Annotated in this window: 46 protein-coding genes and 2 pseudogenes; 26 read left to right on the top strand and 22 right to left on the bottom strand. The window is 72.5% G+C overall.

Going from position 1 to position 46,907, the window contains the following annotated elements; translation table 11 throughout:
* On the bottom strand, positions 1–300 hold a 300-nt coding region (locus ABZS51_RS30705; protein WP_355448185.1), incomplete at its 3' end, for a hypothetical protein.
* Positions 301–354: 54 nt separating this feature from the next.
* Here ABZS51_RS30705 and ABZS51_RS30700 point away from each other — a divergent pair.
* Positions 355–906: pseudogene (locus ABZS51_RS30700) on the top strand (hypothetical protein); the annotation flags it as partial.
* Positions 907–1,028: 122 nt separating this feature from the next.
* Positions 1,029–2,531, top strand: a pseudogene (gene ligA / locus ABZS51_RS30695) (NAD-dependent DNA ligase LigA); the annotation flags it as partial.
* A 219-nt stretch (positions 2,532–2,750) separates the two neighbouring features.
* On the opposite strand, the gene ABZS51_RS30690 reads toward ligA, so the two are convergent.
* The gene (locus tag ABZS51_RS30690; RefSeq protein ID WP_355448182.1) at positions 2,751–3,551 is read right to left on the bottom strand and encodes a maleylpyruvate isomerase family mycothiol-dependent enzyme; all 801 of its coding nucleotides are present in this window, start codon (positions 3,549–3,551) and stop codon (positions 2,751–2,753) included.
* Positions 3,552–3,609: 58 nt separating this feature from the next.
* On the opposite strand from ABZS51_RS30690, the gene ABZS51_RS30685 reads away from it, so the two are divergent.
* The gene (locus ABZS51_RS30685) at positions 3,610–3,783 is read left to right on the top strand and encodes a hypothetical protein (RefSeq protein ID WP_355448179.1); all 174 of its coding nucleotides are present in this window, start codon (positions 3,610–3,612) and stop codon (positions 3,781–3,783) included.
* Between the two features lie 17 nt (positions 3,784–3,800).
* Positions 3,801–4,067 carry a hypothetical protein gene (locus ABZS51_RS30680; RefSeq protein ID WP_355448176.1) on the top strand — a complete coding sequence of 89 codons (267 nt, stop codon included), beginning with the start codon at positions 3,801–3,803 and terminating at the stop codon, positions 4,065–4,067.
* A gap of 157 nt (positions 4,068–4,224) precedes the next feature.
* Here the strand turns inward: ABZS51_RS30680 and ABZS51_RS30675 are convergent, their stop codons facing one another.
* Entirely contained in the window at positions 4,225–4,539 is a 315-nt protein-coding gene (locus ABZS51_RS30675) for a hypothetical protein (protein WP_310713141.1), read from the bottom strand.
* A 183-nt stretch (positions 4,540–4,722) separates the two neighbouring features.
* Between ABZS51_RS30675 and ABZS51_RS30670 the strand changes: the two genes are divergently transcribed.
* Positions 4,723–5,052, top strand: a complete 330-nt coding sequence (locus ABZS51_RS30670) for an STAS domain-containing protein (protein WP_355448173.1) — start codon at positions 4,723–4,725, stop codon at positions 5,050–5,052.
* Between the two features lie 31 nt (positions 5,053–5,083).
* Here ABZS51_RS30670 and ABZS51_RS30665 read toward each other — a convergent pair whose 3' ends face one another.
* Positions 5,084–5,992 carry a LysR family transcriptional regulator gene (locus ABZS51_RS30665; RefSeq protein ID WP_355448188.1) on the bottom strand — a complete coding sequence of 303 codons (909 nt, stop codon included), beginning with the start codon at positions 5,990–5,992 and terminating at the stop codon, positions 5,084–5,086.
* A 224-nt stretch (positions 5,993–6,216) separates the two neighbouring features.
* Between ABZS51_RS30665 and ABZS51_RS30660 the strand changes: the two genes are divergently transcribed.
* Positions 6,217–7,923, top strand: coding sequence for a SpoIIE family protein phosphatase (locus ABZS51_RS30660; protein ID WP_355448170.1), 1,707 nt, complete (start codon positions 6,217–6,219; stop codon positions 7,921–7,923).
* Positions 7,924–7,971: 48 nt separating this feature from the next.
* Here ABZS51_RS30660 and ABZS51_RS30655 read toward each other — a convergent pair whose 3' ends face one another.
* On the bottom strand, positions 7,972–8,592 hold the full coding sequence (locus ABZS51_RS30655) for a TetR/AcrR family transcriptional regulator (RefSeq protein WP_355448168.1): 621 nt from the start codon (positions 8,590–8,592) through the stop codon (positions 7,972–7,974).
* Positions 8,593–8,682: 90 nt separating this feature from the next.
* Here ABZS51_RS30655 and ABZS51_RS30650 point away from each other — a divergent pair, with 90 nt between their 5' ends.
* Entirely contained in the window at positions 8,683–9,390 is a 708-nt protein-coding gene (locus ABZS51_RS30650) for an SDR family oxidoreductase (RefSeq protein ID WP_355448165.1), read from the top strand.
* 21 nt (positions 9,391–9,411) lie between these two features.
* Here ABZS51_RS30650 and ABZS51_RS30645 read toward each other — a convergent pair whose 3' ends face one another.
* Positions 9,412–10,068 (bottom strand): helix-turn-helix domain-containing protein, encoded by a 657-nt coding sequence (locus tag ABZS51_RS30645; protein WP_355448162.1) that lies wholly within the window; start codon positions 10,066–10,068, stop codon positions 9,412–9,414.
* A 139-nt stretch (positions 10,069–10,207) separates the two neighbouring features.
* On the opposite strand from ABZS51_RS30645, the gene folE reads away from it, so the two are divergent.
* The 4 genes from folE to ABZS51_RS30625 all read left to right on the top strand — a co-directional run bounded on the left by folE (position 10,208) and on the right by ABZS51_RS30625 (position 12,940).
* Positions 10,208–10,849: a GTP cyclohydrolase I gene (gene folE, locus ABZS51_RS30640; protein ID WP_355448159.1), complete on the top strand. Its 642-nt coding sequence runs from the start codon at positions 10,208–10,210 to the stop codon at positions 10,847–10,849.
* 20 nt (positions 10,850–10,869) lie between these two features.
* Entirely contained in the window at positions 10,870–11,217 is a 348-nt protein-coding gene (locus ABZS51_RS30635) for a hypothetical protein (RefSeq protein WP_355448156.1), read from the top strand.
* A 112-nt stretch (positions 11,218–11,329) separates the two neighbouring features.
* Positions 11,330–12,151 carry a MerR family transcriptional regulator gene (locus tag ABZS51_RS30630; RefSeq protein ID WP_355448153.1) on the top strand — a complete coding sequence of 274 codons (822 nt, stop codon included), beginning with the start codon at positions 11,330–11,332 and terminating at the stop codon, positions 12,149–12,151.
* A 33-nt stretch (positions 12,152–12,184) separates the two neighbouring features.
* Entirely contained in the window at positions 12,185–12,940 is a 756-nt protein-coding gene (locus ABZS51_RS30625) for a nucleotidyltransferase domain-containing protein (RefSeq protein ID WP_355448150.1), read from the top strand.
* Between the two features lie 47 nt (positions 12,941–12,987).
* On the opposite strand, the gene ABZS51_RS30620 is transcribed toward ABZS51_RS30625, so the two are convergent.
* Entirely contained in the window at positions 12,988–14,367 is a 1,380-nt protein-coding gene (locus tag ABZS51_RS30620) for a pyridoxal-dependent decarboxylase (protein WP_355448147.1), read from the bottom strand.
* A gap of 236 nt (positions 14,368–14,603) precedes the next feature.
* The gene (locus ABZS51_RS30615) at positions 14,604–15,086 is read right to left on the bottom strand and encodes a DUF5946 family protein (RefSeq protein ID WP_355448144.1); all 483 of its coding nucleotides are present in this window, start codon (positions 15,084–15,086) and stop codon (positions 14,604–14,606) included.
* Between the two features lie 326 nt (positions 15,087–15,412).
* Here ABZS51_RS30615 and ABZS51_RS30610 point away from each other — a divergent pair, with 326 nt between their 5' ends.
* From ABZS51_RS30610 to ABZS51_RS30600, 3 genes are read left to right on the top strand one after another with little or no spacing between them, the layout of a single operon-like run.
* Positions 15,413–15,667 (top strand): alpha/beta fold hydrolase, encoded by a 255-nt coding sequence (locus tag ABZS51_RS30610; RefSeq protein WP_355448141.1) that lies wholly within the window; start codon positions 15,413–15,415, stop codon positions 15,665–15,667.
* A gap of 11 nt (positions 15,668–15,678) precedes the next feature.
* On the top strand, positions 15,679–16,518 hold the full coding sequence (locus tag ABZS51_RS30605; protein WP_355448139.1) for a hypothetical protein: 840 nt from the start codon (positions 15,679–15,681) through the stop codon (positions 16,516–16,518).
* On the top strand, positions 16,445–17,020 hold the full coding sequence (locus tag ABZS51_RS30600) for a DUF6461 domain-containing protein (protein WP_355448136.1): 576 nt from the start codon (positions 16,445–16,447) through the stop codon (positions 17,018–17,020). Before ABZS51_RS30605 ends, ABZS51_RS30600 begins: the two co-directional genes overlap by 74 nt.
* A gap of 49 nt (positions 17,021–17,069) precedes the next feature.
* On the opposite strand, the gene ABZS51_RS30595 is transcribed toward ABZS51_RS30600, so the two are convergent.
* Positions 17,070–18,104 (bottom strand): hypothetical protein, encoded by a 1,035-nt coding sequence (locus tag ABZS51_RS30595; protein WP_355448134.1) that lies wholly within the window; start codon positions 18,102–18,104, stop codon positions 17,070–17,072.
* Positions 18,105–18,517: 413 nt separating this feature from the next.
* Here ABZS51_RS30595 and ABZS51_RS30590 point away from each other — a divergent pair, with 413 nt between their 5' ends.
* The 4 genes from ABZS51_RS30590 to ABZS51_RS30575 all read left to right on the top strand — a co-directional run bounded on the left by ABZS51_RS30590 (position 18,518) and on the right by ABZS51_RS30575 (position 23,535).
* Entirely contained in the window at positions 18,518–19,225 is a 708-nt protein-coding gene (locus ABZS51_RS30590; protein ID WP_355448131.1) for a hypothetical protein, read from the top strand.
* Positions 19,226–19,630: 405 nt separating this feature from the next.
* Positions 19,631–20,086 carry a matrixin family metalloprotease gene (locus ABZS51_RS30585; RefSeq protein WP_355448128.1) on the top strand — a complete coding sequence of 152 codons (456 nt, stop codon included), beginning with the start codon at positions 19,631–19,633 and terminating at the stop codon, positions 20,084–20,086.
* A gap of 46 nt (positions 20,087–20,132) precedes the next feature.
* Positions 20,133–20,735, top strand: a complete 603-nt coding sequence (locus tag ABZS51_RS30580) for a hypothetical protein (protein WP_355448125.1) — start codon at positions 20,133–20,135, stop codon at positions 20,733–20,735.
* Positions 20,736–21,057: 322 nt separating this feature from the next.
* The gene (locus ABZS51_RS30575; protein WP_355448122.1) at positions 21,058–23,535 is read left to right on the top strand and encodes a hypothetical protein; all 2,478 of its coding nucleotides are present in this window, start codon (positions 21,058–21,060) and stop codon (positions 23,533–23,535) included.
* A gap of 88 nt (positions 23,536–23,623) precedes the next feature.
* Here the strand turns inward: ABZS51_RS30575 and ABZS51_RS30570 are convergent, their stop codons facing one another.
* From ABZS51_RS30570 to ABZS51_RS30555, 4 genes are read right to left on the bottom strand one after another with little or no spacing between them, the layout of a single operon-like run.
* The gene (locus ABZS51_RS30570; RefSeq protein ID WP_355448119.1) at positions 23,624–24,814 is read right to left on the bottom strand and encodes a DegT/DnrJ/EryC1/StrS family aminotransferase; all 1,191 of its coding nucleotides are present in this window, start codon (positions 24,812–24,814) and stop codon (positions 23,624–23,626) included.
* A 24-nt stretch (positions 24,815–24,838) separates the two neighbouring features.
* Positions 24,839–25,570 (bottom strand): amidohydrolase family protein, encoded by a 732-nt coding sequence (locus ABZS51_RS30565; RefSeq protein ID WP_355448116.1) that lies wholly within the window; start codon positions 25,568–25,570, stop codon positions 24,839–24,841.
* Entirely contained in the window at positions 25,567–26,265 is a 699-nt protein-coding gene (locus tag ABZS51_RS30560) for an amidohydrolase family protein (protein ID WP_355448113.1), read from the bottom strand. The genes ABZS51_RS30565 and ABZS51_RS30560 overlap by 4 nt, the downstream gene beginning before the upstream one ends.
* A gap of 10 nt (positions 26,266–26,275) precedes the next feature.
* On the bottom strand, positions 26,276–28,291 hold the full coding sequence (locus tag ABZS51_RS30555) for a PQQ-binding-like beta-propeller repeat protein (RefSeq protein WP_355448110.1): 2,016 nt from the start codon (positions 28,289–28,291) through the stop codon (positions 26,276–26,278).
* Positions 28,292–28,377: 86 nt separating this feature from the next.
* On the opposite strand from ABZS51_RS30555, the gene ABZS51_RS30550 reads away from it, so the two are divergent.
* The 3 genes from ABZS51_RS30550 (at position 28,378) to ABZS51_RS30540 (ending at position 31,937) form a co-directional block, all read left to right on the top strand.
* Positions 28,378–29,154 carry a hypothetical protein gene (locus ABZS51_RS30550; RefSeq protein WP_355448107.1) on the top strand — a complete coding sequence of 259 codons (777 nt, stop codon included), beginning with the start codon at positions 28,378–28,380 and terminating at the stop codon, positions 29,152–29,154.
* The gene (locus ABZS51_RS30545) at positions 29,151–29,867 is read left to right on the top strand and encodes an amidohydrolase family protein (RefSeq protein WP_355448104.1); all 717 of its coding nucleotides are present in this window, start codon (positions 29,151–29,153) and stop codon (positions 29,865–29,867) included. The genes ABZS51_RS30550 and ABZS51_RS30545 overlap by 4 nt, the downstream gene beginning before the upstream one ends.
* Positions 29,868–29,981: 114 nt before the next feature.
* Positions 29,982–31,937: a hypothetical protein gene (locus ABZS51_RS30540; protein WP_355448101.1), complete on the top strand. Its 1,956-nt coding sequence runs from the start codon at positions 29,982–29,984 to the stop codon at positions 31,935–31,937.
* A gap of 130 nt (positions 31,938–32,067) precedes the next feature.
* Here ABZS51_RS30540 and ABZS51_RS30535 read toward each other — a convergent pair whose 3' ends face one another.
* Positions 32,068–32,694 (bottom strand): TetR family transcriptional regulator, encoded by a 627-nt coding sequence (locus ABZS51_RS30535; protein WP_355448097.1) that lies wholly within the window; start codon positions 32,692–32,694, stop codon positions 32,068–32,070.
* Positions 32,695–32,829: 135 nt separating this feature from the next.
* On the opposite strand from ABZS51_RS30535, the gene mca reads away from it, so the two are divergent.
* Both mca and ABZS51_RS30525 read left to right on the top strand, forming a co-directional pair.
* A complete protein-coding gene (mca, locus tag ABZS51_RS30530; RefSeq protein ID WP_355448094.1) occupies positions 32,830–33,660 on the top strand; it encodes a mycothiol conjugate amidase Mca in 831 nt (276 codons plus the stop codon).
* Positions 33,657–35,039, top strand: coding sequence for a DHA2 family efflux MFS transporter permease subunit (locus ABZS51_RS30525; protein WP_355448091.1), 1,383 nt, complete (start codon positions 33,657–33,659; stop codon positions 35,037–35,039). The genes mca and ABZS51_RS30525 overlap by 4 nt, the downstream gene beginning before the upstream one ends.
* Before the next feature lie 79 nt (positions 35,040–35,118).
* On the opposite strand, the gene ABZS51_RS30520 is transcribed toward ABZS51_RS30525, so the two are convergent.
* The 5 genes from ABZS51_RS30520 to ABZS51_RS30500 form a co-directional block, all read right to left on the bottom strand.
* A complete protein-coding gene (locus ABZS51_RS30520) occupies positions 35,119–36,072 on the bottom strand; it encodes a dihydrodipicolinate synthase family protein (protein ID WP_355448088.1) in 954 nt (317 codons plus the stop codon).
* A 42-nt stretch (positions 36,073–36,114) separates the two neighbouring features.
* Positions 36,115–36,975: a carbohydrate ABC transporter permease gene (locus ABZS51_RS30515; protein WP_355448085.1), complete on the bottom strand. Its 861-nt coding sequence runs from the start codon at positions 36,973–36,975 to the stop codon at positions 36,115–36,117.
* The gene (locus tag ABZS51_RS30510) at positions 36,972–37,826 is read right to left on the bottom strand and encodes a sugar ABC transporter permease (RefSeq protein WP_310713170.1); all 855 of its coding nucleotides are present in this window, start codon (positions 37,824–37,826) and stop codon (positions 36,972–36,974) included. The genes ABZS51_RS30515 and ABZS51_RS30510 overlap by 4 nt, the downstream gene beginning before the upstream one ends.
* A 27-nt stretch (positions 37,827–37,853) precedes the next feature.
* Complete coding sequence (locus ABZS51_RS30505) at positions 37,854–39,092, bottom strand: extracellular solute-binding protein (RefSeq protein WP_355448081.1); 1,239 nt, start codon at positions 39,090–39,092, stop codon at positions 37,854–37,856.
* Between the two features lie 83 nt (positions 39,093–39,175).
* Positions 39,176–40,348 (bottom strand): DegT/DnrJ/EryC1/StrS family aminotransferase, encoded by a 1,173-nt coding sequence (locus ABZS51_RS30500; RefSeq protein ID WP_355448078.1) that lies wholly within the window; start codon positions 40,346–40,348, stop codon positions 39,176–39,178.
* Positions 40,349–40,410: 62 nt separating this feature from the next.
* Between ABZS51_RS30500 and ABZS51_RS30495 the strand changes: the two genes are divergently transcribed.
* Positions 40,411–41,616, top strand: coding sequence for a hypothetical protein (locus ABZS51_RS30495; RefSeq protein WP_310713174.1), 1,206 nt, complete (start codon positions 40,411–40,413; stop codon positions 41,614–41,616).
* Between the two features lie 73 nt (positions 41,617–41,689).
* Here the strand turns inward: ABZS51_RS30495 and ABZS51_RS30490 are convergent, their stop codons facing one another.
* The 3 genes from ABZS51_RS30490 to ABZS51_RS30480 all read right to left on the bottom strand — a co-directional run bounded on the left by ABZS51_RS30490 (position 41,690) and on the right by ABZS51_RS30480 (position 44,796).
* Positions 41,690–42,766: a dihydrodipicolinate synthase family protein gene (locus ABZS51_RS30490; RefSeq protein WP_355448075.1), complete on the bottom strand. Its 1,077-nt coding sequence runs from the start codon at positions 42,764–42,766 to the stop codon at positions 41,690–41,692.
* 31 nt (positions 42,767–42,797) lie between these two features.
* Positions 42,798–43,814 (bottom strand): NAD(P)-dependent oxidoreductase, encoded by a 1,017-nt coding sequence (locus tag ABZS51_RS30485; RefSeq protein ID WP_355448072.1) that lies wholly within the window; start codon positions 43,812–43,814, stop codon positions 42,798–42,800.
* A gap of 82 nt (positions 43,815–43,896) precedes the next feature.
* A complete protein-coding gene (locus ABZS51_RS30480; protein WP_355448069.1) occupies positions 43,897–44,796 on the bottom strand; it encodes a Gfo/Idh/MocA family oxidoreductase in 900 nt (299 codons plus the stop codon).
* A 120-nt stretch (positions 44,797–44,916) separates the two neighbouring features.
* Here ABZS51_RS30480 and ABZS51_RS30475 point away from each other — a divergent pair, with 120 nt between their 5' ends.
* Entirely contained in the window at positions 44,917–45,657 is a 741-nt protein-coding gene (locus tag ABZS51_RS30475) for a hypothetical protein (protein WP_355448067.1), read from the top strand.
* A 50-nt stretch (positions 45,658–45,707) separates the two neighbouring features.
* Complete coding sequence (locus ABZS51_RS30470) at positions 45,708–46,784, top strand: hypothetical protein (RefSeq protein ID WP_355448064.1); 1,077 nt, start codon at positions 45,708–45,710, stop codon at positions 46,782–46,784.
* Positions 46,785–46,907 lie beyond the last annotated feature (123 nt).

The following is a 46,907-nucleotide window of genomic DNA, read 5'->3' as shown; positions in this document are numbered from 1 at the left end:
GGCGTCGGCGGCCGCGGTGCCGGTCACGCCGGAGGCGTCGTCGGGGACGGCCGGCAGTGCGGGCCGGCCGTCGCGGGCCAGGAGCGTCAGCGGCCGCGCCGGCGTGGTCTCCGGGAAGCGGCCCTCGGGTACGTGTGTCTCCCCTGTGACGAGCCGCACCTGGTCGCGGGGACAGCCCCATGGCCGGCCCCCGGCCTCGTCGCCCAGGCCGGCGCGGGCGAACAGGCCGCCCTCGGCGTCCAGGACCAGATCACCCGGTTGCCACTGCTCGCCCTCGATCGGGTGGTGCGCGTCGCTCATACGGGCACGTTAACCACCACCACCGACAATTAACGTCAGGAGCAGCGCCGGCCGATGAACGAAGATCCGGTGGTTTCGCCCGCCCCGCCCGCCGCGCGGCGGAGAAATGTCGGAGCCGCCCGGCACGATGAGCGCATGATCGACGCTCCCCCCCACACCGAGCTCTCCGACCAGGCCGCCTACGCCGCGGCCGTGCAGCTCGCCACCGACGCCGCGGCGGCCTACTACGGCCAGGGTGACTCCTCGCTCGACGACGACGCCTACGACCAGCTGGTGCGCGGCATCGCCGCGTACGAGAGCGAGCATCCCGAGCACGTGCTGCCGTCCTCGCCCACGGGCAAGGTGGCCGGCGGCGCGGTCACCGGCGATGTGCCCCACACGGTGCCGATGTTGAGCCTGGACAACGTGTTCGGCCCCGAGGAGCTGGCCGACTGGGCGGCCTCACTGGAGCGCAGGCTCGGCCGGCGGGTGACCTCCTGGAGCGTGGAGCCCAAGCTCGACGGCCTGGCCATCTCCGCCCGCTACCGCGGCGGCCGCCTGGTCCAGCTCGTCACCCGCGGCGACGGCACCGCCGGTGAGGACGTGTCCCACGCCATCGGCACCATCGTCGGCCTGCCCGGCCGGCTGGCCGACGCCGTCACGGTGGAGCTGCGCGGCGAGGTCATGCCGAGCAGTTCGAGCAGGCGTGCGCCAAGCGTCAGGCGCACGACGGCAGCACGTTCGCCAACCCGCGCAGCGCCGCCGCCGGCACCCTGCGCGCCCAGGACCGGCCGTACACGTGCGAGCTCACGTTCTTCGGCTACGGCGCGCTGCCCGATCCCGGCGACGACTCGGAGCAGGCGGCGCGGCTGCGTGAGCTGCCGCACAGCGAGATCATGGCGTGGGTCGCGGAGCAGGGTGTGCGGACCACCGCCGACACGCCCGTGGCCGGGATCGTCGCCGTCACCCTGGACGAGGTTCAGGCGCGCGTGGAGCACATCGCCGCCGAGCGGGCCGAGCTGCCGTTCGGCATCGACGGCATCGTGATCAAGTGCGATCTGGCGGGCGACCAGCGGCAGGCGGGGTTCAGCTCGCGGGCGCCCCGCTGGGCGATCGCCTACAAGCTCCCCGCCGTCGAGAAGATCACCAAGCTGGTGGGCGTGGAGTGGAACACCGGCCGCACCGGCGTCATCGCCCCGCGCGCGGTGCTGGAGCCGGTCGAGCTGGACGGCAGCGTCGTCACCTACGCCACCCTGCACAACGTCGCCGACATCACCCGGCGCGGCCTCATGCTCGGTGACAGCGTCGTCGTCTACAAGGCCGGCGACGTGATCCCCCGCGTCGAGTCCCCGGTCGTGCACCTGCGCACCGGCGCCGAGCAGCCGATCGTCTTCCCCGAGGTGTGCCCGTCCTGCGGTGACGCCATCGACAGGTCCCAGGAGCGGTGGCGGTGCGTGCGCGGCCGCGCCTGCCGCGCGATCGCCTCGATCGGCTACGCCGCGGGACGCGACCAGCTCGACGTCGAGGGTCTGGCCGACAACCGCATCCAGCAGCTCCTCGACGCGGGGTTGATCGCCGACTTCGCCGACCTGTTCTTCCTGACCCGCGAGCAGCTCCTGACGCTGGAGCGGATGGGCCGGACCAGCACCGACAACCTCCTGGCCGCCATCGAGCGGGCCAAGAGCCGGCCGCTGAGCAGGGTGTTCTGCGCGCTCGGCGTTCGCGGCACCGGCCGGTCCATGAGCCGCCGCATCGCCCGCCACTTCGGCAGTATGGACGCCATTCGCGCGGCCGACGCCGAGGCGATCCAAGCGGTCGAAGGCATGGGCCCGGAGAAGGCGCCAGTGGTGGTGGCCGAGCTGGTCGAGCTGGCGCCGCTGATCGACAAGCTGGTGGCAGCCGGAGTCACCATGACCGAGCCCGGCTGGAGGCCACCCGTCGTCTCTGGCACCGACGTCGCCCTCGATGCGCAGACGACTTCGGAGGTGGGTGGCACGTCCGAGTTGCCGCTGGTGGGGATGTCCGTGGTGGTCACCGGATCAATGAGCGGTGCGCTTGAGGCGCTGACCCGCAACCAAATGAACGAGCTGATAGAACGCGCTGGAGGCAAATCCTCCTCCAGCGTCTCGAAGAAGACCAGCCTGCTGGTGGCCGGGGAGAATGCGGGCTCCAAGCGCGCCAAGGCTGAGAGCCTGGACGTGCGGATCGTCGGCCCCGAGGAGTTCGCCGACCTCGTCGGCGCGTTCCTCTGATCGGCGCCGGAGCTGTAGAAGCGGGGACTGGAGAGCAGATCGGCGGCGATAACCGTCAGCCGCAGGTCGTCCAGCTCGCCGCGCCGAGGGTGCCGTTCCCAGGCAGCCACGCTCGGCCGAGGCCACCTCGCGGATGTGAGCCCGATGCCGCGACTGACGAACCTGGCGAAGAGTCGGGTCCTACCCGGCTCGAGGCGCGGCCAACCGCCCCGCTACGTCCTACTTCTCCTCAGGCTCCCAGGCGCGGAGCAGGTCGAGCAGCCCTGCGTCTCCGTCAACGTGCAAGGATTCGGCCGGGATACGGTCGTACAAGTAGAGGACCAACTCACTGGCCGTGCCATGGATGGAGGCGCCGACTGCGTCCGAGTCCTCGCCGGTCGCGGCAGTGGGCGCGGGGATGCGGGTGGAGCGTGCGCCGTCGCCGTCGACCGTGAGGCGCCAGGAGCGGCCCTCGGCGGCGTGGAAGTCGAAGGCGGTGGGCTTGTGCGGCCAGGCACTCGGCGTTGCGCAGACGGTGAACAGGAACTCCTCCACACCGTCGAGTGCCACCTCGACCGGCAGCGGCCGCGGGGTGCCCCCGGCGAGCTGGGCGTCGTACGTGTGCACCGCGGTCTCCTGGGCCCGGTGCCGGGCGACACCGCCGGAGGTTTGCGGTGACTGCGACGCAGGCCACCACGTCCAGCAACCGCTCTCCGGTCCTGCCTCGCGCAGGGCGCTCAGCAGAAGCTGCGTCGACGTGGCCAGCCAGGCCAGCAGCGCCTCACGCTCCCGCGGCACTTCCAGAGCGGCGCGCGCAGCGGTGGCCTCGGCCGGGGGAGCGTCGGCAGGCCCCGCGCCGACGATGGCGGCCCAGAAACGGTCGCCCCCACCCAGATGCTTCACCAGATCGAACAGCGTCCACTCCGGGCAGGTCGGCACCTGTGCGTCGAGACTGGGCGCGGCGGCGACCGCGGCGCGGAAGGCGGTCGACCGTTCATCGATCAGTCGCAGCAGGTCAGGGAACTCAAGATGCTTTTCCACGCCGAATGTCTATCACCGTGCTCCGGTGATCGGACAGCGATTTTCACAGTCGCCGCCGTTGGCCATTGCGGACGTCGTCCTCGCCTCCCGCCGCTCGGGTGACGAGCTGCGCACTACAGCGAGGACGCTGGTGGCGGCGGTACGCCCGGCGTCATGCCTGTGGGTGCTGTGGCCTCGCCGCGCGGCCGGGCACCTCGGCGACGTGGAGGCGCCTCGGGCCGCGCCGAACTGACTGCCGCTCAACGAGACATGATCACTGCGGGACACGGCGTGTGCCGCGATGCCCGGCGACGTGATCCCCGCGTCGAGTCCCCGGTCGTGCACCTGCGCACCGGCGCCGAGCAGCCGATCGTCTTCCCCGAGGTGTGCCCGTCCTGCGGTGACGCCATCGACAGGTCCCAGGAGCGGTGGCGGTGCGTGCGCGGCCGCGCCTGCCGCGCGATCGCCTCGATCGGCTACGCCGTGGGACGCGACCAGCTCGACGTCGAGGGTCGGTCGTGGTCACCGGGACGATGACCTGTCGCTGCTGGTGGCGGGCGAGAAGGCCGGCTCCAAGCGGGCCAAGGCCGAGAGCCTGGGCGTGCCGATCGCCACCCCCGAGGAGTTCGCCCGGACGGTCGAGCGGTTCCTGTAGGGGGCGTGGACCGGGAGGTGCGGTCCACGCCCGTGCGGCTCAGCAGCCGTTGGTCACGTAGCAACCCTTCACGTACCACTTGCCGCTGTAGTAGGCACCGCTGGTGGCCTTGCTCGTACTGCCCACGTAGACCAGGTTGCCCGGCACGTACGAGCAGGACGAGGTGGAGCAGAAGTAGCCGTAGACCCGGAAGTAGGTCTCAAGCCCGCTGGTGCACCTGACGCTCACCGAGTGGTCGGAGCTCGCGGTCTTGGAACAGCTGCTCACCGCGGCCGCGGGGGAGGCGGTGCCGCCGATGAGGGCGGCAGCCCCGAGAGCGATGCCGGCGACGCTGGAGAAGATCTTTTTCGTCATGAGTGTTCATGATCACCGGCAGGGCCGTCCTTGGCAACCGGAAAAGCGGAATGCCAGGACCGAGTGCTTGTCCGCCGGCCGGGCTACGATGAGGTCGATCCCTGCTGATGTCGTCGTATGCGGCAACGGCATTCGACACAGGCGCAGGAGCGTGCGGGCATCGTCACCCCCTTGGTCATCAGCGTGCGACGACATTCCGGCGTGGACGTGGTCCGGCTGGTGGGAGAGCTCGACGGACACACCCTCGGCCGGTTCGCCGCGGCTCTGGAGCCGCTGCTGGCGGCTCCACGGCCCAGGGTGGTGGTGGACGTGGCCGGGCTCGGCTTCTGCGACTCCAGCGGGCTGCGCGAACTGCTCGGCCTCCAGCGCCGGGCCGAGAGCGCCGGCGGCGCGCTGCGCCTGATCGGTGTGCACGGCAGCCTCGCCCGGCTGCTCACCGTCGCTCAGCTGGTCGACCGGTTCCCGCCGTACGACAGCCTGGAACACGCCTGCAGCTGGCCGGCCACCGCCTGAGAGCCTCGTCCCGGCGCCGGCCGTGCCGGCCCTACTCCGTCACCTCACCCGCTCCAGCGCCTCCCCCGACCGAGTCCGCGGCGGCTTGGGCCAGGGCACGGACCAGAGGACTCTCGCCGGCGGTGCGCCACACGAGGGCCCATCGGCAGGGGGCGGCGTCGCGGATGGGCACGAAGGCGAGGCTGGGCCAGGGGTAGTAGTGAGCCGCCTCGGCCGCGACCCCGGCGACGGCCTCGCCGGAGGAGACGACGGAGAGCACCTCCTGCCAGGTGGACACCTTGGGAGCGTGGCGAATGGGGCGGCCCGCCGGCGTGTGGAAGGGGGCGAGGGTCTCCTCCATGTACGGGGGGATCGACGTGCCCGCCGCCACGACGCAATCGGCGAGGTCTTCCAGGCAGATGGAGTCGTACCCGGCGTACGGGTGGCCGGCGGGGACCATCAGCATCACCTGAGAGGTGTGGATGATCGGGCCGACGGTCAGGTCGGGCTCGCGGATCGGCAGCCACAGCAACGCGACATCGACCCCGCCGGAGCGGAGCAGTTCGAGCGGGGAGGGCGGCTGGACTTCGCGGTGTTGCAGCCGAACACCCGGGTGGCGGGTCTTGAACAGGTCGAGGATGGCGCCGATCTCCAGGGACAGCGGGCCCATCGTGCCCAGGGTCAGCGTTCCCACGGTGCCGCGGACGGCGCTCCTGGCGGCCTCGATCCCGTCCATGATCTGCCGGTACCCGGACCCCACGTCATGCAGCAGTTGCTCGCCGAGCGGGGTGAGGCGGACCGTGCGGGAGGTGCGGTCGAACAGCGTCGCACCGATGCGCCTCTCCTGCTTGCTGATCACCTGGCTGACCCGGGACGGGGTGATGTGCAGCCGCTCGGCCGTCCGGCCGAAGTGCAGCTCCTCGGCCAGCGTCAGAAAGATCTCGATGTCCCGGAGCTCCATCACCCGTCCCGATCGTCAACCTGAGACTCAACGCATCGTTGAGCCCGCGCTCAACGATGGTGAATCTACCGCTCGACGACGCGTCGCCGGGACCTCCCTGGTCGACGCCCGCACGGCCAGGCGCGCCTCTGGACGTCATCGCGGTCACTCTGAGGCACGAACAACCCAAAGGGTGATAGAAGAGACCATCAGCCAGCAGGTGCGATGACGGAGGGAGCCCGGTCATGGAGGTGTCAGGTCAGGATGCCGGGCGCTCCTGGACCATGTCGGACGGAGGTTTGGGGCGGCTGCAGGATCTCTGCGACGCGGGGGCGTACGTGGCGGACGACCGGGGCCGCATCATCGAGGTCACGCCTCAGGCCGAACGCCTGCTGCGCCGCACCGCCGGGGAGATGCTCGGCCGCGACGCCCACGACCTGCTGCACCGGGGAAGGTACGGTGAGCCCCTGCCGCGGAGCCGGTGCAGGATGAGGCGGCCGCTCATCACCGGCAGCACCGCGCAGGGAGAGCAGCAGTGGTTCGTGCGCGGGGACGGCGTGCTGATGCCGGTCGCCTGGATGGTCGCCGCCTGCCGGCTCGGCGAGGGCACGCGGGGAGCACTGGTGATCTTCCATGAGACCGCCTCCTCCGCGTCCGGCACGCAGGAGCCGGCCGGCGCCGCGGCCTCGATGTCCGAGCTCGACCGGCTGGCCCTGCTGGCGGAGACCACCTCGACGCTCACCGCGAGCCTCGACGTGGAAGAGACCCTGCGTCAGCTGATGCGCCTGGTCGTGCCGCTGCTGGCCGACTGGACGGTGGTGGACCTGCTCACCGAGGAGGGCGGGGTGTCGCGGGCCGCCGTGGTGCACTACGAGGACGGCGCCCTGGTGCACCATGAGGACCTGGAGGGGCCGATGCCCCCCGTCCCGCAGGAATCCCCCATGCCCCTGTCGCGGGCATTGCGCGGAGTCACCGCGACGCTGGCGGGCCCGGAGACCTACCAGGGGCCTCCCGACTCCGGCATCGCGGTCGCCCAGCAGGAGCTGTTCCAGGCGACCGGCATGCACTCCGCGTGCATCGCGCCGATCCGCGGCGTGCGGGAGGTCGTCGGGGCCCTGACGCTGGGGCGCTCCGATCGGCCCGGGGCGTTCACCACCGCCGACCTCCTGCTGGTCGAGGACATCGCCCGCCGGGCGGGGCTCGCGCTGGACAACGCGCGCCTGTACGAGCGGCAACGGCGGGTGGCCGAGACCATGCAGCGCCACCTGCTGCCGCAGCTGCCGATGGTGCCCGGGCTGGAGATGAGCGCGTCCTACCGGCCCGCGCCCCACGCCTCGCAGGTCGGCGGCGACTGGTACGACGCCTTCGTCCTGCCCGACGGCGCGACCGCCCTCGTGATCGGCGACGTGGTCGGCCACGACCTGGACGCCGCGGCAGGCATGGCGCAGGTCTGCAACATGCTGCGCGCGTACGCGGGCGGCCAGCAGGACCGGCCGAGCGTGATCGTGGACCGGCTCGACCAGGCGGTGGCGCGCATGGCCGAGACCACGATGGCCACCGTCGTGTTCGCCGGGCTGGAGCCGCGGGAGGACGGCGGATGGCGGCTGCGCTGGACCAACGCCGGCCATCCGCCGCCGCTCCTGGTGGAGCAGGACGGGCGCACCCGCTTCCTGGAGTCCGGGCACGGCCTCCTGCTGGGCACCGGCATACGCATTCCCCGGGTCGACGCCACCATCGAGCTGCCGCCCCGGTCCACCCTGGTGTTCTACACCGACGGCCTGATCGAGTCGCCCACCCACTCCATCGACGACGGGATGGCCCGGCTGAGGCGGCACGCCGCCTCGATGGCCCAGCGCCCCGTCACCTCCCTCGGCGACGCGCTCCTCGACCGCGTCCGCCCGGCGGACAACGACGACGACGTCGCCCTGCTCATCGTGCGCGTCCCCGGCTGACACCGTCGCGGCGTCGCCGGCCGCTCCGCAGTTCGGCAGGCCGGCCGGTCACGCGGGCAGGCCGGCGCCGTCCAGCAGGGCGCCCGCCGTCGCGACGGCGAGGCCGTCGAGGCCGCACGCCTGCACGACCGCCCGCGCGCTCGACCCGTCGAACACGACGGTCAGCTGCCGGGCCAGCAAGGCGGGGTCCTCCGCTCCGCCGCGCTCGGCCTCCTGCTGGAAGAACGCGGTGAGCGCGTCCTTGCGCCGGCGGGCCACCACGCTGGCCGGGTGCTCCGGCGACTTGACCTCCACCGCCGCCGACACGAGCGGGCAGCCCCGGAAGTCCGGTGCCGCCGCGGCCTCCTCCAGGCGTTCGAACACGTGCATGATCCGCGCGCGCGGCGGCCGGCCGTCGGCGGCGGGGGGCAGCAGGTAGGCCTCGTAGGCGGGCGCGGCGCGCTCGAGGCTCGCCGCCACCACTTCGTCCTTGCCGGCGAACAGCTGGTACATCGAGCGCTTCGACACCCCCGCCGTACGGCACAGCGTCTCGATGCCCACGCCGACGCCCTCCCGGTAGAAGAGCTCCGCCGCGGCGTCGAGCAGACGATCACGGGTGGAGGCGCGAGGTGCCGGCGTGGCCGCCGCCGGGGACGGCGTGGTGGTGGGGGCCGGCGTCGGATCGGTCATGCGCCAAGGCTACATCCCGGTTTGCACCTTGGAAACCGAACGGTTTACGCTGCGAGGAAACCGATCGGTTTCCATAGCGAGGAGTACCTCATGACCAGCATCAAGGGCTCGGTGGCGATCGTCACCGGCGGCAGCCGCGGCATCGGCAAGGCACTGGTGGAGACGCTCTACCAGCGCGGCGCCGCGAAGGTCTACGCGACGGCCCGCGACCCCCGCACGGTCACCCACCCGGACGCGGTCCCGTTGGCCCTGGAGGTCACCGACCCCGCCTCCGTGGCCGCCGCCGCCACCCAGGCTCCGGACGTGAACATCCTGATCAACAACGCCGGGACCTCGTCCGGGGCCACGTTCCTCGACTCCCCCGTCGACGACGTCCGCCGCGAGTTCGAGGTCAACTTCTACGGGCCGCTGCTCGCCACCCGCGCCTTCGTCCCGATCCTCGAACGCAACGGCGGCGGCCACATCCTCAACCTCCACTCGGTGCTGTCGTGGATCACGATGCCCGGGGTGGAGGCCTACAGCGCGTCCAAGTCCGCGCTGTGGTCGCAGACCAACGCGCTGCGCCTGGCGCTGCGGCCCCGCGGCATCAACGTCAGCGGGCTGCACGTCGGCATGGTCGACACCGACATGACCGCCGGGATCGACATTCCCAAGGTCGCCGCGCAGAGCGTCGCGGAGCAGGCGCTGGACGGCATCGAGGCCGACGCCGCCGAGATCCTCGCCGACGACCTGAGCCGTCAGGTCAAAGCGGGTCTCTCCGCCGACCTCGCCGTCCTGTACTCCCAGTTCACCGGCTGAGAACGACGGGCGGCCCCGATGTCAGGCGGCCGGCTCCATGATCACGCAGCAGTTGTCGGGGCAGGGCCGCAGCCGGGCGGTGAACTGCCCGGTCGCGTCCAGGCCGTCGAGGTAGCCGTGGGCCAGCGCGAGGTTGACCGAGCAGACCAGATCCGTGTTCACCGCGCGCATCCGCTGGAACGGGCAGTTGGTCAGCAGCACGGTGCCGCCGTCGGCGGCGGGCTCGTAGCCGAGGCTGCCGAGCAGCTCCCACAGGGTGTCCGGAGCGGGGTGCCCGGCGGCCAGCTGACGGCCGCGCCGCACCGCCACCCGGGTGGCCACCTGGGCGAAGGACTCGGGCGGCCGGTGCTCCTGCGCCGCCTGCAGCAGGATCTCGGCGAGCAGCTCGTAACGCCGCGGCGGCACGGAGGCGCTCAGCTCGCGGGCGGTGGCCCGGTAGCGCTGGGCGGGGCGGCCCCGGCGGCCGGTGCCGGCCGCGTCGGCGACCACCTCGACGAGGCCGGTCTGTTCGAGCTTGTCCAGGTGGAAGGCCGCGAGGGTCCGCCCCATGTCGAGGGCCTGGCAGATCTCCTGACGGGTGCACGCACGGGCGGCGCCGGCCAGGAACGCGTAGATGCGCGCCCGCTGCGGCTCGGACAGCAGGCCCAGCGCTTCGAGATCTCCCGGCATGGCCCCCATGCCAACCACCGTAGCCCACCGGAGCATTTTTGCCAATGATGGTTGACTAAAATAGGGCCGGACGGAATATTGAGCATGAGCGTTGGCGAAAATGCCGGCGCACCGGACCTCCCACCGTCCGAGCAGAGCAAGGAGAGCCATGACCGTGCTGGCCTGGGACGGCAGCGACACCACGACCGAGCGATCCCCCCTCGACCACCCCACCGGGGACGCGCCGGAGGTCGACCTCCTGGCGGCGCAACGGGCGGTCGGCGACCTGCTGCGCGCCATGGGCCGCGACCCGCACACGCCGCATCTGCGCGACACCCCGCGGCGCGTGGCCACCGCCTTCGCCCAGATGCTCACCCCGGCCCCGTTCACGCTCACGACGTTCCCCAACGACGAGCACTACGACGAGCTGGTGCTGGTCACCCGCATCCCGTTCTCGTCCCTGTGCGAGCACCACCTGCTGCCCTTCTCCGGCCTGGCCCATGTCGGCTACCTGCCCGGCGACCGCATCGTGGGCCTGTCCAAGCTCGCCCGCGTGGTCCAGCACTTCTCCGGCGACCTGCAGGTCCAGGAACGCCTCACCGTCCAGATCGCCGACTTCCTCGACCAGAGCCTGCGGCCCAAGGGCGTCGGCGTGATCCTCGAAGCCGAGCACCTGTGCATGTCCCTGCGGGGCGTCCAGGCCGTCGGCTCGCGCACCGTCACCTCGCGCCTGGTCGGGACCCTGCGCGACGATCCCCGCTCCCGCCAGGAGTTCATGGCCCTGACCGGGGCGAGGACACCGGGCGACTGACGGCGGAGCCCGCGGTCCCGGTGGCGCTTCGATCACAATCAACCGCGAGCGCGGAGCAGGCGGCCTTCGAGCGGCAGTGGCGGGCCGACCTGGCCACCTGCGTCGACCGCAGCCCGCCGGCCGAGACGGGCTCGTTCGTGACCGAGGTCACCAAGGTGGGCGAGGCGGACGGCGTGGACGTCATGCGCATCACCTCCGGCCTCAATCCCCACCCGGCGACGCAGCACTTCTGCGTCGCCGCGGTCCGCCGGGGCGCCGCCGTGTACGCCCTCCGGCTCCTCGACTACCGGCACGGGGACCCGCAGCCCGTGCCCTTCGACGACGCCATCGCCAAGATCAAGCAAATGCTCGTCACGTACTACCCGTGACGCTTCACCGGCCGGGCTCCTCCGCCGCCGGCCGGTGGCGGAGGAGCAGCGCTCCAGCGTGGGGACGGGGCGGCCGGAACCACCGGGTGGCGGGAGGCGCGATACTGAGCCGATGACCACTGATGCCCAGCGGCAGGAATGGGCCGACCCCGGCGGCCTCACCGTCGGCCGGACGGCCGCGCTCGTCGGCGTCAGCGTGAAGACCCTGCACCACTGGGACGCCATCGGCCTGGTGTGTCCCAGCGGGCGCACCTGGTCGGGGTACCGGGTGTACTCGGACGACGACGTCGCCCGGATCCACCGGGTCCTGGTCTACCGGGAGCTGGGGTTCCCCCTCGCCGAGATCGGCCGGATCCTCGACGACCCGGAGGCCGACGCGCGCGACCACCTGCGCCGGCAACGGTCACAGCTCGTGGAGCGCATCTCCCGCCTGCAGCAGATGCTCGGCGCGGTCGACCGCATGATCGGGGCGTCGAGCACCGGGATCCGGCTGACTCCGCAACAGCAGGTCGAGATCTTCGGCGACGACTGGCAGCCCGGCTGGGCCGAGGAGGCCGAGGCCCGCTGGGGTGACACCGCGCAGTGGGCCCAGTACGCCGAGCGGGCCGCCGCGCTGACTCCGGAGGACTGGAAGGAGGTCGCCGCCTCGGTCGACGCCCTGAACGCCGACCTCGCCGCCGCCGCCCGCGCCGGCGTCGCACCCGGGTCCGGCGAGGCCAACGCCCTCGCGGAGCGGCACCGCGCCTCGATCGCGCGGTACTTCGACTGCAGCCACGCGATGCACGTGTGCCTGGGGCGGAAGTACACCGGCGATCCCGGGTTCACCGCGTTCTACGACGCGCTCACGCCCGGCCTGGCCGTCTGGCTGCGCGACGTGATCTTCGCGAACGCCGAGGCCCACGGCGTCCACCCGGAGTCCGCCACCTGGGAGTGACCCCCGCCGTCCCCTTGCCACGATCGGATTCCCATGACCGATGACACGTTTCTCGACCACGTCGCCGACCGGCTCGCCGACCTGCCCGCCGTACGCGCCGTGTCCCTCGGCGGCTCGCGCGCCGAAGGCACCCACACCCCCGACAGCGACTGGGACCTGGCCGTCTACTACCGGGGCGGGTTCGACCCGGCCGGCCTGCGCGCCGTCGGCTGGGACGGCGAGGTCTCCGAGATCGGCGGCTGGGGCGGCGGCGTCTTCAACGGCGGCGCCTGGCTCACGATCGAGGGTCGCCGTGTCGACGTCCACTACCGGGACCTCGACGTCGTCGAGCACGAACTCGCCGAGGCCCGGCAGGGCCGCTTCCACTGGGAGCCGCTGATGTTCCACCTCGCGGGCATCCCCAGCTACCTGGTGGTCGCCGAACTCGCCGTCAACCGGGTCCTGCGCGGCACACTGCCGCGTCCGGACCATCCGCGGGCGCTGCGCGAGGCGGCACCGCCGGTGTGGCGGGGACGGGCGGCCATGACACTCCGGTACGCCGAAGCCGCGTACGCGCCGCGTGGCCAGGTCACCGAGGTGGCGGGCGCGCTGGCCACCGCCGCCATGCAGGAGGCGCACGCGGTGCTGGCCGAGCGCGGCGAGTGGGTCACCAACGAGAAGCGGCTCCTGCTGAGGGCCGGCCTGCGCGGCGTCGACGCGATCGTGGCCGGGCTGCGACCGGAGCCCGGAGCCCTCACGCGGGCGGTCGCCGAGGCGGAGGCCTTGTTCGCGACCGCCGCCCGGCGGTGACGGGGTCACCGAGCGTCCGGCGGTGACGGGGTGGCCGAGCGCCCGGGTCAGCGCAGCGCCTCCTCCAACGCGGTGACGATCCGGCGCACGTCGGCGTCCGTCGTACGCCAGTTGCTGAACGCGGCCCGCAGCGCCGGCACCCCGTCGTACACGGTGGGCGTGACGAAGACGTCGCGCGCCAGCCGCCCGGCCAGGTCCGCGAGCCGCTCGGCGGTGGGGTCGGCGGCCAGGGTGAAGCAGACGACGTTCAGCCGGACGGGCGCCAGCAGGCGCAGGCCGGGCAGGTCGCCGACGGCCTCGCCGAGGGCGCGGGCGCAGGCGACGCAGCGCTCGACGATCTCGCGATGGCCGTCCCTGCCGTAGGCGTTGAGCGTGAACCAGGCGGCCAGGGCGCGCAGGCGGTGGGAGTTCTCCGGGGTGAGATGCACCGTGTCCGGCGTGTCGCCGAGCGGCCCCAGGTAGGCGGCCGCGTTCTGGAACACGGCCGCCTGCAGGTCGCGGCGGCGGGTGAACTGCACGGCGCTGTCATAGGGGACGTTCAGCCACTTGTGCAGGTCCACGCAGACGGAATCGGCCAGGTCCAGCCCGTCCACCAGGTGCGCGTGCTCCGGCGACAGGGCGGCGAAGCCCCCGAACGCGGCGTCCACGTGCAGCCAGAAACCGTACCGCTCACGGAGCGCGGCGACGGCGCGCAGGTCGTCGAAGTCGACGGTGTTGACCGTTCCCGCGTTGGCCACCACGACGCACGGCCCGTCGATCTCCCGCAGCGCCGCCTCGAGCGCGGCCGGGTCCACCGCCTCCCGGCCGGGCAGCACCGGCACCCGCACCAGCGCCCGCCGGCCCAGCCCCAGCATGGACAGTCCCTTGGCGACGCTGGAGTGCGGGCTGCCGGACAGCACCCGCACCGGCCCCAGGGCGGCCGCCCCCTCCTCGGCGGGTGACACGCCGCGCCGCTCCCCCAGCCACTCCCGGGCGATGGCCAGGCCGACGGCGTTCGACATGGTGGCGCCGCTGACGAACGTGCCGTGGTGCGCGCCGGACAGCCCGAACAGCTCCCGCAGCCAGCCGAGGGTCTCACGTTCGAGAGCCTGGCCGGTGCCGTCCAGGGAGGAGTTGGAGTTCTGGTCCCACGTGGCGGTCAGCCAGTCACCGGCCAGCGCCGCGGGGGTCACGCCGCCCGTCACGAACCCGAGGTAGCGCGGCCCCGCGCTGCTCGACAGGCCGGGCTCCCAGCGCCGGGCGAACTCCTCCAGCGCCGCCCGCGTCCCCACCCCGCGCGCGGGCAGCGCCACCGCGCCGGGGGTGGCGGGTGCCGCGGGGACGACCTCCCGCTCGTCGAGGGCGCCCAGCAGCGCCTCGGCGTGCCGCCGGACGCTCTCCAGCAGGGCGGGCAGCTCGTCCCGGTCGGCGGCAAGTCCCGTGAACACGTCGATCTCCGTTCTGTCCCAGTACGTCTTTCTGCCGCACGTCGTACGACGCGTCCTGCTGCGTCGCCGTGCGGACAGGCACGACGGTACGCCGGAGCGGCTGGGTCGCCCGTGGTGGCGCCCGCGTACGTCGACGCGCTCACTGTGCTGCGCGGTGCCGGGGCGCGGCCGGCCGCTGCCGGGTCATCACCCGAGGACTTCCCGCGCGCGGCCGAGCGCTGGGGAACGCCGACCTTTCAAACGGATCTCCAGGACTCCACCGTCGCTTCGGCGATGGCTTTGATGCGATCCCCGTACGCCAGATGGCCGTCACACACGAAGCTGCCGTCCCTGAACGGCAACCCGCTGAACGAGGCGCCGAAGCGGCCGGGAGGTTCGCCGGCCGGGAGCGGTGCATAGGCCGCCAACGGCGCCATGTCGTAGCCCAGCCGTGCCCGGTGGTTGTTGCGTGCCACCTGATGAGCCGCCAGCCGGAGCAGCGCGTCAAGCCCCTGATCCACGTAGAGCTGCAACTGGCGGAACTGGTCGTCGAGGTACTTCTCGTGAGCTCTGGAAGGATGCTGCAGGAGATACGTCACGACCACGGGCGCGTGCCACCTGTACATCTGCGGATCCGACTGCTCCTCGGCCAGGATCCCGTGGTAGTAGTCCACGCACATGCCCAGGGGGCCGGCCGTCGCACCGCAGTCGCACCGGCCCGTCATGGAGGTGTTTGCCATGGGCTGCACCATAGGTGGCCGACCCCGGCCTTGACGACGGGTTATCGCGCGTGATGGCGGGCGTGCGCGACTGACCCTGATACGGTGTCAGGCGTGATCCAGAAGTTCATCCGTCTTCGCAGCAGCTGAAGCGGCGGCCGACCGCCGCTTCACCTCACGGCTCGCCCCGCCGCGTTCTCACCCGGCAGCCGTACGCCGCCTCCGAAAACGCAAGGCATGTTCGCCATGCCTTCCACCGAAACGGACTGTTCTTCATGCGACCCGCCTCCAACCCCTCGTCGTCGCCCACATTCGTGCTGGTCCACGGCTCCGGCTCCAGTTCCTTCATGTGGGCTCCCGTTCAGCGCGAGCTGGCGTTGCTCGGCCACCGCAGCTTGGCCGTCGATCTGCCGGGCCATGGCCTCGACGCCCAGTACCCGCTCGCCTACCAGGCACCCCAGGACCTCGACACGTGGGCGGTCGAGCCGTCGACGCTGGCCGGGGTCACTCTGCAGGACAACGTCGACATGGTCGTCGACGTGGTCCGCCGTGTGGCCGAGCACGGGCCCGTGGTGCTGGTGGCGGCCAGCCTCGCGGCCTGACCATCACCGGCGTGGGCAACGCCATCCCCGGACTGGTGGATCGGCTCGTCTACATCTCCGCCTGGTCGTGCGTGCAGCGCGCCAACCCGATCGAGTACATGCAGGAGCCGGAGTTCGCCGACAACCTGCTGGGCCCGCTGTACGCGTTCAACGTCGGCGACCCCGCTCAGCTCGGTGTCGGCCGGGCCAACTACCGCACCGCGGACGTGGAACTGCTCGACGCGCTCAAGGCCGCGACCCTGGCGGACGTCAGCGACGAGCAGTTCCGGGCCTTCCTCAACATCCTGCAGCCGGACGAATCCATCGCGGTGATGACGGCCGACGCCCGCGTCGACGCCGACACCTGGGGCACGATCCCCCGCACCTACATCCGGCTGTCCGGCGACCGGACGCTCCCGGTGGCCATGCAGGACAGGCTGATCGCCGAAGCGGACGCCCTGACGCCCGGCAACCCGTACGACCCGCACACCATGGACACGTCACACGTGGGGTTCCTGTTCAGAGCCGATGAGGTGGCCGCCATTCTGGACAAGACCGTGATCTGGAAACGGCCGGAGACGGGTTCGCGGGGCGGGCCTCATGGCCGGACGAGGAGTACCGCGACACCTGCCCGCACACCTGACAGCCCCGCGCCGCCGTCTCGGTCTCGGTCTCGGCTGATTGTCGGTACGGCCTGCCAGCATGGCGCGCATGACGGCAAGCGCTCCCTTGGCCCCGTTCCAGTGGCTCAACGTGTCCGAGAACGACGGTGGCGGCCCGCTGGGGGTGATCTTCAGCGTGGCCTTCTTCCGCGGGCTCGACCCGGCGGAGGTGATGCGCCGCTTCAGCCGCGGCGAGGACTCCGGCGATGAGTCGGACTTCGACGGGCTCGACGACAAGTCGTACGAGTTCGTCAACGAGACGGGAGGCGGCGACGGCGGTGGCCACGTGGGCGTCTTCCAGGCCGGCGAGTGGTGCGTGGCCATCGAGCCCGCCGGCTGGATGGTCACGCTCCACGAGGTGCTGACGGAGCTGTCGCTGGGCTGTGAGGTGGTGGCGGTCACCCGGCACGACTACGCCGCCGAGCACAGCTTCGAGTACGCGATCGACGGCACGATCGTCACCGGCTACCGGCTGCGGCACCCGTACGATCGTTACGGCTCCGACCCCGACCGGCTCAACGGCTTCATGCGGGAGCTGGGCATGGGGCTGGGCCAGCCGGAGGGCGAGGCCGCTTGGGACGCCGCCTGGGATGACAACCACGGCACCGCCGTGCCCAGAGGCTTCGCCCTGGCGGCCAAGGTGACCGGGGTACCGTTCACGCCGGACCTGCTCGGCCGCTCGATGCTCGTGGGGCGCATCGTGCGAGGATGATCGCCCCACGTGCTCCGGCACGACGGCCGCCGGGACGGCTTCTGCTGGGTCAGCGGAAGTCGGTGATGCGGAACACCGCCAGCATGTCCGCGGCCCTGGAGCTGGGTGAGAAGGACGCTTCGGCGCCGACCCACCCGCGGAAGGCGCCCTTGTCGTCGATGATCTGCATGAGCGGTTTGACGTGGGAGTTGCCGGTGTAGCAGAACTCGCCGCGCTCCATCGCCAGACAGGTGCACCAGTGCCACAACGTGTCACGGCGATCGGAGTTGGAGATCTTGGTGAGGTAGTACTGGATGGAGCTGACGTTCGCCTTCGTCCCGCCCCCGTAGTTGGGGCAGCCGCCCGACTTCTGGCAGGCGCCCGTGGACGACGGCTGCAGGTAGGTCAGGCACCAGGTGGTGCTCGCGCAGGTGCGGAAGGAGGCATGGGCGAACTTCTGACCGCTGGAGGTGACGATCTTGCCGCCCGCCGAGCTCGCCAGATCCTGCCTGAGCGCACCGGGGAACGCCTTCACCGAGCTCATCGCGCGCCGGGTGCCGAGGGCCGCGTTGCTGCCGTACCCGTAACCGTGGGTGGCCAGCGTGCTGTGCTTCAGGTCCAGACGAGCGAGCGTGCCGTCCGGGGAGGGCCGCACGGACCACTGCTCTGTCCACGTCTGCGCGATGTTCCACCGGATGCTCACCACGTCACCGGACAAGGTGTACGTGCCGGTGCGGTTCTCGTCGGGGGCGCCGGTGAAGCCTCCGGCGGTGAGCACCTCGCAGGTACGGGGGCGCGACTGGACACCGCCGGCCTTGGTGGTGCAGCCGGAGTCGGGGGTGGTGCCGGTGCGCTGCCTGGCCTCGGGATGGCGCTGCCACCACAGGTACAGGGCCGCGGTCACCGTGCCGTCGGGGGCGAAGCGGTAGCTGCCGAGTCGTACCCAGTTCTGGCTGGAGCCGGCCTCCAGGTGTCCTTGCGAGACGACATAGGTCGCCTTGCCGCCCGGCAGGGCAGCCGTGGAGGCGGCGGCCGGCCAGGGGGCGGCCGCGCAGGTGAGAAGGAGGGTGAGGGCCGCTGCCGCGATGGAACGGACCGCGCGCATGGAGTCTCCCGATCGTCCACGGACTATGCCGACGTGCGCGAGCGACGATATCCGATCTCCACCGGAAAAGCGCCGGATCATCCTGCCGGCCAGGGTGATCGGGACGTCGTGGCGTGGGAGGGCCGGATGGCCGTGCTCGCGTGCGCGCCCTGTGGTGCGGCTCTGACCTCGCCGTCGTCGCGGATTCCCCGGTCTTGCGGCATCACAGGGACGGTCACGAGGTGCTCCCCGCACTCCTGGAGCCCCAGACACGTGACCGGAGCGCGGCGGGCGTACCGGCCGTGGGAAAGGCCCGATATGCGATTGCGCGCCGGCTGCGGTCCACGATATCGATCATCGGTGCTCCTGGCGAAAGTGATCATCGCGGTCGCGTCCGCGCTCGACAAGACCTCCGGCATGAAGATCGGGAGGGCATGGGACGACCCGCCTGGAGCATCCGGGGCGGCTCCACCGCCGACTACGTGGGCGCTGAGCGTTTCACGCGCTTCTGGGACGTCCTGGACGCGGCCGCCACCCCGCTGGAGCGCGCCGCCGAGGCGCTGCCGGATGACCCCGTCCCCTGGGACCGGCTCCAGTGGCACGGGATCGGGATGCAGGTGGGCAGAGCGCGGCTGGACCACCTGTGGGAGGAACTGACCGCCCGCGACCCGCGGCTGTACACGGCCCACCACGGGCGCGCCCAGGTGCTCTGCCCGAAGTGGTACGGCTCGGACGCGGAGCTGCTGGGCTTCGCGCGCGGCACGGCGCAGGCGGCGGCACCGGGCGACGCGGTCACGGCAATCCTGGCGCTGGCCCACTTCGAGATCGCCTGGGACGGGATCCGGGAGTCGCCGGGCTCCGGGGAGGACATTCTCCAAACCCGCTTCCGCCGCCAGGAGGTGGTGCGAGAGCTGGCCCACGCGGCGGACAAGTGGCAGGACGGCGCCCGGCCGCATCCCCGCGCCGTGGAGGCCATGCACCTGTTCGGCGCCGCCTTCTACCACGGCGGGCAGCACACCAGGGCCCAGCAGCTGCTGAACGACGCGGGCGGACGCGTGCCCGCGATCCTGCCCTGGTCCGCCGCGTCCCTCACCCCGGGCCGCCGCTACGCCGCCGTCCGCCGCGACCTCGGCCTCGACTGACGCCACCGTGGCCACCAGGAAGATCCACGCGTCGCCCGTACCCGGACGACCGGCTGTCCGGCGCGGTGGTCACCACGGCCGGCATCACGCAGACAGTGGTTTCCGGAACTCTGCGTTGATCTTGTGCGTATAACGGCGCGTCGAGTAACGTCGCAGCGTTGAAGCGCTTTCCGCCGACGTAACGCGGTTCATCGTCACGGTGTTTTCGCCAAGGTGATCTCCGTACCGCGCCGGCCGCTTGTGCGAGCACGGCCGCGGGCCGCCGCACCACTCCGTCCGTCATGCTGTTCCGCGCTGCCCGAAAAGAATCGAAGTGGCTACATGGCATCGTCCGACATGCGCGCCAGGAGCGCGAAAGGGAAAGCATCGCGACTGCTGGCCGTGGCTCTCACCGGGGTCCTCTGCGTGAGCGTGGGGGCGACCCCCGCGTACGCGCACTGGAACGGGACCGGCCAGCTCATCGCCCGCATCGGCATCTACCCCTACAACTACAACAACACCTGGCAGAAGCCGATGAACAAGGCGCTGGCCAACTGGAACGCCACGTCCTCCCCGGCCGACCTGTACAAGAACCGGTACTCCGGCTCCACGATCACCGTGAAGTCGTACCGGAACACCTGGTACGGGCATTACACCAGGTGCGGCGACAGCTGCCTGTACATCAAACTGAATGTGCGCACCATCAACCGGGACGCGAACAACTTCTCCAACTACGTGACGGGCGTCCTCGTCCACGAGTTCGGCCACGCGCTGAACCTGGCGCACAACAGCACCACCTCCATCATGAACAGAAGCAGAAACCGCGACTCGATGACCAAACCGCAGGCGCACGACGTCTCGGACGTCAACGCCTATTACTGATCGGCTTCGATCGACGATATTCACGAGAAGAACGGAGTCGAAGCCGATGAAGGCTGCAATACGGCGGCTCGGCGTGGTCGCCCTGGCCGCGCTGTTCCTGTCCGCGTGCTCGGCGGAGGACACGACGGTCCTCTACGAGGCCGACTACCCGGCCTACGACAGCGCGGACGCGCTGTTCGCCGGATCGAAGCTGGTGATCGAGGGCCGGCTGACCGGGCTCAAACGCGTCATGACCGAGGCCGAACCCGAGGACGACGCCACCGAGACCGACCCTCAGCTGAACCCGAACGCCGGAGCCACGCCCGACGGTGCGACCCCGCCCGCGGGTCCGCCCACCGTCATGACGGTCAGTTCGGTCGAGATCCTCAAGGTGCACAAGGGGCTCGCCCGGGTCGGCCAGGTCATCCAGGTGAAGGAGCTGGGTGGCACCCTCGACGGCGTGACCTACGAGGAGGCGGACACGACGCCGTTGAAGTCGGGCGTCACCTACATGCTGTTCCTGGAGACCTATCCCGACTCGCCGGCCTCGCTGCTCAACCCGGAGCAGGCCAAGTACGTCGTCACCTCGGCGGGCACCTACTCGGCCATGCCGGAGAACTCGGTCAAGCTCGACGACACCGACGTCCAGCGGCTGTCGGTCAAGGAGTAGGACGCGGGATGTCCGCCGGTCCAGGCCCGCACCGCACCTTCCGGGGGTTCGGGGCGGGTCGAGGATCTGGCAAGCAGCGACGAAGGGGAACGATCCTGCCGTACGAATGACGCGCCTCGCACGGACACAGTCGCCGCCTCCGCCCCGCCGGGAAGCGCACCATTGACGGATCCCGATCGCAAAGTTACGGTCGGGCCCGTAATCGCGCACGAACGAACACCCGCGGAGGTGGTGCTGTGCGGCATTCCCTGGAGGGCCCCTTGGCGCAGCCGGTCCGGCAGCACGCTCGACGCCCGTTCACCCGCACGGAAGGCGGAGGCGCGTGAGGCGCGCCCTGCGCGCAGCGGCGGCCACGGCGCTCCTGGCGGCGCTCCTCGCGACGCCGTTCACGCCGGCGGCCGCGGCCGACCTGCAGATCGTCAACGGAGGGTTCGACGACGGGCTGGCCGGCTGGAGCGGCTCGCACAGCCAGGGCGGCGTCGACGCCGTCACCTGGGAGGGACGGACCACGGCGCGCGTCACCGACGCCGACCCCGGCGCCGCCTACGGCCGGGAGAGCATGCCCGGCCTGCCCGCCACGGCGGGAACCCGCTACACCCTGAACGCCCAGGTCTGGGCCGACAGCGGCACAGCGTACCTGTACCTGCGCTTCAGGGACGCCTCCGGCCGTCTCCTCGCCGGCGGCGGCAACGCCTCGGCGACGGGCCGGCGGTGGAACCGCGTCACGACCTCGGGCGTCGCGCCCGACGGCACGGCCACCGTCTCGGCGCTCGTCTACTCGGGCGTGGCCGACGTGGGCACCGCCTACTGGGACGAGGTGCTGATCACCTCGAAGGTGACCGATCTGGGGGTGCAGATCGAGAGCAGCGTGCCGAACGCCACCACGTTCGCGGGCGGCAGCGCCTACGCCGTCTACACCGGCACCGCCGACGTCAACCCGCAGCTCGCCGTGGTGGACCTGGCCACCGGGCAGGTGACCCGGAAGATCACCATTCCCGACTCCGCGGCCACGCCGACCGTCGGCGGCTGGGCGGCGGCCACGGCCACCGACGGCAGCGTCTACCTCGGCACCTATCCCAGCGCCAAGCTCTACCGGTACGTCCCCGGCCAGTCCGCGGTCACCGACCTCGGCCGGGCGGAGGGCGGGTACGCGTTCATCTGGGACCTGGAGCCGGGCGCGGACGGGAGGGTGTACGGCGGCACCTACAACGACGGCCGTTACTTCATGTACGACGGCGGCGCGTTCACCACGATGGGGAGCGTGCCGGTCGTGGCGGGCGCCCAGTACGTGCGCAGCCTCGCCCACGACCCGGCCGCCGACGCCACGTACCTGGGCACCGGCACGAACGCCGGGCTGGTCAGGTTCGACAACGTCACGGGGCGGGTGGACGACCTCCTGCCGGCCGCCTACGCGCACAACTCCATGGTGGGCGGGCTCACCTGGACGGGCGGCCGGCTGTTCGCCTGGATCGACCGCACCCTGCTCGTCCTGCGGGTCACCCGCCAGGCCGACGGCTCGTACACCGCCGCCACCGACGCCGCGATCACCGACGTGGACCTGCACCACTCGCCGGCCCGCGACGGCAAGGTGTGGTTCGTCCGGGACGGCCTGCTGCACTCCTACGACGTGGCCACCGGTTCCGTCCAGGCGACCTCCGTACGCCCCGGCCTCGACGTCACCGGCTACACCTGGTCCGGCGGCACGCTGGTCGGCCTCGGCGCGGCCTCGGACGGGACGAGGATCTTCACGTACGACCCCGCGACGGGCCGCTGGAGCAGCAGGGTCGTCTCCGGCGCCCCCGTGCTGCCCGCCGCGATCAACGCGCTCGGCGCGGGACCCGACGGCAGGATCTACACCGGCGGCTACCTGACGGGCGGCACCGGCGTCTACGACCCGATGCGGGGCGACGGCGACGAGAGCCGGCCGGACAGACGGACCCTCAACGGGCTCAGCCAGACCGACAGCATGATCGCCCACGACGGGCTGCTCTACGTCGGCGCCTACCCGTCGGCCAAGCTCTACAGCTACGACCCGGCGGGCCCCTGGCCGCCCACGCTCCGGTACACCGGCGGCGAGGCGGGCGACAAGGCCGACGACTGCGAGCCGGGCAAGGGCCCGCCGCCCCAGGACCGGCCGTACGCGCTGGCCGGCGGGCCGGACGGGACCGTCTACATGGGCACGGTCCCGAAGTACGGCAAGCGCAGTGGCGCCCTCACCGTCTGGAAGGAGGGCACGGCCGGGCGGACCGTCTGCGTGGTGCCGGACCAGTCCGTCGTCTCGCTGGCCTACGCGGGAGGGAAACTGTTCGGCGGCACCTCCACGCGCGGCGCCCTGGGCGTGGACCCGGTCTACGCGCCGGGGGCGTCGGCCACGCTGTTCTCCTTCGACCCCGCCACCAGCGCCGTGCGCACGTATCCGCTCCCGCTGACGGCGCCCAAGGCGGTCACGGCCCTGGCCGAGGTGGACGGCGAGCTGTGGGGCCTGGCGGGCGGCTCGCTGTTCACGCTCGACCCGGCGCGGCCCACGGCGATCACGGCGAAACGGCTGTTCCCCGACCCCGACTACGCCGCCCAGTCCAGCCGGGCCTGGCGTGACGGGAGGCTGCTGACCGTGGCCCAGGATCCGGACCACGTGTACGGGACGTTCGGCGACCAGATCTTCTCGATCGAGAAGTCGACGAAGGCCATGACCGTGCTGCTGACGGACTCCGGGATGGAAGGGCTCACGGCCGACGGGTTCGGCAACCTCTACTACAAGGTCAACGAGCGGCTGTTCCGGCTCGCTCTCCCCCGGCCGTGAGGGACCCCGTGCCGGTGCTCGCCGTGGACCCGTCACGCGGCACCTTGCGCCCGATGCCGGACACCCTGGCCAGGGGTGTCCGGGCGGTTCACGGCCGGGGCGGGGAAGCCGCGAGGACCTTGGCGAACGCCTCCGCGACGTCCGCGGCGCGGGCCGGGTCGTCCATGAGCATCGCCTGGCGCACCCACACCACGTTCCCGGCGGCCGCCGTCGCGGCCGGGGACGGCTCGGCGCGGGCCCCGGCCCGGGTCAGGGCCTCCATCGTGCCCAGCGGAGGGTAGCCGGCGTCGAGCGGCACCCCTTCGGCGGCCATGGCGGCGAGCAGGAAGTCACGGTCGACCGCGGCGTCGACGCGGAGCATGAGCAGGTGCCGGGAGTCGCGGGTGGTGCCGGGCGGCCGCGGCGCCACGGTCACCGGCCGGGCCGGGCCGTCCGCCGGGAGGCGGTCCAGCTCGCGTTCGAGGGCCGCGCAGAAGGCGTCGCGGCGGGCGATCTCGTCGTCCAGCCGGTCCAGCCAGGGCAGCAGCAGCGCGGCCTGCAGGTCGGTGAGCCGCAGGTTCCAGCCGACGGACGGGTGGCCGTACCACTGGCCGCCGGGCCTGCGGCCGAGGTTGCAGACCGACCAGATCGCCTCGTACGCCGCCTCGTCCGGGCAGACGATCAGGCCGCCCTCGCCGGCGGTCATCGCCTTGCTCGCCTGGAAGCTGTAGACGCCCGCGTGGCCTAGGCCGCCGACCGGCCGGCCGCGGTACTCGGCGCCGTGGGCCTGCGCGGCGTCCTCGACGACGGCCAGGCCGTGCCGGGCCGCCAGGGCGTTCAGGGGGTCCATGTCGGCGGGGCTGCCGGCCAGGTGGACGGGCATGACGGCCGCGGTCCTGTCGGTCAGGGCGGCCCGTACGGCGTCGGGTGACAGGTGCAGGTCGGCCGGGTCCACGTCGGCGATCACGGGGACGGCTCCGGCGAGCAGCACGGAGGTGGCCGAGGCGACGAAGGTGTAGGCGGGCACGATCACCTCGTCGCCCGGCCCCACCCCCAGGCCGCGGAGCGCGGCGAACAGGCCGAGCGTGGCGTTGCCCACGGCCACCCCGTACGGGACCGCCGATCTGCGGGCGAAGGCGGCGGCCAGGTCGTCGGCGACGCCGCCGCCCTGGGTGGCCCCCCACCGGCCGCTGTCGAGGACCTTGCCGACCAGCGCGCGCTGGGCGTCGTCGAGGGGAGGCGGCCAGGACGGCCACGGGGCGGTGCGGACGGGCGGGCCGCCGTGCAGGGCGAGGGTCACGGGAGTTCCCTTCCGGTACGGGAGTCAGGCGAGGCGGGGGCCGAGGAGGCGGGCCAGGTTGCCGCCCTGGACGAGCGCCCGGTCGGCGTCGGTGAGCGGGGCGAGGGCGACACGGCCGTACCCGGTCCTCAGGTCCAGGAAGCAGGCGTCGGAGCCGAACACCACGCGCCCGGCCCCGACGGTGGCGGCCAGCCGGGCGATCCAGCGGCCGGTCATCCGGGAGCCGCACACCTCGAGGTAGAGGTTCGGGTGCCCCTCGGCGAGGCGGGCCGCGCGGGCGAACCCGTACGGCCAGAGCCCGGTGTGGCCCATGAGGAGGGGCACGCCGGGGTGGCGGGCGGCGACGGCGGCGAACCGGACGGGGTCGCTCCACGGCGAGTCGGTCTGGCCGTGGGCGAGCACCGGCAGGCCGAGCCGCCAGACGGGCTCGTAGAGGGGGTCGTCGAGGGGGCACTGGTGGACGTCGGGATGCAGCTTGACCCCCCACACCCCGCCGGTGACCAGGGGGGTGCGGTGGTGCGGGTTGTAGACCTGCCAGACGCCGAACCGGCCGGGAAAGCGGGCGGCGACGTCCAGGGCCAGCCGGTTGCCGCCCTCGGCGTCGGGGCCGACGGCCAGCAGGTGGCTGATGCCCATCGCGGCGACGCCGATCCGGTCCATGGTCGCGACCAGGCCCTCGGCGGTCGGGTCGGGGATGAGGAAGTCGGGCCACGTGCCGACGTGCCCGTGCGCGTCGAGGACCGGGACGCCGGTCACAGCAGGCTCTCCAGCGAGCCCGCGGCGATCAGCTCGACCTCCGCCGGCTCCAGGTCGAGGTGGTCCAGCAGGAAGCGGGGGCCGCAGTCGTCGGCCACCGGCGCCCCGGTGCCGAACACGAGCCGGCCGGCGCCGAAGCGCCGGGCCAGCCACTCGACGCCGCCCTGGGTGTTGACGGTGCCGATCTCCACCCACACGCGCGGCGCCGCGGCCATGAGCTCCGCGAGGGCGCGCAGCCCCCGGTAGCCCGGGTTGAGGACCAGCAGCCGCAGGCCGGGCAGCCGCTCGGCGAGGACGCGGAGCCGCGCGGGCGGGGCCTCGTCCAGGTCGATCGCGACGGGCAGGTCGAGCTCGGCCAGCCAGCGCAGCGCGACCGGCCCGGTGAGGTCGAAGCGGTGCCGCTCCGGGCAGAGCCTGACCATCCGCGCCCCCCACTCCAGCACCTCGGCGGGTGCCGAGGGCGCGGACGCCCCCGGCACGCCGGGCACCACGACGGGCACCGGGACGAGCCGGGGGTCGTCCAGCCGCAGGAGGGCGTCGTTGCCCGCCTGCGGGTCGGAGTAGAGGCTGAGCGTGTGGGTCACGCAGGCCCGGTCGATGCCCAGCCGGTCCATCTCGGCCCGCGGGTCGGCGGGCAGATCGTCGAACGGCACGGGGCCGATCAGCCGATGGGCATCGAACACAGATTTCGGCACAGACCGAAACCTAGCTCCCGGCCGGCGGGATGGTCAAGGGCGGGCAGGCCGGGTCGAGCCGGATCTTGGCCAGCTCCCGGCCGACGAGCGCCCAGGCGTTCCACGTGCGGGGCTCGAAGTGCAGCTGAGGGTTGGTGTACCACTCGTCGCCGAGGCCCGTGGCCAGCAGCTTCGCCTCGGTGCCCAGCTCGTAGGCGTTCCCTCCGCCGCGGAAGACGGAGGTGAAGACCCTGCCCCGGTGCACGGTCAGCTCGCCGTAGCCGGCGATCGTCCCCTGGCGCACCACCTGGCGCGTGGCCAGGTCGAGGGCGATCCAGGTGCCGGACTCCCGCTTGTAGACGCCGTACAACAGGCCGTCGTGCACCTTGACGTCCTGGAACGTGCGGTGGCCGGGCACCGGGTCCACCGACCAGAGCACCTTGCGGGCGCGCAGGTCGAAGGCGGCGACCGAGGCCGTCGTCCGCGTGGGCGGGGTGCCGCCGGGGCCGACCACGTCGCCGCCCAGGTACACCACGCCCCGCCGCGAGTCGAGCGACAGGCTCATGAGGCTCTGGTCGGGGATGACGTCCACGTACGAGTCCACGCGGCCGGTGTCGGGATCCACCACGGTCAGCGCGCCCTTGAGGTTGGCTCCGAGCGGGGCGCTGGCGACCAGCAGCTTGTCGGTCACGGGGTCGTACTCGATGTCCCACGGCCGCTGCTGGCCGTGGCCCAGGAAGGCGACGCTGCGGACCTTGTCGGTACGCAGGTCGATGGAGATCACCTGCCCGCTGGGGTAGACGGCGGCGTAGATCTTCTCGCCGCGCCGCACCAGGTCCTTGGGCTCGCCGGGCACCCGGAAGCGGCGCTTGTCCCCGGTGCGCAGGTCGCGGACCTCCATCACGAAGTGACCGCCGACGTAGAGGGCGCGGTTGGGCACGAGCAGCATGCTCTGCACCCGCTCGGTGCCCGGCGGCAGCCCCGCCTCCAGCAGGTCGACGAACTGCGACGTGCCGGTGCTCAGGTCCAGCCACCACAGGCCGCCGCTGCCCGCGAAGCCGAGCAGGGTGTTCGCGTCCAGCAGCCGCAGCAGCCGGCTCTCGTCGCCGGGCGCGGGCGCGTCGGCGACCTTGGTGAACGCCGTGTCGCCGGTCCGGTAGCGGTAGACCGTGCCGTCCGGGCGGGAGGTGGCGTAGACGGTGCCGTCGTCCGTCGCGGACGGGACGTCGAGGGAGCCCTGCTCCAGGGTCACCCGCCGCAGATCGGTGCCGTCCTTGCGCACGTCGATGAGCTCGCCGCCGGCCGCCGCGAGGACGCGGTCGCCGTGCAGGGTGATGGCTCCCACGCCGGTGGGGGCGCTCGCCAGCTCCCGCACCTGGCCGGTGGCCCGCTCGATGCGCACCAGCTTCGCCTTGTCGAGCAGGCCCGCGTAGACGTAGGTGTCGTCGGCGGCGACCGCGCGCACGTACCGCTCGCCCTGCGCCAGGACGCCGAAGTCGCGGACGGCGCCCGTGGCGGGCACGTACTCGAAGACCCGGCCACCGGGGTAGGTGCCCGCGTAGAGGGTGCCGTCGGGGGCGGCGGCCAGGCTCCAGACGAAGCCGCCGTTGCGGCCGAAGGAGCGCAGGTGCTTCACCTCGCCGGTCGCGATGTCGAAGCTGTAGAGGTCGGGCACCGGGTAGGTGCCGACGTACACCTTGCCGCCGGTGACGGCGGTGGCCCATCCGCCCTCGGGCGCGCCCTCGGCCGGGCCGTCGGGCAGCGTGGCGGTCCTGACCACCTTGCGGGTGCTCAGGTCGATGTCGGCGAGCACCGGGGGCTTGGGGCCGCGGGTGACGACGTAGGCGTGGCCGTCGTGGACGGCGGCGCCCACGATCGCGCCGGTGATCGTGGCCGGGCCGTACGTGCGCACGGCCGGGTCGGCGCACGCCGCCGTGGAGGCCGTCATGGTGGCGCTCGCCGGGCCGGGGGCGGCCGTGGCGGCGGGAACGGACAGGGTGGCTGGGAGTAACAGGCCGGCCACGGCGGCCAGGAGACGTCGGAGCACGCCGAGCACCTCACGTTCATTGTTGTGCGATTTTGGTCCAGACCGTAACTATTTGCGCGCAGTACGTCAATGGCATGATGGCCCGCATGACGATTAGGGATGGGGCCGGTACGGCTTTCGACGCGTGGAGGCTGATCGGCGATCTGGAGGTGACGCTCGACGCCGACGTGCTGGTGGGCGCCTACCCGGACCGGGACGGCCCGCCGGGCGCGCCCGGCGAGGTGCTCCGGTCATTGGCCCGCCACCGGATCCGGGCGGGGGCGGTGGCGAGCCTGCGCGCCGCGCTGTTCGACGTCCGGTCCGGCAACGACGAGGCGCTGGCACTGCGCGAGCTGCGGGAGGAGGGGTCGTCGTTCGCGCCGGTGGGCACGGTGGACCTGCGCGACCCGGTCGGCGCGGCCCGCGAGCTGGAGCGCCTGGCCGCCGGTGGGGTCCGCGCCGTGCGGCTCTTCCCCGACGAGCAGGGCGTGGAGGCCGGCTTCCCGTCCGTCGGGCATGTCGCGCGCCGCGCGACGGCCCTGGGGCTGACCGTGCTCACCGGAGGCGACGTGCGGAGGTTCTGGCGGCCGTTCGCCGGGATCGGCGCCCGCGTGGTCTTCCTGGACACGCACTTCTACCACCTGGGCGACTTCCTGGTGGTGGCGGCCGACGAGCCGGGCTTCCACACCTCCACCCGCCTGCTCAACTCCCCCGACGCGCTGGAGACCGCCGCGGCGGAGGTCGGCGTGGACCGCCTGCTGTACGGCTCGCGGACCCCGCACGCCGAAGCACTCGTCCCGCTGCTGCGCCTGGCGACCGGCGGGCTCTCGCCCGCCGAGGTCGCCGCGGTGGCCGGCGGCAACGCCAGGAGGCTGCTCTCATGATCATCGACGTGCACGCCCACTGGGGGCCGTGGTTCTTCACCATGGACGTGGCCGAGGCGAGCCTGGCCGCCATGGACCGCTACGGCATCGACCGGGCCGTCGTCTCGGCCACCGAGGCCGTCATCTACGACGCGCCGGCCGGCAACCGCGCCCTGGCCCGGGTGCTGGAGGAGCACGACCGCCTGCTCGGCTACGTCACGGTCAACCCGCGCCGGCTCCGCGAGGCCGCCCGCGACCTGGACGCCTACCTGCCCACCGGCAGGTTCGTCGGCGTGAAGATCCACACCGACTACACGGGCTCGCCCGTCACCTCGCCGCAGCTGCGCGACGCCCTGGCGCTCGTCGCCGAGGCCGGGTGCCCCGCGCTCGTGCACACCTGGGGCTCCTCCGTGCTCGACCTGGCGCAGGTCTGCCTGGACACGCCGGGCCTGCGGGTGATCGCGGGACACATGGGCGCCGACGGGTTCCGCCACGCGATCGAGGCGGCCGCGGCCTGCGACCGGCTGTACCTGGAGCCCTGCTGGTCGCACGCCCCCGCGGGCCGCATCGCCGAGGTGGCGGCGGCCGTGGACGGGCGGCGGCTGCTGTTCGGCACGGACTCCACGCTGATCGACCCGGCGTCGGCCTTCGGCGCGGTGGCGGCGGCGGGGCTCGCCCCCGAGGCGGCCGAGCGGGTGGCCTGGCGCAACGCCGCGGAGCTGTTCGGCATCTGACATTGCTGTTCGGGTCTGGACATTGCTGTTCGGGTCTGGACATTGCTGTTCGGGATCTGGACATTACGGCCCGGCCCGTTATAGCGTGCGGCAAACTTCACCAGGGAGCCGCACATGATCCCCCGTCGTCGTTTCCTGCAGGCGGCGGCCACCACCGCGGTGGCCGTCCCCCTGTCCGCCACCCCCGCGACGGCCACGGCAGTCCGGGCCACGCAAGCCGAAGGAACCGTCACCGGCCTGGGGCCGGCCAGCGTCGCCGCCCCCCTCGGCAACGCCGAGATCGTGGGGGACGTCCTCTACGTCGGCTCGCGCGGCCTGTCGCCCAACGTCGTCGGCGCGTACGACCTGGCCAAGGATACGGTCACGACCCATTTCGAGATCCCGACGGGCATCGGCATCTGGGCGATGTGCCGGGTGGGCACCGACGTCTACGCCGCCACGCACTCCCGCTCCGATCTCTACCGGATCGACACCGTGGCCGGCACGGTGTCGAAGGTCGCCGAGTACCCCGACCACTTCATCTGGACCATGGCCGCCTCGCCCGACGGCAAGGTGTACATGGGCACCTCAGAGCCCGGCCGGGTCCGGGAGTACGACCCGGCCACCGGCGTCAGCCGCGACCTGGGTGAGGCCAGCCCCGGGGAGGCGTACGTCCGCAGCATCCAGGCCGACGCCACGCACGTCTACGCGGGCGTCGGCGCCAACGCCCACCTCATCGCCATCGACCGCGCCACCGGCGAGCGGCACGAGCTGCTGCCGCCGGAGCTGGCCGACCGCGACTGGGTGGCCAGCATGAGCATGTCCGGCACCCACATCGCCTGCGGCATGAACTCCCTGGCCGAGCTGCTCGTGCTGGACAGGGCGGACCCAGGTGGCTTCAAGGTCGTCAAGGCCACCGCGCCGGGCGAGAAGTACATCGTCTCGGTGCTCCTCCACGACGGCCACGTCTACTTCGCCGGCCGCCCCACCGGCACCCTCTACCGCTACTCGATCGCCGAGGACCGGCTGGAGGTGCTCGGCGTGCCGTACTTCGAGGCCGCCACCCACCGGATCCTCGCCCACGAGGGGCGCGTCTACGGCGTCCAGGACAGCGCGGTCTTCGTCGTCGACCCGGCGACGGGCGCGATCGAGTACCGCAACCTCGTGCAGCGCGGGCTGCGGGCCGCCCCCGAGGAGCCCATGTCCGTCCACTCCGACGGCGAGCGCGTCTACGTCGGCGGCAAGAGCGGCGCCGACATCCACGACCTGGCCACCGGCAAGGTCACCCGGCTCGGCATCCCGGGCGAGCCGAAGACCATGCTGACCGTGCGCGGCACCACCTACCTCGGCGTCTACACGCAGGCCGCCCTGTACGCGCACCGGCCCGGCGAGAGTGAGGCGAAGCTGCTCCTGCGGGCCGGCAACCAGCAGGACCGGCCGCGCGACCTCGCCTACGACGCGCGCACCGGCCTGGTCGTCATGCCCACGCAGCCCGAGCCCGGCCACGTGAACGGCGCCCTGACGCTGTACTCCCCGCGCACCGGCAAGGTGGAGACCTACCGGCCGGCCGTCGAGCGGCAGACCGTCTACTCGGTCGTCACCCGGAACGGCACCGCCTACCTCGGCACCCTCATCCAGGAGGGCCTGGGCCTGCCGCCAGTCACCACCACGGCCCGCCTCGCCGCCTGGGACCTGGCCGGCCGCAGGCTCCTGTGGCAGGCCGAACCCGTGCCCGGCGCCCGCGCCATCACGTCCCTGGCCCTCGGACGCGCCGGGACCCTGCTGTACGGCATGGCGAGCACCGGCGAGGTGTTCGCGTTCGACCCGCGGCGCCGGGAGGTGACCGCGAGGCTCCAGGTGGGCGCGAAGGGCGGCGACCTGTTCGTCACGGGCGAGGTGGCCTACTGCACGGACGGGGACAAGATCTACAAGATCGACCTGAGGTCGTTCACGGCGAGGACCATCGTCGAGGGGCTGGCCGGGCAGTGGTTCGGCGGCGAGCCCAAGCTGGCCCTGGATCCCTCGCGCCGCGCCCTGTACGGCGTGAAGGGCCGCGACCTTGTCCGCATCGCCATCTCCGGCCGGCCCTGACGCCTCCGGCGATCCGCAGGCGAGGGCGGCGGCTTCGACCCTCGGTCAGGAGGCTTCCCGGCCAGAGGGGCGGGGCCGGCGGTTCGCCGGGGAGGAGGCCGGAAGCCGCGTGGACGCACCAGCCGGGCGCTCAGCGCACCGCGTAACCCGACAGAGAGGGTTCCAGAAGGTCGAAGACCTCGTAGGCCGCTGACGTGACGTCGGCGGCGATCTCGTCCTGGTTCATGCCGGTCAGCGTCAGGTCCATGACGCGCTGGAACAGCGTGCGGTGGGCCGCGGCGAGCAGCGCGGCTGCGGCCCTGGGCGCCAGGTCGCCGGGCGCGGCGCCCGTCTCGGCGGCCAGCGTCTCGGCCAGAGCGCTCTCCCGCTGATCGTTGATCTCGCGCATCCGGGCGATCAGCGCCGGGCTGCCGGTGATCATGCGGACGAACGCGGGCCCCGAGAAGCCGACCACGGGCTCGTGCCGCTCCACGGCGTCCAGGAACGCGCGGCGCAGCGCGGCCAGCGCCGACTCCCCCGGCCGCCGCTCGGCGACGGGCCGGGCCAGGCTGCCGGTGAGGGCCTCGTGGTGGTCGAGGGCGAGGTCTTCCTTGCGCGGGAAGTAGTTGGTGACGGTCATCTTGGCCACCTGGGCCGCCGCCGCGATGTCGGCGATCGTCACCGCCTCGAAGCCGCGCTCCATGAACAGCCGCGTCGCGGTGTCGGAGATGGCCTGGCGCGTCTGCTGCTTCTTCAGTTCGCGTAGTCCTCCGGGCATGACGTCCATTCTTCCATAGGTCTGCCCCAAGGACAGAATTGACATAAGTTTATGTCGAGCCTAAATTTATGTCGCCAACACGAACGGAGGCCGCACATGAACCTGCGCGTCACGCATGGCGAACCCTTGCGCCTGATGAGCGTGCACGCCCACCCCGACGACGAGTCGAGCAAGGGCGCCGCGACGCTGGCCAAGTACGCCGCCGAGGGCGTGGACGTCCTGGTCGTCACCTGCACCGGCGGCGAACGTGGCGACGTGCTGAACCCGGCGATGGACAAGCCGGGCGTACGGGAGAACCTCGCCGAGATCCGGCGGGCCGAGATGGCGGCGGCCCGCGAGATCCTGGGCGTGCGCCAGCGCTTCCTCGGGTTCACCGACTCGGGACTGCCCGCGCCGGGCGAGGCGCTGCCGGACGGCTGTTTCGCGCTCCAGCCCCTGGAGGAGGCGGCCGGGCGGCTGTTGCAGCTGATCGGTGAGTTCCGCCCGCACGTGATCGTCACCTACGACGAGACCGGCGGCTACCCCCACCCCGACCACATCAGGACCCACGAGGTGACCCTGGCCGCCTTCGAGGCGGCCAGGGCCCGGGCGGGGTGGCAGCCGATGAAGCTCTACTACCACGCCGCGCTGTCACGCGACTGGTTCCTGGCCATGCACCAGGCCATGACGGCCCGCGGCATCGACTCGGGAATGGCGGACCTGCTGGAAGAGCTGCCGCAGCCGGCGATCGAGACCACCACGCGCGTGCCCTGCGCGGAGTACTTCGAGACCCGGGACCGCGCCCTGCTGGCGCACACCACGCAGATCGACCCGCAGGCCGGATTCATGCGCCACCCCCGTGGCATCGAGCGCGAGGTGTGGCCGACCGAGGACTACCACCTCGCCCGCTCGCTCGTCGAGGTGGTCACGCCGGAGGACGACCTGTTCGCGGGACTGCGCGAGCCGGTGGCGGAAGGGGTGAGATGACCCGGTCCGTGGGACTCCGCCCCGCCGTGCACAAACTGGACGGGCCGCTGCTGCGGACCGCCTTCGTGCTGGTGCTCGGGCCGATCCTGGTCATGCTCGACACCACGATCGTGGCCGTCGGCATCGACGCCGTGGCCGGGGACCTGGGCGGCTCGCTCGGGGCCGTCCAGTGGGTGTCCACCGCGTATCTGCTGGCAGTGTCGGTCGTCATGCCCCTGTCAGGGTGGGCGGCCGACCGGTTCGGCGCCAGGGCGGTGTGGATGAGCTCGGTGGCGCTGTTCACGGCGGCCTCCGCGCTGTGCGGGCTGTCCTGGTCGATCGGCGCGCTGATCGTCTTCCGCGTACTGCAGGGCCTGGGCGGTGGCATGATCCAACCGCTCGGGCAGTCAATGCTGGTCCAGGCCGCCGGGCCCGCACGGCTGGGCCGGGTGCTGGCGGTCACGCTCCTGCCGCTCACCTTCGCGCCCGTCGTCGGTCCGGTGCTCGGCGGCGTGGTCCTGCACACGCTCGACTGGCGGTGGATGTTCCTGGTGAACGTGCCCGTCGGCGTGGTGACGCTGCTGCTGGCGTCCGGGGCGCTGCCGCGCGCGACGGGTCCGGGCACGGCGGCGAAGCTCGACGTGCCCGGGCTGGTGCTGCTCCCGGCGGCCCTTGCGGGGCTGGTGTACGGCTGCACGGCGGGCGCGGGCGTGCCCCTGGCCGGCGGGACGGTCCTGATGGCGGCCTACGTGGCGTACGCGCTGCGCGCCAAGGGAACACCGCTGATCGACCTGCGGCTGTTCGCCCGGCGCGGATTCGCCGTCGCCGCCGGCAACTCGTTCCTGCAGGGCGCCGCCCTGTACAGCTCGATGTTGCTGCTGCCGCTGTACTACCAGCAGGTCGAGCACGCGGGCGCCCTCGAGGCGGGGCTGATGCTGGCGCCGCAGGCGCTCGGCACCGCCGCCGTCACTCTGGTGGCCGGGCGGCTGGCCGACCGGATGGCCCCGAGGCCGCTGATCCTGTCCGGCATCCTGGTCACGCTGGCGGGCACGTACGCCTTCACGTTGCTCGGCTCGTCCCCCGCCGCGCCCGTCCTGCTGCTGTCGCTGGTCGTACGGGGCGCCGGGCTCGGCCTGGTCATGGCGCCCGGCATGGCGGCGATCTACGGCAGCGTCACCAAGGACCAGGTGCCGCGGGCGGCCGGGGCGATCAACACGATCAACCGGGTGGGCGGCGCGCTGGGCACCGCGATCCTCGCGCTCGTCCTCCAGCACCACCTCGACGGCGGCCTCGCCCCCGCCGCCGCCTACGGCGCGACGTTCTGGTGGACGATGGGGCTCTCGGCCGCCACGCTGCTGCCCGCGTTCCTCTACCCGGGCCGCGAGCGTCGTCCTGTGTGAGGCATGCGGAGTGTGAGGCATGGGGAGTGTGAGGCATGCGGATCGGAGAGCCCGCCGCGCTCGACGACGTGGTGACGGTCTACCCGGTGAGCGTCGCGCCCGGCCGGTCCGCCGTCCGGACGCGTCCGCGGTGCCGTACCACCTCCGCGTGCTCCTGCGCGTGCTTGTCCGCGGGCAGCGGCGGGCCGTACGGGTCGTGGGCGTGCGAGCCGGGGATGCGGCCCTCGGCCGCCGCCAGCCACAGCATGCGCCGCACGTAGCCCTCCATGGGCTCGGTGAACGTGACCCGCGCCAGCCGGTCCAGGCGGTCGGACGCCTCGTGGAACGCCCGCAGGTCGTCGCCGCGGAAGGCGTCCAGCACGGCGGCGGTGACCTCCACGGCGGCGGCGGCGATGCCCACCAGCGCGGCCTCGGCGCCCCACAGCAGGGACGGGCCGAACATGCGGTCCTCGCCGGTGATGGCCAGCCGTCCCGCCTCGCGGGCCAGCGCGATGGCCCGCTGGCACCCCATGGCGTCGGACAGCAGGGCCGTCTTCAGGCCCGCCACGCCCGGGTGGGTGAGGATCTCGGTCATCACCTCCGGCGGGCACGGCAGGGTGTAGAGGTCGAAGGCGATCATCGGCAGCCCGGACGCCCGCCACACGGCGTCGTGCAGCGCCGGCCGGTCCCCCGCCGAGGGGAACACCAGGACGCCCGCCGCCCCGAGATCGGCCGCCACGCGCGCCTGGTCCGTCGTCGCCTCGGCGGCCGCCGGCCCGGCAGTCCCGGAATGGCCGCCGACGCCGACGAGCACGGGGACGCCGAGCGCCACCGCCCGCTCGATCACGCCCGCGCGCACCTGCGGGGACAGGTACGGGCCCCGGCCGGTGTGGGCCAGCACCGCCAGCGCGCCGGCCCCGTCGGCGACCAGTCCGGCGAGGTAGTGCGAGACCAGGTCGAGATCCACCTCTCCGGCCGCCGTCATGGGGGTGGCGGCCGCGGCGACGAGCGAGCCGCGCAGGCGGTCCCGGAGGTTCTGTGCCGAGATGTGCATCCCAGAGAGCTTAGGCCAGAGAGTTCGGCGGGCCCGCCCCGGCTACTTGAGCCCGGTCATCGCGATGCTGTTGACGAGGTAGCGCTGGAGCAGGAAGAACACCACGAGGCACGGCACCACGGAGACGGTCGCCGAGGCCATCAGCACCGACAGTTGCAGCTCCTCGGTCCGCAGCGTGGTCAGCCCCACGGTGAGCGTCCGGGTCGTGTCGCTCTGCCCGACGACCAGCGGCCACAGGAAGTCGTTCCAGTGCCACAGGAACACGAACACCCCGAGCGTGGCCAGGATGGGCTTGGTGAGCGGCACCACGATCGTCCAGTAGACCCGCAGCTCGGAGGCGCCGTCGACCTTGGCCGCGTCGAACAGCTCGTCCGGCAGGCCCAGGATGAACTGGCGCATGAGGAAGACGGCCTGCGAGTTGGCCAGGGTCGGCACGATCAGGCCCCAGAACGTGTCCACCCCGCCCAGGCCGTTGACGAGGACGAACGTCGGGATGAGGGTCGCCTGGAACGGCACCATCATGGTCGCCAGGAACGTCCAGAACATCGCGTCCCGGCCGGGGAAGCGCTTCTTGGCGAAGGCGTACCCGGCCATGGAGGCGGTGAGCAGGATGATCACCACCGACACCACGGAGTAGACCAGCGAGTTGACCGTCCACTCGGCGATGCCGCTGGAGGACAGGACCCGCGCCAGGTTGTCGAAGGTGAGCGACTCGGGCCAGCGGCCGGGCACGGTGGGCCGGCCGGCCGGCGACAACGCCACGACGAGCATCACCAGGAACGGGCTGACGGTCAGCACCGCCATCACGCCCAGCAGCGCGGCGAGCGGCCACCTGGCCCGCGGCCGGCCCGCCCGCGCGGCCTTGGAGGCGCGGGCGAGCGGGCGGGAAGCGGTCAGTGTCATGTGTTCCCCCGGTCCAGGAAGCGGCGCTGCACCAGCGACACGACCAGCACGATCGCGAACAGCACCATGCCCCAGGTGGCCGCGTAGCCGAACTCGAAGGACCGGAAGCCGTGCTCGTAGATGCCGTAGATGAGCGTGTACGTGGCCCGCGCGGGGCCTCCGCCGGTCATCACGTAGATGGTGTCGAACGTCTGGAAGGCGCTGATCGTCTCGATCACCATGACGAAGAACAAGGTGGGCTTGAGCAGGGGCAGCGTGATCCGGCGGAACCGCTGCCACGCGCTCGCCCCGTCGACGGTGGCCGCCTCCAGGTAGGAGCCCGGGATGGACTTGAGCCCGGCCAGCAGGATCAGCATCGAGTAGCCGAATCCCTTCCACACCGACACCAGGGCCAGCGCCGGCAGCACCAGCCCCGACTGCTCCAGGAACGCCACCGGGCCGAGGTCGGCCTTGGCCAGCAGCCCGTTGATGAGGCCGTCGAACTCGTAGATCCAGCGCCAGACGATGCCGGCGAGCACGAAGCTGGTCACGTACGGCAGGAACAGCATGCCGCGGAACAGCCCGCGCAGGAACACCACCTGGTTGAGCAGCAGCGCCGTGCCGAGCGCCACGACGACCGTGAGCGGCACGTAGATCGCCGCGTACACCAGCGTGACCCGCAGGCTGGTCCAGAAGTTCACGTCGTCGAGCAGCCGGGCGTAGTTGTCGGCGCCGACGAAGCTCCACTGCCCTCCGATGTTCCAGTTCGTCAGGCTCATGCCCGCCGCGCCGAGGGTCGGGAAGATCTTGAAGATCAGGAACAGCACCAGCATCGGGAGCACGAACAGCAGCCCGGTGACCGGGTCACGCAAGCGATGACGCACCGTGGTCCTCTCCGGTCAGCTACCGCTGCTCAGCAGCGTGTCGGCCTCCTTGGCGGCGGCGTCGAGCGCCGTCCTGGCGTCCTCCTTGCCGAGCAGGGCCGCCTGGATGTGCGGGGCGAGCACGCCCATCACCTGGCGGGCCTTCGGGTGCGTGTCACCCGGGAAGGCGTACTGCAGCGACTTGGCGAACTCCTTGGCCTCGGCCGACTGGTCGGGCACGGTCACGTCGGTGCGCGCGGGGAAGAAGCCGGACTCCTTCGCCAGCTGCGCCGCCTGCTGCGGCGAGGCGAGGAACGAGGCGAACTTCCTGGCCGCGTCCTTCTGCCCGGAGTGCCCGGCCAGCACCAGGGCGCCGGGGATGCCGAACGCGACGCGCTTGCTGCCCTCCAGCGGCAGGCCGATGCCCACGTTCTCGGCGCCGACGGCGGTGCCGAGCTGGACCGCCTGCAGGGCGGTGGCGGCGTGGTACATCGCGGTCTTGCCGGCCGCGAGCGGGCCGCCCTCGATGTCGTTGCCCTTGCTGGCGGCGTTCTCGGGAAGGCCGCCGGCGGCCTTCAGGTCGAGCAGGAGCTGGAGGCTCTCGACGCCCTCGGGGCCGTTGAAGGCGACGCTCTTGCCGTCGGGGGCGAAGACCGAGCCGCCGTTGGCCCACAGCAGCGGGTAGAAGCTCTGGTTGAGGCTGACCTCGGGCTTGCCCGGGTAGTCGAGCACCGCGACCTTCTTGGCGGCCAGCTTGGGCGCGGCCGCCTTCAGCTCGGCGAGCGTCCGCGGCGCCTCGACGCCGGCCTCGGTGAACAGCTTCTTGTTGTAGATCGGCGCGGTGATCGTCTGGTAGATCGGCACACCGTAGAGCTTGCCGTTCACCGTCAGGGCGCTCAGCGAGTTGGGCAGGTACGACGCCTTGTCGGCGGCGACGACGTCGTCGACCGGCTCGATGGTGCCCTGCTGCGCGTACTGGGGGATCTGGTCGGGACCGAGCACGACCAGGTCGAAGCCCTTCTTGGAGATCAGTGCGGTGGTCACCTTCTCCTGGCGGCCCTCCCAGGGCTGGAGGTCGACCTTGAGGTCGACGGTGGGGTTCTGGGCCTCGAAGTCCTTCTCGACCTTGCCCCAGTACGCCTGACTCTTGGCCTGGTCGGAGATCACCGGATACATCCAGAGAGTCACGACGCTCTTGTCCGAGCCGCTCGATCCGCACCCGGCGGCCGCGACGCTCAACGCGGCGGCGATGCCGACTGCCGCTGTCTTCCTCATGGCGGCTTCCTTTCCTAATACCGGTCCTGACCGAAATCTAGTGAGGGCGTCCGGCCGGGTCAACGCCTGATATCCGACCGTGACTACGGGCGGCCACGGAGGCGGGCGATCTCGCGGGCCACCACCTCGACGTGCTCGCCGGTGTAGTGCTCGTTCCAGTCGATGACCAGCAGCGTGTCGGCGACGAGGCGTTCCGCCTCGGGGCAGCCGGCCGGCGTGTAGCCCTCCAGGGGCCCGCGGGAGCTGCCGTAGACGGGCGCGTGCCAGACGGGCGCGCGGTTCAGCGGCTCGCCGAGGTATCCGGCGCGGGCCGGGACGCCGGCCGCGCCCAGGCCCTCGGCCAGCTCCCGCGCGCCGCCGCCGGGCAGCACGAGGGGGAACAGCCACCAGGCGTGGCCGTCCGGCCGCGGCAGCCGCAGGCCCGGCACGCCCTTGAGCGCGTCCAGCAACAGCAGGGCGGTGCGCCGCCGGGCGCTCACCACCCCGGGCAGCTTGGCGAGCTGCGCCCGCGCGACCGCGGCCTGCAGCTCGGTCATGCGGTAGTTGAGCCCGTAGGAGGCGTGCGAGCGCCCGGCCGCGCGGTCCCAGCCCTTGTCCGCGAACAGCCGCATCCGCCTGGCCAGCGTGTCGTCCGAGGTGAGCGCCACCCCGCCGTCGCCGCACGTGATGTGCTTCCACTGCTGGAGACTGAGGCAGGCGACGTCGCCCACGGTCCCCGCCGGCCGGGGCGCGCCGTCCGCCCCGTCCGGCGCGGGCAGCTCGGCGAGCCACGCCTGCGCGCAGTCCTCGATCAGCGTCAGGCCGTGGGCGTCGGCCAGGGTGCGCAGCTCGTCGATCCGGGCGGGCGCGCCGAACAGGTGGACCGCCATGATCGCCCGGGTGCGCGGCCCGATCAGCGCGGCGACGGCGGCGGGATCGAGGTTGCCGTCCGCGGGGTCCACGTCCGCGAAGACAGGGACCGCGTTCTGCGCCAAGATGGGGGCCACAGTCCCGAAGTCCGTGATCGGCGTCGTGATGATCTCGTCTCCGGGGTCCGGCGCCGCCGCCACGACCGACAGATGGAGGGCCGCGGTGCCCGAGCTGCAGGAGATCGCATGGCGGAGGCCGTACATCCGCGCGACCTCCTCTTCGAGCCGCCTGGCCTCGGTGCCCCAGACGGAGTTGAGCATGCCGGAGCGGATCACCCGCTCGGCGGCGGCGACCTCCTCGTCGCCGAGCGTTCGGCCCGCCGCCTCGGCCATGGACGGGAACTTCACCGGGACACCTCACAAGGATATGATTGCGGTCTTGACCGAAATGAGCAGAGAGGGGGACGTGGGTGGGAATCGTCATCGGGGTCGTCGGCCCGCATGACCTGGTCGACGACGTCGCGGCCACGTGCGAGGACCAGCCCGGCGTCACCGCGCTGCGCCTGGACTACGACCACGAGTCCCAGGCGCCGGCGATCGCCGAGGCGCACGCCTCGGGCGTCGAGGGGTGGCTGTTCACCGGCATCGTCCCCTACATGCTGGCCCGCGACGCCGACGTGCTGACGCGTCCCGCCGCGTTCGTCGACTACTCGGGCGCGACCCTGCTCAGCGCCCTCGTACGGCTCCAGCGCGACGGCGTGGACGTGACCCGCCTGTCCATCGACACGCTGTCGGCGGCCGACGTGACGGCGACCTTCGCCGAGGCCGGGCTGCCCACGCAGGCGCTGCGCACGCTCCCCTACCGGCCCGAGATGACCTCCAGGAGCGCGATCGCCTTCCACCGCCGCGACCCCGGCCACCCGGTGATCACGTGCCTGAGCAGCGTCCACGAGGCGCTGCGGGACGAGATGCAGGTGCTGCGGCTGGTGCCCTCGGTCCATTCGGTCCGCGTGGCGCTGCGCCAGCTGCTGCTGACGGCCGAGGGCCAGGCCCAGGAGGACGCGCAGATCGCGCTCGGGCTGATCGAGGTGGCGGGCGAGGAGGGCCTGCTGCGCGAGGCCGCCGCGCTGGGCGGCACCGTCGCCGCCTTCCGCGGCGGCACGCAGCTGCTGGTGACCACCCGGGGGCCGCTGCACGACGCCACGGGCGGGTTCACCTGCCTGCCCATGCTGGGGCGGCTGGCCGGTCAGAACGAGGTGGTCCGCATCGGGTTCGGCCTGGGGCGCAGCGCGGCCGAGGCCGAGAGCCTGGCCCGCCGCGCGCTGGCCCGGGCCCGGCGCATCGGCGACGTGGCGGCCGTGCTGTCCTTGCGGGCCGACACCGACATCGTGCTGGAGTCGGTGCCCGCCGCCCCGGCGGCCGAGCACAACCTGTCGGTCATCGCCCGGCGGGTGGGCCTGTCGGTGTCCACGCTGGAGAAGCTCCTGGAGGCGCGGGCCGCCGCCGGGGAGGAGCCGCTGACCACCCGGGAGATCGCCGACCGCCTGGCCGTGCAGCAGCGGACCGCGCGCCGCATGCTGCACCGCCTGGAGCTGGCCGGGCTGGCCGAGCGCACCGGCAACCTGACCAGCGGCTCCAGCGGCCGCCCGCTCACGCTCTACCGCCTCACCCTCTGACCCGCCCGGCCGCCGGGCATGGGGCCGGGCACGGGGCGGGCGGGTCTCGTGCGGTGGCCGGCGGGCGGGCATGTCAGGACAGCCAGCGGTCCAGGCCGGCGGCGACGAAGTCGTCGTCGCGCAGCCACGGGTAGGCGGCCCAGACGCGGTCGAGCTCCTGGAGCTGCCCGGTCGACAGCTCCTCGGCGGGGTCCAGGCACCAGCGGCCGGCCAGCAGTCCCTGCCGGCGCAGCACCTCGTGGATGCCCGGGATGCACCCGTGGAAGCCGTTGGCGGTGTCGAAGATGGCGGCGTTCGCGTCGGTCAGGTGACCGTCCAGGGTGAGCAGCCGCCGCACCGCCGCGTCGTCGCCGGCGCGGGCGAGCTTCGCCTCCTCCAGCAGGTCCACGGCCCGCCGCACCCACACCGCCCACTGGCCGAGCAGGCCGCCGACGAACTCGATGTCCACCTCGCGCCCGTCCACCACCACGCGATGCGTGGTGATGAGGTCGGCCAGGATGTGGTCGTCGTTGCCGGTGTAGAGGGCGACGTCGCCCGCGCGCCCGGCGCGCACCACGCCGTGCAGGACGTCGAGCGTCCGATAGCGGTCGAACGGGGCGACCTTGATGCCCACCACCGACTCGATCGCGGCCAGGCGCGTCCAGAAGTCGCGCGACAGGGTGCGCCCGCCCACGGCCGGCTGGAGGTAGAACCCGATCACGGGAAGCACCTCGCCGACCGCCCTGGCCCGGTCGATCAGGGCGTCCTCGTCCAGGTCGCGGTGCGGGCTGAGCAGGACCATGTGGTAGCCGAGGGACCTGGCCAGCTCGGCCTCCGCCACCGCCTGCGCGGTCGGGCCGGTCGCCCCGGCCACCAGCACGACCTCGCGGCCGGCCTCGCCGGCGGTGCGGGCGGCCAGTTCGAGCACGGGCGCGAGCAGGCCGGTGCCGTGGATCGCGAACTGGGTGGTGTGCACGCCCACCGCCAGCCCACCGGCGCCCGCCTCGACGTAGTAGCGGGTCAGCGCCCGCTGGCGGCGCTCGTCCAGCTTGCGATCCTCGGTCAGGGCGAGCGGGTGCGCCGGGATGACGAGGCCGCGCCGGAACAGGTGGCGCACGGACGTCTGCGCCTCTGGAGCCGTGCTGAGCACGTGGGGGTCCCCCTTTGTCACGGGTGAGTGGGCTGCGGTGGCCGCGGGCGGGTCAGAAGCGGCCGTCACGGCGCTCGAACTTGGTGGGCTTGCCGAGCAGCGGCCCGCCGCCGGCGACCCAGCGGGCGGTGTGCTCGATCAGCTCGGCGGGGGTGATCTGCGGGTAGCCGAACAGGCGGTGGCAGCGTGAGGCGTTCGACAGCAGCGCCGTGGGCGCCTCCTCGCCGGTGAACACCGGCTCCTTGCCCAGGGCCTCCCCCAGCGCCAGCGCCGCCTGCCGCACGGAGACCAGCTCCGGGCCGGTGACGTTGAGCACGTACGGCGGCGCCTCGGCCAGCGCCAGGGAGCGCAGGGTGACCTCGTTGGCGTAACCCTGCCAGACGACGTTCACCTGGCCGGTGGCCAGGTCGACGGGCTCTCCGGCGAGGACCTTCTGGGCCAGGTCGACCAGCACGCCGTACCTGAGCTCGACCGCGTAGTTGAGGCGGATCAGCGCCATGCGGGTGCCGTACGTCTCAGCGAAGTGCGTCAGCACCCGCTCCCGGCCGAGGCAGCTCATCGCGTAGTCGCCCACGGGTCCGGTGGCGGAGTCCTCGGTGCTGCCGCCGCTGGTCACGGGGACGAGCGGGTAGACGTTGCCGGTGGACAGCGCGGCGATCCTGCTGTCACGGAACCGGTCGGCGACGCGGCCCGGCAGGTAGGCGTTGGTGAACCAGGTGGCGTGCTCGCGTCCCGCGGTGCCGAACTTGGCGCCCACCAGGAAGACCACGTTGGCCGCGTCGGGCAGCTCGCGCAGCGCCCGCTCGTCGGCCACGTCGGCGGGCACCACGTCGGCGCCCTCCGCCCGCAGCGCGTCGGCCAGGCCCGGCTCGGAGAAGCGGGACACGGCGATGACCCGCCGGTCGTGCCCGCCGGCGGCCGTGGCGTTGAGCGCGAGCCGCACCAGGCTCGGTCCCAGCTTGCCGCCGGCGCCGAGGATCATGATGTCGCCGTCGAGCCCGCCGAGGTCGTCGACCAGCCCGGCGCTCGGCCGCGCCAGCCGTTCCTCTAGTTCCGCTGTCGTCCGCACGCGGTCTCCCTCTGTACGTCATTTACGGTCCAGACCGTAACTGGCGCACAGTTGACCTGTCAACGGGTGGACGCGACCGCTGTCAGGAGGCGGCGGGCGGGGCGCTCTCGCGGGCCGCGACCAGGACGCCGAGGACGGCCCGGGTCTGCTCCCACGGGACCGGGCTGGGCGCGCCCGCCACCATGTCGAGGAACGCCGCGATCGTCCCCTCGTAGCCGAGCCCCTTGACCGGGTCGTCGCCCCCCTCGATCACGACGGTCTCTGAGGAGTCGCGCCGGTGCACGGTGACGGTGTACTCCTCCCCCTCCGACACGCCGAGGACCTCCACGACGCCGGTGACGCCCTCCGCCCAGCGCAGCGCCATGACGCCGGTGTCCTCGGAGCGCAGGGTCGCGTAGTGCCGCCGCGCGCCGGCCGCGCCCGCCAGCGCCACCTCCGGTCCCAGCAGCGCGACCAGCAGCTCGACGCCGTGGATCCCCATGGTCACCATCGTGCCGCCGCCCTCGCCCGGCGTGTCCTGCCAGGCGTTGTAGCCGGTGGCCCACAGCCCGACGTCGTGCCGCACGGTGGCCCGCACGGCGAGCACGTCGGCCGGGTCCACCGTGAGCCCCGCGAACGCCGGGGCGAACCGGAGCACCGACGTCGACATCACCCGGTCGTGGATCGGCAGCCGGTCGAGCCGCTCCAGCTGGTCACGGCAGGCTGCCGCGGGCTTGTTGACGAAGCAGGCCGCGCCGGTCTCCAGCACCGCGGCCAGCGCGCCGGGCACCTGCGGGTTGGGCACGGTCAGCACCACCCCGTCGGGGCCGGTCGCCAGCGCCTCGGCGAGCGTCGGGACGACCACGGCCGCGGGGTGCTCGCCGGTGAAGCGCCGCAGCCGCTCGGGGTCCGGCTCCCACACCACCAGCTCGGCGTGGCTCGCCAGCGTACGGGCGTCGGTGAACGGGTGACTGGTGGCGAGACCGGCGAGAACGATGCGCACGGGAGTCCTCCGGAGCGGCGGCGGGATGGGAGGGGACCATCATGGCAGCCGCCCCGCCGCCGCCCGCCGATCAGCCGATCGTGCCCGGTTCGTGATCCACTTCCGGCATCATCGCCGACCATGAAGAAGATGATCACAGCTCTGGCTGCCTGCGCCGTCATGTCGGCGGCCCTGTCGGCCGTCGCCGCCCCCGCGCAGGCGGCGCCCAAGGATCCCGTCAGCGCGCTGAAGGCCAAGCTCGTACCCGGGCACGGCGTGCGCTTCACCGAAACGGTCACCTGGTCGGACGGCACGGACGAGAGGGAGGTCCAGGACCGCAAGGGCGCCTTCCAGTTCGACCGCAAGGGCGTCGCCGCGTTCGACATCGACATCCACTGGGACGACGACGACTACGGGCGGCAGCGGGCCGTCGGCATCGGCAAGATCACGTACCACTCCGGCGGGGTCATGCCCGTCGTCCTGCCGGAGGGCAAGACCTGGTACAAGGTCGAGCGGTACGGGATGCCCGACTCCTACAGCCAGATCCTCAACCCGGCCGAGCCGAGGACCCTGGCCGCGCTGATCGAGCACGGGAAGCCGGCGAAGAGCTCCGTCACCGGCACCATCACCTTCAAGGACCTCAAGCAGGTCTCGGCCTGGTGGGCGGGCGCGAAGGCGGACAAGTCGTTCGACAACACGAAGGTCTCCTACACCCTCACGCTCACCTCGGCGGGCCTGGTGAGCAGGGTGCAGAGCTCGTACACGGCGACGGAGGACGGGAAGAGCGCCATGGTCGCCGTGGACAGCCGCTACAGCGGGTGGGGCGCGAAGGTGTCGGTCAAGGCGCCGGACCCCGCCAAGGTGACCACCGAGTTCCGCTGATCCGCACGCTCGCCGGCGGCCGTGTGCCGTCCGTCTGACATCATCGCTACGTGCGTACGCTGCCGATGGTCCTGCTGATCCCGGTGGTCGCGCTGGGCCTGCTCGCCGGCTGCACGACGCTCCAGAACGCCACGGCCGGCAACGAGCAGTGGCGGCTGGCGCACCGGGCGCCCTCCCTGGAGTTCGGCGCCAGTCTCGTTCCGCTCGGTGAGCGTGAGGCGTGGGCCTTCGGCACCCGCCGGGTCGGGTGGTGGCACTTCGGCCCCACCGCCTACCACTGGGACGGTGAGCGCTGGCAGGCCAGTCCCCTTCCCTCCGGGCTGGGCGCCGGCGGCGGGCCGGCGGGCGCCTCCTCGCCCGCCAACGTCTGGCTCGTCACCAGCGGCGACGACGACGGGCGGCGGGCTCTGCGCTGGGACGGCCGGACCTGGACCACGATGCGGACCCTGCCTTCGCAGTCGGTCCAGGAGGTCGAGGTTCTCGGCGACACCGACGTGTGGTTCTTCGGCGACGACACGTGGCACTACACCGGCTCCGCCTGGGTCAGGGCCGACGTGCCCGTGCTGGTGACCCGGGCGAGCGCGCGCTCCGCCACGGACATCTGGGCCATCGGCCGGGACAGGCGGGACGAAACCCAGCCCCGGGTCGCCCACTACGACGGCACCGGCTGGCGGATCGTGCCCCTCGGCGACGCCCTCCCCGCCTCCGACACGTCCTCCTCCTACGATCTCGGCGGCATCACCGCGGACGCCTCCGGCGTCTGGATCACCGCCGACGTCTCCGACATGACCGCGCAGACCACCACGCCGCTGCTGCTGCACCGCAGCGGCAACGTCTGGCGGACCGAGCGGGTGACCGCGGTGCCCGGCCCGTGGCGCGAGACGTTCGACCCCGTCCCGGACGGGCGCGGCGGCCACTGGTTCCTCGGCTCCACCGATGTCAACGGCGACGACGCCGCGCTCGCTCACCGCTCCCCCGCCGGCGTCTGGACCCTGCGCCCGGTCGGCGCCCCGGGAACGGCGGAGTTCACGTCACTGGCCGGCGTCCCCGGGGGCTCGTGGCTGCTCGCCACCGGCAGCTTCGGCGACGTCCGCGGGATCTTCCGCCACCAGCTGCCCGGCCGGTGAGGCGCCCGCGCCCGCGCCCGCGGCCAGTCGGCCACGGTCGCTGGCAGATGCGTTGTTGGTGGTCGGCGGCTCTAGTTGTCCTTGCATAAGATAACTTGCGTCTTGAATGCGCTGCGACATCTC

This window comes from Nonomuraea sp. NPDC005501 (genome assembly GCF_040605905.1).
Classification (GTDB): Bacteria; Actinomycetota; Actinomycetes; order Streptosporangiales; family Streptosporangiaceae; genus Nonomuraea.
This window is presented reverse-complemented; position numbering and strand designations above follow the sequence as displayed.

Bases quoted from the DNA above. Each gene is read 5' to 3' on its own strand.
- ABZS51_RS30680 (WP_355448176.1), top strand. From the start codon at position 3,801: ATGATCACTGCGGGACACGGCGTGTGCCGCGATGCCCGGCGACGTGAT.
- ABZS51_RS30675 (WP_310713141.1), bottom strand. From the start codon at position 4,539: ATGACGAAAAAGATCTTCTCCAGCGTCGCCGGCATCGCTCTCGGGGCT.
- ABZS51_RS30665 (WP_355448188.1), bottom strand. From the start codon at position 5,992: ATGGAGCTCCGGGACATCGAGATCTTTCTGACGCTGGCCGAGGAGCTG.
- ABZS51_RS30660 (WP_355448170.1), top strand. From the start codon at position 6,217: ATGGAGGTGTCAGGTCAGGATGCCGGGCGCTCCTGGACCATGTCGGAC.
- ABZS51_RS30655 (WP_355448168.1), bottom strand. From the start codon at position 8,592: ATGACCGATCCGACGCCGGCCCCCACCACCACGCCGTCCCCGGCGGCG.
- ABZS51_RS30650 (WP_355448165.1), top strand. From the start codon at position 8,683: ATGACCAGCATCAAGGGCTCGGTGGCGATCGTCACCGGCGGCAGCCGC.
- ABZS51_RS30645 (WP_355448162.1), bottom strand. From the start codon at position 10,068: ATGGGGGCCATGCCGGGAGATCTCGAAGCGCTGGGCCTGCTGTCCGAG.
- folE (WP_355448159.1), top strand. From the start codon at position 10,208: ATGACCGTGCTGGCCTGGGACGGCAGCGACACCACGACCGAGCGATCC.
- ABZS51_RS30630 (WP_355448153.1), top strand. From the start codon at position 11,330: ATGACCACTGATGCCCAGCGGCAGGAATGGGCCGACCCCGGCGGCCTC.
- ABZS51_RS30625 (WP_355448150.1), top strand. From the start codon at position 12,185: ATGACCGATGACACGTTTCTCGACCACGTCGCCGACCGGCTCGCCGAC.
- ABZS51_RS30615 (WP_355448144.1), bottom strand. From the start codon at position 15,086: ATGGCAAACACCTCCATGACGGGCCGGTGCGACTGCGGTGCGACGGCC.
- ABZS51_RS30610 (WP_355448141.1), top strand. From the start codon at position 15,413: ATGTGGGCTCCCGTTCAGCGCGAGCTGGCGTTGCTCGGCCACCGCAGC.
- ABZS51_RS30595 (WP_355448134.1), bottom strand. From the start codon at position 18,104: ATGCGCGCGGTCCGTTCCATCGCGGCAGCGGCCCTCACCCTCCTTCTC.
- ABZS51_RS30590 (WP_355448131.1), top strand. From the start codon at position 18,518: ATGGGACGACCCGCCTGGAGCATCCGGGGCGGCTCCACCGCCGACTAC.
- ABZS51_RS30580 (WP_355448125.1), top strand. From the start codon at position 20,133: ATGAAGGCTGCAATACGGCGGCTCGGCGTGGTCGCCCTGGCCGCGCTG.
- ABZS51_RS30550 (WP_355448107.1), top strand. From the start codon at position 28,378: ATGACGATTAGGGATGGGGCCGGTACGGCTTTCGACGCGTGGAGGCTG.
- ABZS51_RS30545 (WP_355448104.1), top strand. From the start codon at position 29,151: ATGATCATCGACGTGCACGCCCACTGGGGGCCGTGGTTCTTCACCATG.
- ABZS51_RS30540 (WP_355448101.1), top strand. From the start codon at position 29,982: ATGATCCCCCGTCGTCGTTTCCTGCAGGCGGCGGCCACCACCGCGGTG.
- ABZS51_RS30535 (WP_355448097.1), bottom strand. From the start codon at position 32,694: ATGCCCGGAGGACTACGCGAACTGAAGAAGCAGCAGACGCGCCAGGCC.
- mca (WP_355448094.1), top strand. From the start codon at position 32,830: ATGAGCGTGCACGCCCACCCCGACGACGAGTCGAGCAAGGGCGCCGCG.
- ABZS51_RS30525 (WP_355448091.1), top strand. From the start codon at position 33,657: ATGACCCGGTCCGTGGGACTCCGCCCCGCCGTGCACAAACTGGACGGG.
- ABZS51_RS30520 (WP_355448088.1), bottom strand. From the start codon at position 36,072: ATGCACATCTCGGCACAGAACCTCCGGGACCGCCTGCGCGGCTCGCTC.
- ABZS51_RS30515 (WP_355448085.1), bottom strand. From the start codon at position 36,975: ATGACACTGACCGCTTCCCGCCCGCTCGCCCGCGCCTCCAAGGCCGCG.
- ABZS51_RS30505 (WP_355448081.1), bottom strand. From the start codon at position 39,092: ATGAGGAAGACAGCGGCAGTCGGCATCGCCGCCGCGTTGAGCGTCGCG.
- ABZS51_RS30475 (WP_355448067.1), top strand. From the start codon at position 44,917: ATGAAGAAGATGATCACAGCTCTGGCTGCCTGCGCCGTCATGTCGGCG.